The sequence below is a fragment of the Inconstantimicrobium porci genome (assembly GCF_009696465.1).
In the GTDB taxonomy this organism is placed as follows: Bacteria; Bacillota; Clostridia; order Clostridiales; family Clostridiaceae; genus Inconstantimicrobium; species Inconstantimicrobium porci.
Genome location: NZ_VULX01000023.1, coordinates 1 through 41723, shown reverse-complemented (window position 1 = coordinate 41723; position 41723 = coordinate 1). Strand labels below are relative to the sequence as shown.

General features: G+C 32.3%; 35 protein-coding genes and 2 riboswitches. Of the genes, 23 read left to right on the top strand and 12 right to left on the bottom strand.

The window, feature by feature from the left end; all coding sequences use genetic code 11:
• Positions 1 to 408: 408 nt before the first annotated feature.
• On the bottom strand, positions 409 to 1893 hold the full coding sequence (locus FYJ33_RS12480; protein WP_154532054.1) for a nucleotide sugar dehydrogenase: 1485 nt from the start codon (positions 1891 to 1893) through the stop codon (positions 409 to 411).
• A gap of 350 nt (positions 1894 to 2243) precedes the next feature.
• Between FYJ33_RS12480 and FYJ33_RS12475 the strand changes: the two genes are divergently transcribed.
• The 13 genes from FYJ33_RS12475 (at position 2244) to FYJ33_RS12415 (ending at position 16877) form a co-directional block, all read left to right on the top strand.
• Positions 2244 to 3158, top strand: coding sequence for an NTP transferase domain-containing protein (locus tag FYJ33_RS12475; RefSeq protein WP_154532053.1), 915 nt, complete (start codon positions 2244 to 2246; stop codon positions 3156 to 3158).
• A 17-nt stretch (positions 3159 to 3175) separates the two neighbouring features.
• Entirely contained in the window at positions 3176 to 4933 is a 1758-nt protein-coding gene (locus FYJ33_RS12470; protein WP_154532052.1) for an NTP transferase domain-containing protein, read from the top strand.
• Between the two features lie 43 nt (positions 4934 to 4976).
• Positions 4977 to 6455 (top strand): APC family permease, encoded by a 1479-nt coding sequence (locus FYJ33_RS12465; protein ID WP_154532051.1) that lies wholly within the window; start codon positions 4977 to 4979, stop codon positions 6453 to 6455.
• A gap of 416 nt (positions 6456 to 6871) precedes the next feature.
• On the top strand, positions 6872 to 8098 hold the full coding sequence (locus tag FYJ33_RS12460) for a S8 family serine peptidase (RefSeq protein WP_154532050.1): 1227 nt from the start codon (positions 6872 to 6874) through the stop codon (positions 8096 to 8098).
• A gap of 5 nt (positions 8099 to 8103) precedes the next feature.
• Positions 8104 to 8568 (top strand): hypothetical protein, encoded by a 465-nt coding sequence (locus FYJ33_RS12455; protein WP_154532049.1) that lies wholly within the window; start codon positions 8104 to 8106, stop codon positions 8566 to 8568.
• Positions 8569 to 8797: 229 nt separating this feature from the next.
• Positions 8798 to 9943, top strand: coding sequence for an ABC transporter substrate-binding protein (locus FYJ33_RS12450; protein WP_154532048.1), 1146 nt, complete (start codon positions 8798 to 8800; stop codon positions 9941 to 9943).
• A gap of 63 nt (positions 9944 to 10006) precedes the next feature.
• Entirely contained in the window at positions 10007 to 10882 is an 876-nt protein-coding gene (locus FYJ33_RS12445) for a branched-chain amino acid ABC transporter permease (RefSeq protein WP_328598698.1), read from the top strand.
• 2 nt (positions 10883 to 10884) lie between these two features.
• Positions 10885 to 11835, top strand: coding sequence for a branched-chain amino acid ABC transporter permease (locus FYJ33_RS12440; protein ID WP_154532046.1), 951 nt, complete (start codon positions 10885 to 10887; stop codon positions 11833 to 11835).
• A 289-nt stretch (positions 11836 to 12124) separates the two neighbouring features.
• Entirely contained in the window at positions 12125 to 12907 is a 783-nt protein-coding gene (locus tag FYJ33_RS12435; RefSeq protein WP_154532045.1) for an ABC transporter ATP-binding protein, read from the top strand.
• A complete protein-coding gene (locus FYJ33_RS12430) occupies positions 12900 to 13598 on the top strand; it encodes an ABC transporter ATP-binding protein (protein ID WP_154532044.1) in 699 nt (232 codons plus the stop codon). Before FYJ33_RS12435 ends, FYJ33_RS12430 begins: the two co-directional genes overlap by 8 nt.
• Before the next feature lie 321 nt (positions 13599 to 13919).
• Positions 13920 to 14122: riboswitch (Lysine riboswitch) on the top strand.
• 346 nt (positions 14123 to 14468) lie between these two features.
• Complete coding sequence (locus FYJ33_RS12425; protein ID WP_154532043.1) at positions 14469 to 15668, top strand: aspartate kinase; 1200 nt, start codon at positions 14469 to 14471, stop codon at positions 15666 to 15668.
• Complete coding sequence (locus FYJ33_RS12420) at positions 15665 to 16168, top strand: GNAT family N-acetyltransferase (RefSeq protein ID WP_328598699.1); 504 nt, start codon at positions 15665 to 15667, stop codon at positions 16166 to 16168. The genes FYJ33_RS12425 and FYJ33_RS12420 overlap by 4 nt, the downstream gene beginning before the upstream one ends.
• Positions 16169 to 16307: 139 nt before the next feature.
• Complete coding sequence (locus tag FYJ33_RS12415; RefSeq protein WP_154532042.1) at positions 16308 to 16877, top strand: DUF3867 family protein; 570 nt, start codon at positions 16308 to 16310, stop codon at positions 16875 to 16877.
• A 260-nt stretch (positions 16878 to 17137) separates the two neighbouring features.
• On the opposite strand, the gene FYJ33_RS12410 is transcribed toward FYJ33_RS12415, so the two are convergent.
• The 3 genes from FYJ33_RS12410 to FYJ33_RS12400 form a co-directional block, all read right to left on the bottom strand.
• Positions 17138 to 17494 (bottom strand): four helix bundle protein, encoded by a 357-nt coding sequence (locus FYJ33_RS12410; RefSeq protein ID WP_154532041.1) that lies wholly within the window; start codon positions 17492 to 17494, stop codon positions 17138 to 17140.
• Positions 17495 to 17644: 150 nt separating this feature from the next.
• Positions 17645 to 18607 carry a diaminopimelate epimerase gene (dapF, locus tag FYJ33_RS12405; protein ID WP_154532040.1) on the bottom strand — a complete coding sequence of 321 codons (963 nt, stop codon included), beginning with the start codon at positions 18605 to 18607 and terminating at the stop codon, positions 17645 to 17647.
• A 296-nt stretch (positions 18608 to 18903) separates the two neighbouring features.
• Positions 18904 to 20247, bottom strand: a complete 1344-nt coding sequence (locus FYJ33_RS12400; protein ID WP_154532039.1) for an MATE family efflux transporter — start codon at positions 20245 to 20247, stop codon at positions 18904 to 18906.
• 268 nt (positions 20248 to 20515) lie between these two features.
• Positions 20516 to 20616, top strand: a riboswitch (glycine riboswitch).
• 323 nt (positions 20617 to 20939) lie between these two features.
• Here FYJ33_RS12400 and FYJ33_RS12395 point away from each other — a divergent pair.
• Entirely contained in the window at positions 20940 to 22322 is a 1383-nt protein-coding gene (locus tag FYJ33_RS12395) for an alanine/glycine:cation symporter family protein (protein ID WP_154532038.1), read from the top strand.
• 222 nt (positions 22323 to 22544) lie between these two features.
• Complete coding sequence (gene ndk / locus FYJ33_RS12390; protein ID WP_154532037.1) at positions 22545 to 22961, top strand: nucleoside-diphosphate kinase; 417 nt, start codon at positions 22545 to 22547, stop codon at positions 22959 to 22961.
• A 324-nt stretch (positions 22962 to 23285) separates the two neighbouring features.
• Here ndk and FYJ33_RS12385 read toward each other — a convergent pair whose 3' ends face one another.
• The 7 genes from FYJ33_RS12385 to FYJ33_RS12355 form a co-directional block, all read right to left on the bottom strand.
• Positions 23286 to 24338: an ABC transporter substrate-binding protein gene (locus FYJ33_RS12385; RefSeq protein WP_235900844.1), complete on the bottom strand. Its 1053-nt coding sequence runs from the start codon at positions 24336 to 24338 to the stop codon at positions 23286 to 23288.
• Entirely contained in the window at positions 24325 to 25116 is a 792-nt protein-coding gene (locus tag FYJ33_RS12380) for an ABC transporter permease (protein ID WP_154532035.1), read from the bottom strand. The genes FYJ33_RS12385 and FYJ33_RS12380 overlap by 14 nt, the downstream gene beginning before the upstream one ends.
• Positions 25116 to 25943, bottom strand: a complete 828-nt coding sequence (locus FYJ33_RS12375; RefSeq protein ID WP_154532034.1) for an ABC transporter permease — start codon at positions 25941 to 25943, stop codon at positions 25116 to 25118. Before FYJ33_RS12375 ends, FYJ33_RS12380 begins: the two co-directional genes overlap by 1 nt.
• Before the next feature lie 4 nt (positions 25944 to 25947).
• Entirely contained in the window at positions 25948 to 26997 is a 1050-nt protein-coding gene (potA, locus tag FYJ33_RS12370) for a spermidine/putrescine ABC transporter ATP-binding protein (RefSeq protein WP_154532033.1), read from the bottom strand.
• Between the two features lie 21 nt (positions 26998 to 27018).
• Positions 27019 to 27558, bottom strand: coding sequence for a helix-turn-helix domain-containing protein (locus FYJ33_RS12365; RefSeq protein WP_277643459.1), 540 nt, complete (start codon positions 27556 to 27558; stop codon positions 27019 to 27021).
• A gap of 446 nt (positions 27559 to 28004) precedes the next feature.
• A complete protein-coding gene (locus FYJ33_RS12360; RefSeq protein WP_154532032.1) occupies positions 28005 to 29405 on the bottom strand; it encodes an alanine/glycine:cation symporter family protein in 1401 nt (466 codons plus the stop codon).
• A gap of 179 nt (positions 29406 to 29584) precedes the next feature.
• A complete protein-coding gene (locus tag FYJ33_RS12355; protein ID WP_154532031.1) occupies positions 29585 to 32128 on the bottom strand; it encodes a transglycosylase domain-containing protein in 2544 nt (847 codons plus the stop codon).
• A 96-nt stretch (positions 32129 to 32224) separates the two neighbouring features.
• Here FYJ33_RS12355 and yunB point away from each other — a divergent pair, with 96 nt between their 5' ends.
• Both yunB and FYJ33_RS12345 read left to right on the top strand, forming a co-directional pair.
• The gene (gene yunB, locus FYJ33_RS12350; RefSeq protein WP_154532030.1) at positions 32225 to 32857 is read left to right on the top strand and encodes a sporulation protein YunB; all 633 of its coding nucleotides are present in this window, start codon (positions 32225 to 32227) and stop codon (positions 32855 to 32857) included.
• 337 nt (positions 32858 to 33194) lie between these two features.
• Positions 33195 to 33386, top strand: coding sequence for a hypothetical protein (locus tag FYJ33_RS12345; RefSeq protein ID WP_154532029.1), 192 nt, complete (start codon positions 33195 to 33197; stop codon positions 33384 to 33386).
• Positions 33387 to 33486: 100 nt separating this feature from the next.
• Here FYJ33_RS12345 and hpt read toward each other — a convergent pair whose 3' ends face one another.
• Positions 33487 to 34011, bottom strand: a complete 525-nt coding sequence (gene hpt / locus FYJ33_RS12340; RefSeq protein WP_154532028.1) for a hypoxanthine phosphoribosyltransferase — start codon at positions 34009 to 34011, stop codon at positions 33487 to 33489.
• Between the two features lie 216 nt (positions 34012 to 34227).
• On the opposite strand from hpt, the gene hflX reads away from it, so the two are divergent.
• From hflX to FYJ33_RS12310, 6 genes are all read left to right on the top strand, one after another.
• Complete coding sequence (hflX, locus tag FYJ33_RS12335; RefSeq protein ID WP_154532027.1) at positions 34228 to 36021, top strand: GTPase HflX; 1794 nt, start codon at positions 34228 to 34230, stop codon at positions 36019 to 36021.
• A gap of 106 nt (positions 36022 to 36127) precedes the next feature.
• Positions 36128 to 37018, top strand: coding sequence for a nucleotidyltransferase domain-containing protein (locus FYJ33_RS12330; RefSeq protein ID WP_154532026.1), 891 nt, complete (start codon positions 36128 to 36130; stop codon positions 37016 to 37018).
• A 20-nt stretch (positions 37019 to 37038) separates the two neighbouring features.
• Positions 37039 to 38436: a MocR-like pyridoxine biosynthesis transcription factor PdxR gene (gene pdxR, locus FYJ33_RS12325; protein ID WP_154532025.1), complete on the top strand. Its 1398-nt coding sequence runs from the start codon at positions 37039 to 37041 to the stop codon at positions 38434 to 38436.
• Between the two features lie 8 nt (positions 38437 to 38444).
• Positions 38445 to 39098: a YigZ family protein gene (locus FYJ33_RS12320; protein WP_154532024.1), complete on the top strand. Its 654-nt coding sequence runs from the start codon at positions 38445 to 38447 to the stop codon at positions 39096 to 39098.
• A 213-nt stretch (positions 39099 to 39311) separates the two neighbouring features.
• Positions 39312 to 40052, top strand: a complete 741-nt coding sequence (locus FYJ33_RS12315) for a YebC/PmpR family DNA-binding transcriptional regulator (protein WP_154532023.1) — start codon at positions 39312 to 39314, stop codon at positions 40050 to 40052.
• Positions 40053 to 40172: 120 nt separating this feature from the next.
• Positions 40173 to 41081, top strand: a complete 909-nt coding sequence (locus tag FYJ33_RS12310) for a tyrosine-type recombinase/integrase (RefSeq protein WP_235900843.1) — start codon at positions 40173 to 40175, stop codon at positions 41079 to 41081.
• The last annotated feature ends 642 nt before the right edge of the window (positions 41082 to 41723 follow it).

Genomic DNA, 41723 nt, shown 5'->3' with positions numbered 1-41723 from the left:
AGCAACCGTCTGCAAGGCGTATTTCTATAGTCATGCGCTCTTTGAAATTCAAGTGTTTATTTTTACGTGATTCTGTGTTATGATTTGGGTAATTCATAGTGATTATCCTCCTTGTTATTTTGGTTTCACAACTTAATTATAACACGGGTAATCACTATGGATTTTTTATTGGTTCAATTTCATTATACAATTAGTCTTCAGAAAAACTTCTTGATAATAAGGAAATTGAATTTACAGGAAGAAAGATAGAAAAAAAGAAAAAGGGACTATTCAGTTTCCTTAAGAGATAGTATAACTTAATTATTATAAATGATTTAAATAAATAATGGTTCTACATGATAATGTGGGACCATTTATTATAAACAAAAAAGAAGCAGGCTGCCATAATATTGACAAGCCTGCATAAAATTAATCTCTTCTAAATAAATCTCTTGTATAGACTTTTTCTTCTACATCATCTAAACAGCTATTGTATCTATTAGCAATAATAGCTTGAGATTTTTTCTTAAATTCATCTAAGTTATTTACAACTTTGCTACCAAAGAAAGTAGTTCCATTTTCTAATGCTGGTTCATAGATGATAACTTTAGCTCCTTTAGCCTTTATACGCTTCATAACTCCTTGAATACTACTATGACGGAAGTTATCTGAGTGGCTCTTCATGGTTAAACGATAAACTCCAATTATACATTCTCTTTCTTGTTCTGGATTATAATTTCCGTGATCATTATAATCGTAGTAACCTGCTAGATTTAATACTCTATCTGCTATGAAATCTTTTCTAGTACGATTACTTTCTACTATTGCACTCATCATATTCTGAGGTACATCATTGTAGTTGGCTAGTAGCTGTTTTGTATCTTTTGGCAGGCAGTATCCACCATAGCCAAAGCTTGGATTATTGTAATGAGTTCCAATTCTTGGATCAAGACATACTCCATTTATTATTGCGCTAGTATCTAATCCTTTCATTTCAGAATATGTATCTAATTCATTAAAATAAGATACACGTAATGCAAGATAAGTATTTGCGAAAAGTTTTACTGCTTCAGCTTCTGTAAATCCCATAAATAAAGTATCTATGTTTTCTTTAATTGCACCTTGCTGAAGAAGAGTTGCAAATGTTTGAGAAGCTTTAACAAGTCTCTCGTCATTTTCATCAGTAGATACAATGATACGACTTGGATATAAGTTATCATATAGTGCTTTTGATTCTCTTAAGAATTCTGGACTGAATATAATATTTTTTGTATTATATTTTTTACGTACGTTTTCTGTGTATCCAACTGGAATAGTTGATTTGATAACCATGATAGCATCTGGATTTACTTTCATAACTAATTCTATAACTGCTTCTACGGCAGAAGTATCAAAATAGTTTTTCTGGCTGTCATAGTTTGTTGGTGCAGCAATAACTACAAAATCAGCATCCCTATATGCAGCTTCACCATCTAAAGTTGCAGTAAGATCTAAATCTTTCTCAGCCAAGTATTTTTCTATGTAATCATCTTGAATAGGAGATTTTCTATCATTAATCATTTGAACTTTTTCTGGAATGATGTCTACGGCAGTAACATGATTATGTTGAGACAATAAAGTTGCTATTGATAAGCCAACATATCCTGTACCAGCAACTGCTATATTATAATGTAAGTATTCGTTGTTTGTGTTGTTTTTGATTTCGTTTATGAATAAATCTGAAGGTTCAAAATTAAGTACTTCACCTAACTTTTCTAACTGTGGGATAGATGGTATATAATCAAGAGATTCAATACGGCTGATCATGGCTCGATTAATCCCAGTAAGGTTAGCTAAGTCTTGTTGGGTAATGTTCTTTTCTTTTCTTGTATCTATAATTTTGTTTGCAAGTAAAGATAGAGACAGTTTTTTCATAAGTATTATCAACCCTTTCTAATAAAAACAATAATAAATGTTATTTTAAATAATAGCATATGTTATTATTATACAGCCTAATTGATACAAATGCAATATTTCTAACTGTGTACCGATGTTTTTGTTATTCTTAGTAACATTATTGGCTTGGAAAGCATTTGCTTTTTTCTGAAATAAGCTATGGTGTATAAAATAATAATTGCCATTATGAATATTAGTCTATTTGAAATTTATTTGACAATATATCACACTAATCTTATAGTATATTTAGGAAATAGTATGCATTTTATGAAATTAAGTTTAGAATGGAATATATCATGTTATATACATAGATAGAAGGAGATTAAAAGATGAATATTACTCGTTATCAATTTGAATTACTTGCTTTTATAGAAAAGAATAAATTACAGGAATATACACATAGAATGCTTTCTGATACTTTGAATATATCAGGAACAGAAATAAGCAACTCTCTTGATTATTTAATACAGAATGAAATGATTGAAAAGGAAGGAAATAAATTAGAAATCACTAAAAGAGGCCTTGAAGCATTAGAACCATATCGTGTAAAGAGAGCAGTTATTCTTGCTGCTGGTTTTGGTTCTAGAATGGTGCCAGTTACTCTTGATACACCAAAGCCTCTTGTTAAGGTGAATGGTAGAAGAATTGTAGATACTGTTATAGATGCACTTGTAGCTTGTGATATTAAAGATATTACTTTAGTACGTGGATATAAGAAAGAAAAGATGGATGAGCTGCTTGAAAAGTATCCATTTATTAAGCTTGTAGATAATGATGTTTATGACAAGACAAATAACATTTCTTCAACTATGGCAGTACTTGATAAGATTGATGAATGTTATATCTGTGAAGCAGATTTAATGGTTTCTAATCCAGAGATTATCTGTAAGTATCAGTATACTAGCAATTATCTTGGTTCATATTCACTTGAAACAGATGACTGGTGCTTTGAATTACAAGATGGCCATGCTGTTAATTATAAAAAAGGTGGTAAGTACTGCTTCAATGCTTACGGAATTTCATACTGGAATAAAGAAGATAGTGCAAAGCTTAGAAGAGACCTTGCAGAATGTTATGCAGCTGAAGATGGTAAGGATATTTTCTGGGAGTTCATTCCGCTTAATTTACGTAAAGAGAAGTACAATGTTGAAATCAGACAGTGCAAAAAATCTGATATTATAGAAATTGATAATTTTTATGAGCTTGTTCTTCTAGACCCTGCTTATAAAAATTATCCTAACTAAATGAGAGGAAAAGAATTATGAATAAAAAAGAATTTTATATTCTTAATAATATTTATAACATCGAAAAAGGCAGACAGAAGGTTTCAATAGATACTTTTTTAAATCAGTCATTAAAGTCAGTTAAAGACTTTGAAAATCTTGTGGCTAACGGATATATTGATGAAAAGTCTAGAAAGCTTACAGATAAGGGACTTAAGGCACTTGAACCTTATAGAGTGCAGAATGCCGTAATCCTTGCAGCTGGACCTTCAACTAGATTTATTCCATTGTCTTTAGAGCAGCCTAAAGGACTTTATGAGGTAAAAGGTGAAAAGCTTATTGAGAGACAGATAAATCAACTAATAGAAGCTGGTATAACAGATATAACTGTTGTTCTTGGTTACAAGCAGGAGATGTTTTTCTTCTTAAAGGAAAAATATCATGTTAAGTTTATATTTAATTCATCTTACAATATTAAGAATAATATTGAAAGTGTATATCTTGCTAGAAATGAACTTCACAATACATATTTATGTTCATGTGATAACTACTTTGTGGAGAATCCATTCAACCAGTTTGAGTATCAGACATTCTATGCAGGATATAATGTTTATAAGAAAACAAATGAAATGTATGTTGAGTCTGATGAAGAAAACAGAATTGTTAATATGAAAAAGGGCTGTGACCAGGGGCAGATAGTTATGGGCCATTCATTCTGGCAGAAAGATTTTTCAGATCATTTTATAGAACTTGCTGAAGCAGATAGAGAAGTTGGTATTTATAATGAAGCATTCTGGGAGATGTTGGTTGCGGATAATTTATCAAAGCTACCTGCAATGTACTTAAAGGAGTATACTGAGGATTCAATATTTGAATTTGATTATTTTGAGCAGCTTAGAGAATTCGATAGTCAGTATGTAGGTCACACTCATAGTGAAATTATCAGAAATATTAAACTTGTTTTCCGCTGTGATGAGGAGGATATTGTTGATTTCAGAAATGTAAGTGAAGGTATGACTAATACTTCATTTATATTTAAAATAAAGGATGTTGATTATATTTACAGACATCCAGGTGATGGAACTGAAAGCATTATTAACAGAAGACATGAAAAAAGATCATTAGAATTAGCAAAAGAAGTTGGCATAGATCCGACTTATATCTATATGGATGTTAATGAAGGATGGAAGATTTCAAAGTTTATTCATAGCTTCCGTGAACCTGATTATGCTGATTTCGAGGATTCAAAAAAAATTCTAAATGTTTTAAGACAATTGCATAAAGCACCTGTTAGTGTTGATTATGGTATGAAGCCATGGGAAGATGCACTTGATATGGAGAACCTGCTACTTAAGAAGGATCCAACATGTTTTAAGAATTTTGAGAGTCTAAAAGAAAAGATCGGTAATCTTTATAAGAAAACTCTAGGTGACGGTGTAGAAAAATGTTTCTGCCATGGTGATACTTATAAGCCTAATTGGATGATAAAAGATGACGGTGAAGTAATACTTATTGACTGGGAATATTCAGGATATTCTGATCCAGGAATTGATGTGGGCTACTACATTGTTGATGCAATGTATGATTTTGATGATGCATGTAAATTCATTAAGGAATATCTAGGAGATACGTATAGCAAGGAACGTGAGTTCCACTTTATGGCCTATACAGCCATTATTGCTTATTACTGGTTCGTATGGGCACTTTACCGTGAATCATGTGGTGCGATTATGGGGGAAGCACTATTCAATTGGTATGAAATGGCGAAGAAGTATGTAGATTATTTGACAGATTGATTTTTATACAAGAATATCTAATATTATAAAGGGTGGAAAAATTATGGAGAATACAGAAAACAATCAGCTTGTCAGAGTGCTTGGATTAAAAGAAGCAATTAGTATGACAATCGGAACAGTTGTTGGAGTTGGTCTCTTTACATGTGGGTCAGCTCAAATTGGGCTTGTAGGGTCTTGGATTATTGGTTTGACATTTTTAGCTTTATTAATATCGGTATGGCCTTGCCTTATTTATGGGGAGATGTCTGCTGCACTTCCATGTGCAGGTGGAACTTATAACTATGCAAAAAGAGGACTTAACCGTGTATGGGCTAATCTTGCTGGCTGGCATTATATAATTTCTGTAGTAGCAATTGGTGCTGGTGAAACTTTAGCTTTTGCAAATTACTTCAAGATTCTGCTTCAACAGTGTGGTCTTGATATTACATGGTTAGATTCAAGAGTTATTGCAATTGTTCTTGTAGTGATTTTCTTATTATTAAACTTTAAAGGAATAGAACAGTCTGGAAAAGCACAGACAGCATTTATATTCTTCTTCTGGGCTTGTGCAATAAGCTGGTTCTTATATATGATTCCCAAGGTACATATGGAGTACTTTGGAGGTATTGCAATGAACTCATTACCACCATTTAATGAAATGATGTATATATTCGGTCTTGTATGGTGGTGCTATACAGGTTTTGAAACTTGCGTATCTATGGGAGCAGAAACAAAATATCCTCAGTACACTCTTCCAAGAGCACTGAAGATATCTGTATTCCTTGTATTTGCTTTAAATGCATTATTTCAATGGTTCTTAGTTGGCTTAGTACCTCATAAGTTCTATGGTATTTTAGCAGTTGCAGATGCGCCATATGCTGAAGGTTTAAAAGCTGCAGGACTTATAGGATTCCCTATAATTCTGCTTTGTATAGGAATTGCTTTTGGTGGGGATTTATCTACAATTAATCCAGGTATTGCAGCACCAGCACGTTATATTTATACAATGGCAGAAGATGGAGCATTACCATCATTCTTAGGTAGAGTTCATCCTAAATATAAAACTCCTCATATTGCAGTAATATTAGTCGGTATAATTAATATTATATTGATTGCAACGGGATCAATAAATTATATTGCATCAGTATCTTTGATTTCTCTTGCAGTATGTTATATGATTGGATGCTTGTCTTATCTTGGACTTCAAAAGAAGCTGCCAGATATGATAAGACCATATAAAGCTCCATTAGGTAAGCTTGGTTGCTTTGTTACAATAGTTCTTTATGCATTTATGCTGATTTTTGCTGATAAGACAGCATTAATCACAGCTGCTGTAATATGCGTGCTATGTGTTATGTACTGGTTTGTCTTTACAAGAAACGATGATTACGAACTTATAAGTATTGAAGAAGAGATAGGAGTCATTGAAGAACCTAGTAAACAGGAAAAAGAAAAAATGGACAAAGAGTATAGAGTGTGGAAGATAGGAACAATCATAGTTTCCTTGATAGCGCTTTTAATATATCTTGTGCCACTAATATAAATTTATATATAAAATAATAAATAAGCATGATTAATTATTTGGGACAATCAATGGAACTGGAATAAAATTTAATATGTGTATTAAGAAAGTCTAAAAACGTTACATAATGCGTTTTTAGGCTTTTTTTGTAAATATAAAATTAAAGAAGAAGATATAATTTATGTAATAATATATTTACTTTTTAGTGCAAAAGCTGTAGTATATAGAAAAACATGCATAAATATAACAAAATATAACTAAATAACGGATAAATATTCGTAGTCTCAGCATGTTTTTTGCACAATATACTAATATATTTTTTATGCAGTAAGTATTAAAAAGAAAAGGGGGATTATTTATAGTGAAAAAAATGAAAAGAAGCTTGGCAGTGTTACTTTCATTTTTTTACTGCAACTGACTTATTAGGTGGTCTTAATGTGAAATCTGTACATGCATATACTATTGGGGATGCAAAGATGCAGAATGCAGAAAAAATGAAGATAACCGATGTCACAAAGAATTTTTCAAAAGAGATCCTTGAGGAAAAGACTAAGGGTGATCTTAAAGAAAGCTACAACACTAAGGGGAAAGCCATGGATCCTGAAAGGGAGGTATGGGTTGTTGTACAGATGAAGAGTGATTCTCCAACTTATTTTACTAATAGTACAGAAAAAAATAATGAAAATACAGTTTTAACAAAAGCAGTAGAGGAAAATTCAAAAACTACTGCAGATTCTAAAAAGGACAACAATAAATCTGATTTTAAAGGTTCGGGTATGAAAGTAGCTGTAATCGATACAGGTCTTGATTATAAACATTCTGCCTTTAAGAAATCTCCAGCTTACTATTCTATGACAAAAGAAACAATATCAAATGTATTTAGCGACACTATTGCATATCAGGAAACTTCATGTGATGTTGATACAGTCTTTAAAAGTGCAAAAGTTCCCTATACATTCGATTATGCTGATGTTGATGAGGAGGTAATGCCTACTGAAGCTTCAGTAACGAAATATGGTAATGATCATGGTACACATGTTGCTGGCATAATTGCTGGTAACGATGACAAGCTTACTGGTGTAGCACCAGATGCCCAGCTTATGATAATGAAGGTGTTTTCAGATAAATCTGGTGGTGCTCAGACTGTAGATATACTTGCAGCACTTAATGATTCAGTAATACTTGGAGCAGATGTTATTAATATGAGTCTTGGTTCAAGTGGAGGATTTGAAAGTGAAGAGAGTGATAGCTTAATAAGTAGGATTTATAATTCAGTATCAAATAATGGTATAAATCTTGTTGTTTCAGCAGGTAATGCTTTTAGTTCTTCATACAGTTCAACTGCAGGAGATATGCCTCTGTCAACTAATCCTGATACAGGTATTATAGGTTCGCCTTCAAGTTATGACAGTTCTCTTTCAGTTGCAAGCATAAATTCTTATGCACCAAAGAATATAATTGCTGGCGGGAAATCTATAGCTTATACAGATATTTCAGGTCACAGCATTATAAAAGAACTTAAGGCAGATAGTTTTGGAATTTCAGTTTTTGATAACTGCAAAAAGTTATCAAAATTCACAGTGGAAGTGTCTGTGGTCCATCTTCAACATCTTCAGTTTATATTAGTCCATCAAGTGATGCTGAAAGTACTGCACTTGCAGTAATAAAGATGATTGATAATCTTCCAGAACCATCAGCAGTCTCATTAGATGATAAGGATAAAATTAATGCTGCACTTGATGCATATGGTGCGCTTACTGATTCAGAGAAATCACTTGTATATAATTATGATAAACTTGCTTCTGATGAACAGGTTCTTAATGACCTTGTGAAGAAGGATAATGATAAAAAGGCTGCTAAAGCAGTAACAGATATGATATCATCACTTCCAGATCCAATAACTTTGAAGGATGAAGAAGCTGTAAATAAAGCAAGAGCAGCATATGATAAACTTACAGACGATCAGAAAGCACTTGTTGAAAATTATGATGTTCTTGTTAAAGCTATGAAGACTATTGATGATTTAAAGAAACAGGCAAAAGATGATCCTAATGGACCAACTAATCCAGGACAACCCAATAATCCAGGACAGTCATCATCACAGGGTAATGGTTCAACTAGAAGCAGCAGCTAAAGAAAGATAGATAGAAGCTATCGCATAGATTTGTGGTTTGTAAATCTGTAATATGCGATAGCTTCTTTTTTGTAGCACATTATCAAAATATGAATATATTAATAAACAAAAAGCAAAAAGTTAATTTTATTAACAAAATAATTAATAAACTATTGAATTAATCATAAAATAGTGTTATTATACAATAAATTATTAATTGCTATAAAATAGAAATTAAGGGGGAATATTCATGAAAAAAAGACTTATTTGTGGGGTATTAGGTCTCGTTTTAGCATCAAGTATGTTTATGGCTTGTAATAAGACAGGCAATTCAGGGAGTGAAATAAAAATAGGAATGATTACTCCTGTAACTGGCGCAGTATCAACTTATGGTGTTTCTGCTAAGGAGGGAGCTGAACTTGCAGTAAAAGAAATTAATGATAAAGGTGGTATTAATGGTAAGAAGGTAAAGCTTGTTGTTGAAGATGATGAGGCTGATCAGACAAAATCAGTTAATGCATTTAATACATTATATGATAATGAAAAAGTAACAGCAGTTTTAGGACCAATTACTTCTGGTGCAACTTTAGCAGTTGTTCCAAATGCTACTCAGAACAAGATTCCATTACTTACACCAACAGCTACAGCACCAAATGTTACATCAGTTGGAGGAGAATATACATTCAGAGTATGTTTCCTTGATTCTTATCAGGGAGTTACTATGGCAGATTTTGCAGTAGATGATTTAAAGAAGAAGAAAGCAGCTGTGCTTTATAACGTGGGTTCAGATTATTCAAAAGGCGTAGCAGATGCTTTTAAAGCTGAGTATGAGAAAAAAGGAGGAAAAGTAGCTCAATTTTTAACTTACAACGATAATGACAAAGACTTCAATGCACAGCTTACAAAAATAAAGGGAGATAAGCCAGATGTTATACTTCTTCCAGATTACTACAATGTAACAGGCCTTATAGCAAAGCAGGCAAGAGATCTTGGTATAGATTCAACATTCTTAGGAGTTGACGGTTGGGAATCAACAGAGCTTACAAAGATAGGTGGAGACGCTGTCAATGGCTCTTATTATGTAAATCACTATTTCGCAGGAGATAAAGATTCAGCAGTTAAAACTTTTGTTGATGATTACAAGAAGACATATAGCAAAGATCCAGATGCGTTTGCAGCACTTGGCTATGATGGACTTAACATGCTAGCAAATGCTATAAAGAAAGCAGACAGCGATGATGGTGAAAAAATTAAAGATGCATTAAAAACTATTAAGTTAGATGGCGTTACTGGTGAGATAAGCTTTAATAATGAAAGAAATGCAGTTAAAGGTTCATCAATCATCAAAGTTGAAAACGGCAAAACAGTATTAGCTAAAAAGGTTGAAGCAAAATAATTCATTTGATATAAAATTGAGAATTGAACATTGCTAATTGATAATTATAAGGGGGTTTTTTCGGTGGAGTTTTTACAACAAATTATTAATGGTCTTTCTCTAGGTAGTATTTATGCACTTATAGCTCTTGGCTACACCATGGTTTATGGAATTATAAAGCTGATTAATTTTGCACATGGAGATATTTATATGCTAGGAGCATTTATTGGTTTTTATGTAGCAATAAGATTGAATCTTTCATTCTTTCCAACACTTATTATTGCAATGCTAGGTTCTATGGTTATTGGAATTCTTGTAGAAAAAATAGCCTATAAGCCGCTGAGAAAGTCACCAAAGATAGCTCTTCTTATTACTGCAATTGGTGTATCACTTTTCCTTGAAAATGGTACAAGGTTTATTGTAGGAGCGTCACCAAAGACTTTCCCTCAGCTTATTAATAACAAAAAGATATTTATAGGACCTTTACAAATATCTACAATACAGCTTCTTACATTTGCTGTTTCAGTTGTTCTAGTTATACTTTTAACTTTTATAGTAAACAAAACAAAAAGTGGCAAGGCCATGAGAGCAGCATCATTTGATATGGAAGCAGCATCACTTATGGGTATCAATGTAGATAATACAATTTCACTTACCTTTGCTTTAGGCTCAGCTCTTGCAGGAGCAGCAGGTGTACTTGTAGCTTTATCATGGATAACAATTGAACCATATATGGGCATGATGCCAGGAATAAAAGCATTTGTTGCAGCAGTTCTTGGAGGTATAGGAAGTATTCCAGGTGCTCTTTTTGGTGGTTTGTTTATGGGAATAGCTGAAACACTTACTAAAGCATACATCTCAACAAGATTATCAGATGCCATAGCATTTGGAATTCTAATAATTATTCTGATCATTAAACCATCAGGATTACTTGGCAGAAAAACAGTAGAGAAGGTGTGATTATGAAAAAGTATTATAAATCTATCATATGTATTGCAGTAGTTATTGCTGTTTATTTTGTACTGGATATTCTTATGAAAGAAAGAGTTATAAGCAATTATTATAAGAGAATAATAATTCTTTCATGCATTAATGTAATTCTTGCAGTTTCATTAAATCTTATTACTGGATTTACTGGGCAGCTTTGTCTTGGACATTCAGGATTTATGGCAATAGGTGCTTACACAGCAGCATTACTTGCTACAAAATTTCAAATGCCTTTTGTAGTTAACTTATTAGCTGCAGGGCTTCTGGCAGGTGCAGCAGCTTTGCTTATAGGAATTCCAACACTTAAGCTTACTGGCGACTATTTTGCCATAACCACACTTGGTTTTTGCGAAATTATAAGAATTATCATTACAAACATTGATTATCTTGGTGGACCAAGAGGAATGACAGGCATACCAGTTAAAACTAATTTTGCTATAGCCTTTTTCATGATGGTCTTAGTAATTATAGTGATACGAAATATTGTCCATTCAGCACAGGGCAGGGCAATGATTTCAATTAAGGAAAACGAAATAGCATCAGAGGCTATGGGTATTGATACAAGAAAATATAAAATTTTAGCCTTTGTTATTGCTGGAGTAATAGCAGGTATTGCAGGAGGACTTTACTCACAGTATGTAAACTTTATAGATCCAAAGAGCTTCAATTTCATGAAGTCGATAGATATAGTAATATTTGTAGTAGTCGGAGGTATGGGATCTATATCAGGATCAGTAATTTCAGCATCAATCCTTACATTCCTGCCAGAGTCGTTAAGAGCATTGCAGGATTTCAGACTTATAGTATACCCACTTATACTTATTGTTTTAATGATTTTCAGACCAGCAGGACTGCTTGGAACAAAAGAAATTTCATTAAAACCAATAATAAATTTATTTAAGAAGAAAAAGCAGATACAAAACTAAGAAAGCAGAATGAAGAACGATGAATTAAGGATGAAACTCCTTGAGGGAGTTTCGATATAAGAGGACGAATTCCTCTTAATAACTCTTTAATTGATTATTATGAGTCTATATATGGAATTGCGTTCAGCAATTTCATAAGTAGTTTGGAGGGTGACCCTCCATTATAATTTGGAAATTTATAAGCGTAGCGAATAAATTTCATCTTTCACTCATCATTCTGCTTTCATATTTCTTAATTTATAAGAGTGTTTATGCTGAATTAATATATTATTGTATGGAGGAGATTTGTATGTTAGATATTAAGGATTTAACTATTGAGTTTGGTGGACTTAGGGCTGTTGATAAATTTAATCTTAGTATAAATGATAATGAAATCATCGGTCTTATAGGACCTAATGGTGCTGGCAAGACTACTGTTTTTAATGCTATTACAGGTTTGCATCATCCTACATCTGGTGTAATAGAATTTAATAAAAAAGATATTTCGATGATGAAGCCATATTTGGTAACTAAGAATAAGATAGCAAGGACATTTCAGAATATAAGGCTTTTTGGAAGTCTTACTGTTCTTGATAATATAAAAATTTCATATAGTTACAGCATAGGATATAATCTTTTTGATGCTGTAATAAAAAGTCATAGATACAGAAGAGCAGAAAAAGAGATTGAAGAAACGTCTCTGGAAATTTTAAAAGCATTTAATCTTTACGATGATGCGTACGAATATGCTGAGAATCTTCCATATGGTAAACAGAGAATGGTTGAGATAGCAAGGGCACTTGCGGCAGAGCCAAAACTCCTGCTTCTTGATGAACCTGCTGCTGGGATGAATCCGCAGGAAACCAAAAATCTGTCAGAGCTTATCTGTTGGATTCGAGATAAGTTTGATGTTTCAATTCTGCTTATTGAACATGATATGAAGCTTGTTATGAATGTATGCGATAGGATAGCAGTACTTGATTATGGAAAGAAAATAGCTGAAGGTACACCAGATGAAGTGAAGAATAACTCTAAGGTTATAGAAGCTTACCTTGGAGATTGTGGCGAAGAGGAGGCTGCTATCTATGCTTAAAATAAAAAATCTTAATGTGTATTATGGTGCAATTCATGCGCTTAAAAGTATAAATATTGAAATAAGAGAGGGGGAGATAGTGACCCTTATAGGGTCTAATGGTGCTGGAAAGACAAGCACTCTTAAAGCTATATCAGGTATTATTCCATGCAAAAGTGGTACTATAGAATTTGAGGGAAAGGATATTACTAATGCTCAGCCACATAAACTTGTATACGCAGGCATTGGACATGTTCCAGAAGGAAGGAGAATTTTTTCGGAATTAACTGTTATGGAAAACCTTGAGCTTGGAGCATATACAAGAAAAGACAAAGATGTTAAAAGTGATTTTGAAAAAGTATTTGAGAAATTTCCAAGACTAAAAGAAAGAAGAAAACAGGATGCAGGCACACTTTCAGGAGGAGAGCAGCAGATGCTTGCAATAGGTAGGGCACTGATGAGCAGACCTAAGCTGCTTCTGCTTGATGAACCATCAATGGGACTTGCTCCAATCGTAGTAAGACAAATTTTCTCAACAATCAAAGAAATCAATAAAAGCGGCACAACAATACTATTGGTAGAGCAAAACGCAAATATGGCACTATCAATAGCAGACAGGGCATACGTTATAGAAACAGGACAGATTGTAAATTCAGGAGCAGCAGAAGATATAAAACAAAACGAAGACGTCAAAAAAGCATATTTAGGATAAGCACAATGTCAAAGGTCAAGAGCACAGATATAAAAGAATTATGTCTTAATAAGTTAAGAAAGCAGAATGAAGAATGATGAATTAATGAGAAAGCATAAGACTTAGTTTTAAGTATGTTTTCTGACATATTACACCTCCATATATTTATTTGAATTATTGCCGCAACAATAATAAAGTAAACATGTTATTAACTATAATTTCTCTGAGCGTAGTCGAAGAGAAATTTCCTTGATTCATCATTCTGCTTTCTGAAATCAAAATTATTTTTGTGCTGGTTGAAATTTAAGGAAAAATGTGTTATTATATACAAAAATAAATATTTCCTAGGGTAGAGGTGCCGTGGACTAATAGTATTTATACAAAGCTTGCAGGCGTTTGATGTATAAAGAAAGGAGTCGTGGCCGAAGAAAAAATTCAGGCGTGAGTTTTTTTCTGGCTTTGCGTATAAGATATGTAAGGCTGTCACTAATAGTTGTTATGTATTGCTTAAGTAATCATAATTAAAGTGGAGAGCTACAAGGACACGGATTTTGCAATTTAAGCAGCTGAGTGTACCTTGGCTGCTATTTTTATATCTAGATAAGAGATAAGAACGAAGAGAGTAGAGAAAAGGATGAAACTCCTTTCTGGAGTTTCGAAAAAGAGGAATTTAAGTATTAAAAAAGTGGAATTGCGTTAGCAATCCCACAGGAGGTTTGGAGGTGAAACCTCCAATATAGTTAAGAAATTTATGAGCTAGCGAATAAATTTCATCTAATTCTCTAATCTCTTCTCTCATATCTCTAATCTTATATAAATACCAGTTTATCCAGGATATTAAAGAAAAAATAAGCAATAAAAAATAAATAAATTGTGGGGGTTGATATAAAAATGGATGTAATTGTACAAAAATATGGGGGGAGCTCTGTCGCTACACCTGAAAAGATTTTAAAGGTGGCTGACACACTTATTAAGAAGAAAAATGAGGGAAAGGATGTTGTAGTTGTAGTATCTGCTATGGGTGATACAACTGATGATCTTATTAAATTATCTTCAGCAGTAAGCAGCAATCCTAATAAGAGAGAAATGGACGTGCTTCTCTCTACAGGTGAAATGGTATCGGCATCTCTTCTTAGCATGGCACTTATTAATAAGGGTTATGATGCAGTAAGCTATACAGCTTATCAGATTCAGATTAAAACAAGTGGTGGTCATGGAAAATCATTAATTGAAGATATTGATGTAACAAGAGTCAAGGAAAGTCTTGAAGAAGGAAAAATTGTTGTAGTTGCAGGATTCCAGGGCATTAATGAGGAATGCGATATTACGACACTAGGAAGAGGCGGCTCTGATACTTCAGCAGTAGCTCTTGCTGTAAAGCTTAACGGAAAATGTGAGATTTATACTGATGTTGATGGTATTTACAGCTGCGATCCAAGAAAGTATAAGGATGCAAAGAAGCTTGATGTTATTGACTATGAAGAAATGCTTGAACTTGCAAGTCTTGGAGCACAGGTAATGAATTCAAGAAGTGTGGAACTTGCTGAAAAATATGGCATAGAGGTATATGTAGGATTAAGTTGTAGTGATATTAAGGGTACAGTAATTAGGGGGATTAAAAATATGAATTTAGAAAGTAAACCAGTAACAGGAATAGCAACAAGTGATGATGACGTAGCAATAACAATAAAGAATCTTAATTCTGATATAAATATACTATGTGAGTTGTTCGAAAAAATAGGTGAGAAGAAAATCAACATTGATATGATTTCACAGACTACTCCAATAAACGGAATGGTGAACGTTTCATTTACAGTTCCAAAGGGTGAATTTAAGGATGCGATGTTAATAGTAAAGGATTATGTCAGCGAAAAGAGTATAACTATTGATGAGAATATAACTAAGTTCTCTCTTGTGGGTATAGGAATGAAATCTACATCAGGAGTTGCAGCTAAATTATTTAGGATATTTAACGATGCTGAAATCGATGTGAAGATGATAACTACGTCAGAAATCAGAATCACATGTGCGATTAAACAGGAAGACAAGGTTAAAGCACTTCATATGGCAGCAAAGGAGTTTAATTTATAATCAGGAGAAAATTTGATATAGAATTTAAAAGAATTGAAGAAGAACATATAGATAAGCTTCATGAAATTTATAATTATTATGTAGAAAATACTACTGTAACGTACCATATTGGAGCAGTATCAAGATCTAATTTTAAAAAAATTGTAAACATAGATGCACCTTACGAAAGTTATGCTATAATTGTTGATAAAGAAGTATGTGGATATGTGCTTTTTAATAAATGGAAGAGCAGACAGGCATTTGATAGGTCTGCGGAAGTCACAGTGTATTTATCAGAAGGATATGATGGAAGAGGAATTGGAAGCAGAGCTGTTAGATTTATTGAAGAGCGAGCAAAAAAAGCTGGCATATGTACACTTGTTTCTCTTATATGTGGTGAAAATATGGCAAGTATCAAGTTGTTTGAAAAAAATGATTACATAAAGTGTGCTCATTTTAAAAATGTAGGTGAGAAATTTGGGAGACTGCTTGATTTAGTATGTTATGAGAAGGAAATATAATATATGTTATAATAATAGAAAATAAACATATAATCTTATTATGAAACCACATGGATATTTAGTTGAACTTTAGATCATATCTACTAAGGATAAGAAATGAAACTTTTTATTTTATAAAAGGATTAAGGAGGTTTTTCATATGAGTGATGGAGTTATAAATTTTAATGAAGTAAAAAACAAGGTTAGAGATAAAGATATAGATAAATTTGAAAGTTATATTTTTAGTCTTTATGATTCTCTTTCAAGAGGAGAAATCTCAATGGGAGAGCTTTCTAAAAGTATTACAGAGTATATGGAAAAAAATAATATTTCACAAGAAAAATTCCTAAACATTCAGAAAGAGATGCTTAAGAGATATGGGTTTGACACACAGTACATGGAAGACCAGCTTAAATCAATGGGTATAAATCCTTCACAAATCGACCAAAGTATAAACATGTCATATGAAGAAACAAGAAAAACAATGAGCTTTAAAGAAAAGTACAATAATAAAATTGAAGATAAGATGTATTCTTCATATGTAATAAAGAATGACAAAAATAATTTGATAGTAGAAATGCAATCAGAAAACGTAAGACTTATCAGTGAAGGGAAGATAGATTTAAATGATATGGAACTAAACGAGTTTCTTTGTTCATATAAGAAAGTCGTTCAAGACAAGACACTAAATGTAAGCATCTACGAAAACGCAACACACTATAATTATTAATTTATCATTTAATTATGAATTTAAAATTACAATAAGTGAATAACGAACAGAGAACAGGAATAAAGCTTAGTGTATAGTGCAAAACGTGGTTTGATTTAAAATTTAAGATTTAGAATTTAAAATTGAAGGAAGAAATTCTAGATGAATTTCTTTGATTTATAAGGGTACTCATTGGAAGACTAGTTCCAGTGAGTGCTTTTTTTAAAGTAAAGGAAATTGCATTCAAAAACATCATTTTTTAATATGTCTTTCACCCTTTTTTATTTAGTAGAATTGTTGCATGTGTGAATTATGCTTGAGAGAATTCTACATAACTCAGTACAGCTTGCTAAAAGTTTGTATGATTCCTGGTTTGTTATATAATTAGTATCTTTAAGAAGATTAATCCAGTATTCAGTTTCTTTTGCCTCTTTTAAGGAAATATTAAGCTTAAAGATAAATTCGGCTCTGCTGGCACTATTAACAGCTTCAGTTATATTTGCACATATGCTTGTTCCTGAGCGTACAAGCTGTTTTGATAGAACAAATTCCTTATCAATAGTAGTCATCTTTTTATAAAGGTTGACTATTTCAGTTGAAAATGTATATGATTTTTTATAAACTAAGTTATCTTTCATAATTATCCTCCGTATTTTATAAGTATTAACATTTCAGAAGATAATAAACAAAAAAGTTCCATGTAAATGGAACTTTTTAATAAAAATAAGTTGCTTCCCTGAGAGAAACGAAGAGAAGATTCCTTAATTCTAAATTTTAAAATTTAAATTCTAAATTGCCTCTCTACTTGCTTGGAAGAATTTATCGTATGCTTCTATTTCATCTGTGAACTCTTTTCTGTTGTCGATATTAACAAGTTTGTAGTTTTCATCAAGTGTGAGATCTGCATCAAATACGTATGAAGCGTTGCCTGTAAATTTGTTTTCGTACTTATCATTATTTCTTGATACGTTGATTTTGATCATTCCGCCATCATTGTAGATATTTATATCTTTTCCATAATGGTCTGGGTGTTTTAAGCAGAAAGCAACTGATGATGCTGTCATGCCTGTTCCACATGATTTTGTAATAGCACATCCTCTTTCATATGTTCTTACATAGATGCTGTCTTCATTGATTTCTTTTACAAAGTTAAAGTTTACACCTTCAGGAAAGACTGATTTAAGGTTGTTTACTTTTTCGCCAAGCCTTGTTATTTCTGTATTATCAAGCTTATCAATGAAAGTAACTATATGTGGGTTAGTCATGCTTACAGCTGTAATCTTAAGATTTTCATCAACTGCAGGTACTGTTTCAAAGAAGCAGTGTTCTTTGTCATAAACCATTGGCAGTGATTTAGTATTAAGGTTAACTGAGTTAAGCCATATCTGAATAGTTGGTACATTTTCATATAGTTCAGGTGCTTTTACGGTTTGATATTCAGCCTTCATAGTCTGAAGAGTAATTTTATCCTTTCCTAGAAGCTCCATAGCATATCTACCTATACATCTAAGTCCATTGCCACACATTTCAGCTTCTGATCCATCAGTGTTGAACATTCTCATTCTTGCATCGCATTTATCACTGTTTTGAAGAAATAATACTCCATCAGATCCAATACCAGTTTCTCTGTTGCTAAGACTGGCAGAAATCTTAGCTCTTTCTTCTTCTGAGAAAGTATATTTATTAGTGATTTCATCTATTAATACAAAGTCATTGCCACTTCCGTGACATTTTCTGATTTTTATTCTCATATGTATACCCCCAATATAATTTCTATTTCGTATACAGTTATTATACTATACTATGAATAAATTTAAAATGTATAAAGTATAATGTATAATTTAGGATTGAAATCCCATTAAAGGAATTCCAGCCAAGGCATAAGCGAACATACCAAAATAAAGATTTGGAATGCCTGCTTATAAGAGGTCAAGTTCCTTTTTTAAACTCTTTGGATTAGTAATTCAGAGGTTTGGAGGTGTCCTCCATTAAAGATAAAAATTCATGAGCGCTGGTCTCATGAATTTTGTCCTGAATTATACATTAACTAAATAACTTCTTTGATCCATCTATTAGATTTAAACCTTGGTATTTCAAAGAATAGTTTCACTATTTCCTCGAAGCATACAAGCATGTAAACCCAGATTATATTCAGGTGTAGTATTGTAGCACCTATGAATGATAATGGCACAGCTATTCCCCATACACAGATCAGTTCAGTAAATATAGCATAGTTTACATCTCCACCGCCTCTGAATGCACCAATTATCATTGTTATATTAAAGAATCTAAGTGGTGTTATGATAGCCATAATTTTAAGTACTGTGAGAGTAATTGCTTTAGTTTCGCAAGTTATGTTAAATAATTTTACTATTAGTGGTGAAGTTAAAATAAGAGTTAATCCTATTATGATACCAAGAGCAACAGATATCTTTGAAATCTTATGTGTGTATTCTATAGCAAGATCTTTTTTTGATTCACCAATTTTATTGCCGATTATGATTGCAGTGGCTGCAGCTAATCCTGTACCGAATATGTTAAACAAGTTGTTGATAGTTATAGCAATCTGCATTGATGCCAGAGCATTTGTTCCAACTTTTGCATAAGCAATTGAGTAAGCGCTTATTCCAAGAGACCACATTATATCGTTGAATATAACTGGAGTTGCTGTTTTCATAAAATTTTTAAATTGATGCTTTGTGAATAGGAGCTCATTAAGTTTACACTTAACTGAATAATTCTTAGCGTATATAATTGTTACTACAAACAGCATTTCAAGAAGCCTTGAAAAAGTTGTTCCAAGTGCAGCACCTCTTACACCCATTGCTGGTAAGCCAAGTTTACCAAAGATGAATATGTAGTTAAAACCTGCGTTTGATAAAATACCAATAATGCTGCCTGCCATAGGCAATGAAGCCTGTCCAGTACTTCTAAGTGCTGTTGAAAAAGTAAGGGTTACAATTGTAAATATGTAGCTTAGTGAAACAATTCTCAGGTATGATACACCAAGATTAATTACTGTAGTATCCTTTGTGAATATTTTCATTACAAAGACAGGTGTAAAGAATGCTAAAATGGCAAAAGCAGAAGCTACAATTGTACCGATAACAAAAGTTATACCCATGAAATTTTTTATACTTTTAGTATCTTTTTTACCATAGTACTGGGAAAGAAAAATGCTTGTTCCGCCAGTTATACCAGTCATGCTCATCATAAATATAAAAAAGTATTGATTTGCAAGACCAACAGCAGCTATTTCATTTTCTCCTAAAGTTCCTATCATTACATTATCAACAAGGTTAAGTGACGATGTAATAAGATTTTGAATAATAATAGGTACAGCAAGTGTAAGTATTATTTTATAGAAGTTTTTATTTTTATTTGAAGTCATATATTCCTCCTTAGTTGTAAAATACAAAAAGAAAAAGCAGATGGGTTGTTAGCCGCCCATCTGCTTTATGCTGATATATATTATAGCATAAAGATTAATAGAATATCAAATTTAATCTTAAAATCATTGAAATGCATAATATGAAGGAGTATAATAATTTTTAACAAGTTAATAAGGTTATCGGTTGAAGGTAACGGGAGAGTGGCTGTGTTAGGCCCGCCGAAGAGGTTAATCTTTCAGGTGTCGTATTTTGATGAAGACCGTTATTGGACGAGCCCTTGGAGAGACTCATATAATTGTGAGCACCGAAGGAGCAAGATGTGAAAATTCATGTTGAAACTCTCAGGTAAAGAGGACAGGGGATTAAGTACAACTACAACTTTGGATAGAAGCACTAGAGATAGGGTTTAATGTATGATGTATAATGTATAATTATGGATTGAACTCCTTAGGGAGTTCCAAAAAGAGGACAAGTTCCTCTTTAAATCTCTTTGAATTAGTAATTCAGAGGTTTGGAGGTGTCCTCCATTAAGAATAAGAAATTAGCCGGCGCAGTGAAGCTAATTTCATCCTGAATTATACATTATACAATATAAATTATACATTCTAATATCTTTATCTGGTTTTATCAGAAAATGTATATCGTACTGATCCCTCCTTAAAAGTTATTTTTAAAGGAGGATTTTTTATTTATGGAACAAATCACAAACTTATTAAATTCAATTGATTCATTTCTATGGGGACCACCACTTTTGATTTTATTGGTAGGAACAGGTGCATATCTCACATTCAGATTAAAGTTTTTACAGATAAGGAAGTTGCCACTTGCATTAAAGCTTGTATTTAGCGGTAATAAAGAAAATGAAAAAGATGACTGTGAAGGAGATGTAACTCCTTTTGCTGCATTATGTACAGCACTTTCAGCTACAATTGGAACTGGTAATATCGTTGGTGTTGCTACTGCCTTGAAGGCAGGGGGACCTGGTGCTCTGTTCTGGATGTGGCTAGCTGCATTTTTTGGCATGGCTACGAAATATGCTGAGGGATTGTTAGCAGTAAAATACAGAGTTACAGATGAAAATGGTCAGATGTCTGGAGGACCTATGTATTATTTAAGCAGGGGATTAAATAATAAATTTTTAGCAAATATGTTTGCAGTATGTGGAGTGGGTGTTGCATTCTTTGGAATAGGTACATTTACGCAGGTAAATTCAATATCTGCAGGTGCTAAAGCTGCTTTTAATGTACCTATATATGTAACTGCTGCAGTAGTTACAATACTTGTTGCACTTATAACACTTGGAGGAGTAAAAAGGATATCGAAGGTTGCTGAAAAAGTAGTACCATTTATGACTGTTGGATATGTGTTAGCTGTTATCACAATAATAGTACTTAATATTAATCAGCTTTTTCCAGCTATAAAGCTTATAGTTTATAGTGCATTTAATCCAAAGGCTGCTCTTGGTGGATCGCTAGGTATAACTGTAATGCTATCTATACAGAGAGGAGTAGGAAGAGGTGTTTTCTCAAACGAAGCTGGACTTGGAAGTGCACCTATAGCAGCTGCAGCTGCAAAGACAAATAGTCCTGCAAGGCAAGGGCTTATTGCAATGACTGGAACATTCCTAGATACAATGGTTGTATGTACAATGACAGGGTTAGTACTTGTTATTACAAACACATGGCATGCAGCTTATGAGGGTCCAGCACTTACAACTGTTGCCTTTAATCAAGGACTACCATTTAATAATATTGGAGGAATAATAGTAAATGTCGGTTTGATGTTCTTTGCTTTTACGACTATATTAGGATGGAACTATTATGGCGAGAGATGTACTGAATATCTTGGTGGAGTAAAATATATTAAGCCTTATAAAATAGTATATATTATGCTTGTTGCTGTTGGGGCATTTCTACCTCTTGAAACAGTATTTATTATTGCAGATATAGTGAATGGTTTAATGGCTATACCAAATCTTATAGGTATAATCGGTCTTAGGAAAGTGATAGCATATGAGACGAATCTTTACTTAAATGATATGGAAGAGGAATATAATATTGCACAAATGCAATAATAAGTAATATATATTGACTTATACCTAACCATAATATAAAATTGATGAAAAACAGGCATACTATTTATTATGTATAAAATTTGATTTTATATTAATAATAGATAGTATGCAGTATAAAATAGAAATAATTATTTTTTGAATATTCAGAAAATTGTAAATATTTACAAAAGTCGGAATATATTTATAAAGAATAAGTAATTATTTATTATGGAGGTAAGTCTTATGGCTGATAAACAAAGAAGTTTGGTATTAATAAAACCTGATGCAGTTAGGAGAGAGATTGCAGGTACAATTATTTCTGTATATGAAGATAACGGATTAAAGATTGTTGCTATGAAAATGATGAAATTAGACAGAGAATTTGCAGAAGAACATTATGCAGAACATAAAGGAAAGAGTTTCTTTGAAAATCTGATTAGGACTATAACAAGTTCAGAGCTTATTGCGATGGTGCTTGAAGGAGAAGATGCGATAGAAAGGATAAGAGCATTAAATGGTAAATCTGATCCTGCAAAAGCAGCCGAAGGAACAATCAGAAATAGATTTGCACTTAATGGAACTGAAAATTCAGTGCATGCATCAGACTGCCCAGTAAGTGCTGAAAGAGAAATTGCACATTGGTTTCCAGAGCTAAAATAAGCTTTTAGGAATATATTTAAATATAAGATAGTGTAGTCGTCTTAAAGAAGAGATGGGTATAACATAGAAGAGCCTATAAAGAAGAGGGCTCTTTTATTTTTTGAGAAGAAATATCGAAACTCCCTTAGGGGAGTTTTATCCAAAATTCTGCATTCTGAATCAAAAAAGTTCCCGACAGCATTCAAGCTATCGGGAACTTTTTAATGTATAGGAAATTGCATTGAAAAAGATAAATTTTAAATGCTGTAAAGCGTTGAAAACAAAAGATATACAGGCTAATTTAAAAAATGGTACAATGCAAATTCGTCCTTTAGTCATCCTTTTTTACTTAGACTTTACTTGGAACCATACATCATCGTATTTCTTTATGTCTTCTCCAAGGTCTTTGAATACTTCGCATTTATCAAGAATTGATTTATCTGGATAAGCTAATTTATTATTCTTTATATTATCTTCAAGAAGATTCATTGCTTCTTTGTTAGGAGTAGCATAAGTTACTGCATCTGCATTTTGCTTTGCATTTTCTGGATCTAGCATGAAGTTTATGAACTTTTCAGCAGCTTCTTTGTTTTTTGCAGATTTCGGTATAACCATAGCGTCAAACCATTTGTTAGTTCCTTCTTCAGGAATACAGTATTCAAGATTTTCGTTTTCGCCTTTTACAGTAAGGTAGTCTCCTGAATACATAAGTGCAAGAGCAGCTTCTTCTCTTACCATAAGTTCCTTAACCTCATCGCCTACGTAAGCTTTAACAAGAGGTCTTTGTTTGATAAGAAGATCTTTTGCCTTGTTAAGTTCGTCTGTGTTAGTTGTATTTATTGAATATCCAAGATCAGCTAAAGCTACAGCCATTGAATCACGTACAGAGTCTAACATTAAGATTTTTCCCTTATATTTTTCATCCCATAGTATATTCCAGCTTGTTACTGGCTCTTTTACAAGATTTTTATTATACATTATACCTAATGTTCCCCAGAAATATGGTACTGAATACTCATTTTTAGGATCATAAGATAAGTTTTTGTATTTATCATCTATGTTCTTGTAATTTGGAACTTTACTGAAGTCTATCTTTTGAAGTAGACCTTCTTTTGTCATTTTTTCAATCATGTAATCAGATGGTATGATTAAATCATAACCAGCATCTCCGCTTTTAACTTTTTGATACATCATTTCATTTGTTTCAAAGATATCCATTGAAACTTCTATGCCAGTTTCTTTTTTAAATTTAGTTAAAAGCTCTTCATCAATATAGTCGCCGGCATTGAATAAATGCAGTACAGTTTTTTCTGAATTTGATTTTGAACAGCCTGTTAACATTGATATCAATATAATTGGAACAAGTAAAAGTAAAGTGATTTTTTTAGTAAATTTCAAGTTGATTTCCTCCTTCATTTGAACCCTTTTTATTTATTATTAATAGTAATATAAGTACTACTAAAAACATTAATGTAGATAATGCATTTATCTCTGGTTTTATTCCCCTTTTTGCCATAGAGTAGACTTCTATTGATAGATTGGTTACTCCTGGACCTGCAGTAAAGAAGCTGATTACGAAGTCATCAATAGACATTGTAAAGGCCATTAGAAAACCAGAAGCAATGCCTGGCTTTATAAGTGGAAATATAATTTTTCTAAGTGCATAACTTGGTGTAGCACCTAAGTCTAATGCCGCTTCTTCTAGATTATTTGGCAGCTGTCTAAGCTTTGGAAGTACTGAAAGTATAACATACGGAACTCCAAATGTTATATGTGCTAATAGTAGTGAAGTAAGACCAAGCTTTAAATTTATAAATCCAAAAAGACTCATAAGTGCAATTCCTGTAACTATATCAGGATTAAGCACTGGTATATTCGTAATGTTAAGTGTAATGTTTCTTAAGTTCTTTTTCATTTTGAAAATACCAATTGAGCTTATTGTACCTATTACTGTTGATATAACTGCAGATGATAGAGCTATAAAAACTGTATAGTAAAGTGCAGTAAGAATTCTTTTATTGTTAAATAAACTTATATACCATTTTAAAGTGAACCCTTTCCATACACCCATTGATTTTGAATCATTAAAGGAAAATAAAATCAATGCAAATATTGGTGCGTATAAGAATAAAAATATTAAAAGTGTATATAGTTTTATTCCAGCTTTTTTAAACATTAATTTTTACCTCCTTCTTCATTATTATTATCTAATTTCGACATTATAGCCATTGATATTAAAATTAATATCATCATAAAAATTGAAATTGCAGAGCCGAAGTTCCAATTTCCTGCTGTTGTGAACTGTTGTTCAATCAGGTTTCCAAGCAGCATGTATTGTCCGCCACCAAGAAGACGAGAAATAACGAAAGTTGATACTGCAGGCATAAATACCATAGTTATTCCTGACATTACACCAGGAAGACTAAGTGGAAAAACTACTTTGCAGAAAACCTGCATCTTGTTTGCTCCTAAATCATAAGCAGCATTAACTAGGTCGTTATCTGTATTTATTAAACTTGTGTATATTGGAAGTACCATAAATGGAAGGAAGTTATAAATCATACCAAGCATTACGGCGAAATCAGTATATAAAAGATTCACGCCAGTTATTCCTATTAGATTAAGGAATCTTTGTACAAATCCGTTCTTTCCAAGGATAGCCATCCAAGAATATGTTCTTAAAAGGAAATTCATCCACATTGGAAGTATAAATAAAAGTATATAAATATTTCTCTTTTTTGTTTTCATCTTTGAGATTATATATGCGATAGGGTATCCTAAAAGCAAACATAAAATAGTAGATAAAAAAGCAAGTTTTAGTGAACGATAAAATACCTTTATATAGTCAACGCTGAATAAAGTCTTATAATTTTCTAATGAAAAAACAGTGACTCCGTTAACTTTACTTGTAAAACTGTAATATAGAACTATGAACAAAGGAAAAACAATAAATATTATGCTCCATATCAAATAAGGATAAGCGATTGAAGGTCTTTTTTTCATATCTTTACTCACTCACTTTTCTCATTATATGAATATCATCAGGATATATATCCATACCTATTGTTGAGCCTACTTCTGCTGATTTTGTATTATGAAGCAGCCATTTCTTATTATTTTCAGTTTCCTCAAGTTCTATTTCATAATGTACACCTTTGAATACTACAGATTTTACAATTCCTTTAAGCATTCCTTTTTCAGGATCAACTATTTTTATATCCTCAGGTCTTATAACAACCTGTATTTCCTCATCTTTATTGAACCCTTTATCAACACATTCAAATTTGTGGTTGCAGAATTCAACTTTAAAATCATCATGCATTATTCCGTCAATGATGTTACTTTCACCTATGAAGTTTGCAACAAAGGCATTTGCTGGTTCATTATATATATCTTCAGGAGTACCCATCTGTTGGATTTTACCGTTATTCATAACAACAATGGTATCAGACATTGTAAGTGCTTCCTCTTGATCATGAGTAACAAATACAAATGTAATTTTAAGCTGCTGCTGGATTTTCTTAAGTTCAAGTTGCATGTCTTTTCTAAGTTTTGAATCTAGTGCACCAAGTGGCTCATCAAGAAGTAGTACCTTTGGTTCATTAACTATAGCTCTTGCTATAGCAACTCTCTGCTGTTGACCTCCACTTAAAGAATCTATATATCTTTTTTCAAAACCTTCTAGAGATATAAGCTTTAATGCATCTTTAACCTTTTTGTCTATTTCTGATTTAGAAAGCTTTTTTATTTTTAAACCAAAAGCTATATTATCATAAACATTCATATGAGGGAAAAGAGCATATTTTTGGAATACGGTATTAATCTGGCGCATGTATGGAGGAAGTTGTGATATATTACTGTCATCAAATAAAACTTCTCCATTATCTGCAGTCTCAAATCCACCTATTATTTTTAGTGTTGTTGTTTTACCACAACCACTAGGTCCAAGAAGAGTTAAAAACTCATTCCTTTTAATGCATAGCGTAAGATCGTCTAAAACTACATTAGAGCCATAAGACTTGCTTACATTTTTTAGTTCAATAATATTTTCGTTCAATTTAAACACCTCGCTTAAGTATTAAAATGAAGGGGGAGTTGAGATCCAGATTACTTTAGCATCTTTTTTTCCTTCATTAGATATATAATGATTTGATTTGGGCTTGAAATAAAAGCTTTCACCATTTTTAACTTTAAATTTTTTGTCTCCCAGATGTAGGTATATTGTCCCGGACAATACATAACCAAATTCTTCTCCTGAATGAGGTTCTTCTTCTATATACTGTCCACCTGGTTGAATCTTAATTATAATTGGCTCCATTTCATTCTTCTGAGAAGTAGGAACAAGCCATTTTAATTTATACTTTAGTTCATCATTTTCGGTTTCAAACATATCATCTTTAGAAAAAATAATTTTTTCATTCTCATCTTTTGCAAAGAAATTAGTAAGGTCTGTTCCTAAAACCTCAAGAATATCCATAAGTGTTGCAATTGATGGAGAAGTTAAATCATTTTCAACCTGAGATATGAATCCCTTAGATAGTTCACATCTATTTGCAAGTTCTTCCTGCGTAAGTTGTTTTTCAATTCTAAGTTCTTTGATTTTTGTTCCTATCTGCACGATTTCACCTACTATTTTATATAATTACATCTTAAAAGTGCTGAACGTAAAACATACACATCATTGTTATAAACAATAACGTGTCCAATATTTCAGCTATTTATTTATATTTTGCACTAAAAGTCATACATAATACCACTTTATTAGATTTGAAAGCAGAAAGCAGAATGATGAATTTTTAATCTTAATTCTGCAATAATCTACAAAATCTTACTTAACTAGTGGTTATACAAATCAGTTATAATTCATTAATATGTATATAATTTTTTGCAGATTACTATTACTAAACTTTAAGTTTAAATTTACTAAACATATTATAAATGCTAACTAAGTAAATTGCAATAATAATTTTATATTCGTTATTCGTTGTTAACTTAAATTTATATATTTTAAGAATAAAAAACAGCCTCAGTATAGAGACTGTCTTGATTATCTATTTATTTAAACTAGTTCCAACCTTCAAGATCTTCTTTGAATGATATAGCATCTTTGTGGAATACTGGTTCTTTTATTCCCTTAGCTTTCTGGTTCTTGTAGTCTTTTAATGCTTCGAAAGCATATTTGCCAAGGAGTGTAATTGCAGCAAGATTAATTAAAGCCATTATTGACATGAATAAATCAGCCATGTCCCAGACAAGATTTAAGCTTGCAACGGCTCCGATAAAGACCATTACTATAACAAGAACTCTGTATATTGTTAAGAAAATCTTCTTTTCTGTTATAAATTCGATATTTGATTCACCATAGTAGTAGTTTCCAACAATTGAGCTGAATCCAAATAATAATACGCATATAGCAACGAAGTATGTACCTAATATTCCAATCTGTGAATTTATTGCGTTTTGAGTAAGCTGTATGCCTGTAAGACTTTTATCAGTATGTACTCCTGAAAGTAGGATTATAAATGCTGTACAGCTGCAGATGATTAATGTGTCTATAAAAACCCCAAGAGTCTGAATTAACCCCTGTTTAGCAGGATGTGTTACATCAGCTGTTGCAGCAGCATTTGGTGCACTACCCATTCCGGCTTCATTTGAAAATAATCCTCTTTTTATACCTATCATTATGACACCACCAAGAGTACCGCCTATAGCAGGTTTTAGGTTAAAAGCTTCAGTAAATATTAGATTAAACATATGTGGAATCATTGAATAATTCTTTCCTATAATAAATAATGCAATAAGTATGTATGATACAGCAAGTATAGGAACAAGAATTTCTGAAACCTTTGCAATTCTTTTAACTCCACCGAAGATGACTGCTAATGTAAGAAGAGTAATTAATACTGCAATAACATATTTGTTAACGTTAAATGCTTCTGAGAAAGCTATTGAGATTGTATTTGACTGAACAGAATTAAATACAAGTCCATATGTAATAGTGATAATTATTGAAAATATTATACCAAGATTTCTTGATTTTAAAGCTTTCTGCATATAGTAAGCAGGACCGCCTCTAAATGAATCTGCATCTTTCACTTTAAATATCTGAGCAAGTGTGCATTCTACAAAGCTTGATGCTGCTCCAATAAGTGCTATAAGCCACATCCAGAAAACTGCACCAGGTCCTCCTACAGAAACTGCAATAGCGACACCAGCAAGATTTCCTGTGCCAACTCTTGAAGCAGTACTTATACAGAATGCTTGAAAAGATGAAACCTTATGCTTTACTTTTTCATCAGAGGATGAAAATCCATCACCTAGAAGTCTGAACATTTCCTTGATTTGACTTATCTGAACGAATTTTGTGCGAAATGTAAAATAAAGCCCGGCTACAATAAGAACAGATATTAATATATAACCAATGATATTATTGAAGCTGGAAATCAAATTTGACAAAAAAATCATAAGTATACCTCCTATATTTTATAGTTTATATAATTTTATTATAAAATTGGTAAGAACGCAATGAAAGAAAAGAACTACATTGTAATAAAATGTAACAACAATAATGTTAGAAATTAAAAAGAAGACATGACGTTTGTATCATGTCTTCTTTGTTATTATAATGGTATTCAATTTGACTATTAATGCTTACCAGGATTAGGTGGCTGTGGAGTAGTTGGTTTATTGTTGCCAGTTCCATTATTTCCAGTATTACCGTTTGGATTATTTTCTGGCTTATTATTATTGTTGTTGTTATTTTGTGTATTATTGTTATCCTCATTTTCAGCAGGTTTTGTTTCTGCTGGAGGAGTTGATGGCTGCTCAGCGGCCTTATAATCATCCTGCTCAGTAGGTAATTTGTATTTATAATCAGGAGAATCCTTAGATATATCTTTGTTTAAAAATACACGTTCGACAAGTAAAGCTGCAGGTGTGTTTGCATTTGCAAGTTTATTGTTTGATGAATTAACCTTTGCAAGCACATGTACATCACAGTAGCTGCTTACGTCACTGCCACCTATTGATAAATCTTCTTTTACTCTATTTCCTCTAGGATCCTTTCTACAAAGATCAGTAGCAAGTTTGCCCGAATCTATACAGATTGCACCTTTTATTACTCCAGAGGGCATTTTAATGTCTTTGCTCTTATCCTTTATATTCTCATGAGCTTTTGCCATGATTTTCCCAAATATTGAACCGACTGTAACACCACTGCTTTGTGAATAAACTTCAGATGGTTTATCATAGCCAATCCATACTGCTGCAGAAAGATAAGGCGTAAATCCAGCAAACCACATATCATGATTACCGTCTGCTGTACCAGTTTTACCAGCAGTAACAACGTTTGGTACTTGAGCGGGTTTGGCACTTCCTGATGTGACAGGAGATTTTAATAAATCATACATAATGTATGCAGCTTCTGGAGAAATAACACTTCTTGTTTCAGGTTTTTTCTCAAGTATAATGCTTCCACTGGCATCAACAACTTTAGTATAAAGTATTGGCTCAGTATAAGTACCGTTATTACCAAATGTGCCATAAGCAGCTGCCATAGTAGTAGAGTTAGCACCATCTCTATCACCAGGATCATTACTAAACTGACCAAGGGCAACAGCAGCTATACCTTGTGAATTATTATTGAATTTTAATCCGAATTTCTTTCCATAGGCAATACCATTTTTTACGCCCACCATATCTTCAACTTTACATGCAACAACGTTGTAAGACTGAGTAAGAGCATCCCTTATTGTAACAGTTCCATGAAATCTTCTATCCTGGTTTCTTAACTGCGTTGCAGGATTAATGCCATACTTCTTTGCAAATGCATCAGAGTACGGTGTATCTTCGGCTGTAGTGCTTGGAGTTATAAGCTTCATTTCAACTGCTGGAGAATAAACAGTAAGCGGTTTGATTGCAGACCCTGTTGGTCTTAAATCAAAGTATGCTCTGTTATTAGATCTTCCAGGCGGCTGAGTTCCACGTCCACCAACCATAGCTTTAACTTCGCCTGTATGGTAATCCATAATAGTAGCAGAAGCTTGTAAAGCAGGGTAAGTATAGTGGCCATCTGCAGTAGAAATATTCTTACTTAAATCATTTCCAACCTGATAAGTTTTGTTATCGTTAAGTATTTCCTGAGTAGCATTCTGAAGGTTTCTATCCATAGTAGAATAAATACGAAGGCCTCCATTAACTATCATCTTTGAAACTTCATCGTCTGTATATTTATATTTTGTCTTCAAATCTTTTTTGACCTGATCGATTACTGGTCTTGTAAACCACTCAAAATTCATTCTGTTCGATGAAACAGTTGGGTTGAATTTTAATTTTCCGTCATTAATGTCTTTAATTGCCTGATCATATTCAGCCTTACTGATTTTCTGGTTTTCAAGCATTTTTGATAGAACGGTCTTTGTTCTCTTTAGGTAACGTGAAGGATCTTTTTTTGATGCTTCTGTAAGTGCATTATAATATGTTGGTGACTGAGTAGTACCGGCAATATAAGCACATTGTATTAAGTTTAACTGTGAAGCCCTTATTCCAAAATACTTATTAGCAGCTGCTTCAACACCATATACAGTTCCGCCAAGTGGAATTGTATTTAAATAAGCTTCGAGAATCTCATCTTTGCTTAAGTATTTTTCAAGCTGCAGAGCATAATATATTTCAGTAACTTTTCTGTTAATTGTAACTTCATTTTTTAATATGGTATTTTTTAATAATTGCTGAGTTAAAGTTGATGCACCATGTAGACCTGGCTTTCTTGTAATTATTCTCTGGACATCGATATATGCAGCACCGGCTATTCTTTTTAAATCTATACCATTGTGGCTGTAGAATCTTTCATCTTCTATGGAAACGAAAGCATTCTGAAGATTTTTTGGCATTTCAGATAATTTGATAACATATCTTTGTTCTTTATCTACAACGTCATCCATAAATTTGCCCTCAGAATCATAGATTATTGATGGCTGATTTAATCTTAGAACCATATTAACATCAAGTGGTTTTGCACTTTTGACAATTGCGAGTATATATCCGCCAGCAACAATTATGCCTACAAGAATAAGTACAAGTAACGTTAAGAAAAAATGCTTAAAGAATTTTTTGATTTTGCTTTGTTTCTTTTTCTTCTTTTTCTTTATATTCTTTTTAGGCGTTTGTTTCTTCTTTACCTCTGACATAGTTTCCTCCTATAAATAATTTAAGAAAGTAAAATATTACACTTTATTATATCATATTATAATAATAAAGCACTAATTAAAAGCGATGTGATTTCATTGAAAGAGAAGAAATTTAAAAAATCTAAGTACTTTTATATAATTATATCCTTTATTATAATTTATATAATGATATGCTTGTTTTATTATACAAGTAGTGTACTTACACCAGGTCTTTTGGGCATTGCAGAGGCTAAATATAAGTCAGATGCAGTAGAAATAATTGAACAGACATCATGCGATATTTACTCTAAAAATTACAATTATGAAGATTTTATAACAATTGAAAAAGACAGTGCAGGAAACATAACAATGCTTAGAGCAAATACAGTAAAGATGAGTGCAGTTGCTCAGAAGGTAGCACTTGATTGTACTAACAAACTTAAAAAGCAAGGAATAGAAGGAATTAAAGTCCCATTAGGATATGCATCAAGAAATAACATCTTTGGCGATGCAGGTCCTAATATAACAGTGAAGATGAAACCAATCGACAGGGTTGAAATAAAATACGAATCAGAATTTGAGTCAGCAGGAATAAATCAGACAAGACATAAAATTAAAGTAAAGCTGACAGCAAAGATAAAGATTATTGTTCCAACAACAAGTAAGGAAGTAGAAGTGTGTGACGAAATACCAATCTCAGAAACAATAATAGTAGGAAAGGTTCCAAATACTAATCTTCAGCTTAATTAAGATGTAGAAAATATATGTAGGTCAAAGGTAATAGGTCACAAGTCACAGGATAGGAGGAAACTGTCCCTTGCTACGCGGGACGTTTCGTTAATTGTAATGGAGGATGCTTCTTCATAGAATTCTTAGACCAAAGTGGAAGATAATCAAGTTAAGCTTCTTAACCATTTATAAATTATAAAATTATAATCACTCACAGTTACGAAAATTAATTTATTAATTAATTGTTCTTTGTTAATATTATAAGTTTTGAATCAATATTTATATAAACCATTAATGATTTAAGTTATACTAAATTAATAAAAATTATTAAGAATTAAGGCTTTAAGGGGTGGTTTATATGAAAAAGATAGCAGTGATGATTTATCCTTATTTCTGTATGCAGGAAATTTCCTGTCTAACAGATGGATTAAAAGTATTTTTTGATATTGATGTAGAAGTATTTGCTTCAACTAAGGAAGTTATTAAAAGCGAAGAAAATTTTAAAGAATTCATTGATGAGTATACAAAATACGAATCAAAAAATTATTAAATTAGAGGTTTGCAGGAATAATATTACATAAAAAATAAAGGAATTCATGAGCATCTGTTTCATGAATTCCTTATTGAATTGATCAACGATCATTGCAATTTTACGCTTCCCAGTTGAAAACGTAAGGAACGTTTCTATAATAATCTCCGTAATTTAATCCATATCCTACTACGAATACATCTTCAATAGTGAAGCAGCAGTAGTCTGGTTTAATATCAACTGTTCTTCTTGATGGTTTATCAAGTAGAACACAAGTTTTAACAGATTTAGCTCCAAGACTTTCTACATGTCTCTTTACAAAATCCATTGTTATACCTGAATCAACTATATCATCAACAATAAGTACATCGTATCCTGTTATGTCATCTGGAACATCGTTAACAATCTTAACTGTACCTGAACTTGTTTCTGAGTGACCATAGCTAGATGTTGTCATAAATCCGATTTTAGCTGGAACTTCAACTGCTCTAACTAAATCTGCAGCAAATATAAAGCTTCCTCTCAATAATGATAATACATAAAGCTTCTTGTCAGCATAATCTTCAGTTATAGTTTTTCCGACTCTTTGAATTTCTGTTTTAATCTGATCTTCAGATAATAGTATATTACGCTTCTTTTCTTCCATAGTTCTCCTCCGATAATTTATTAATCTATGAGTAAAGTGTACATCATAATTCTTTTTAAAATATGTAAGACTAAAATGGTATACGACACTTTAATCATTATTTACAATAATAAACTAATAGTATAAAATTAAATCAACGTTGTCAAGGTAAGTAGAACAGTTACTGTATTAAATTATAGTTATTAAAATTGAAGCTGAAATTTTGAGGTGATAAAAATGATATATGGAAACATAGATGGGATAAAAAATTCTTATATAGAACAATTAGAAGAATTATATACTTTGAGAGTTCCACAGGATAGTCTTTTATCAGAAGAAGTTTTAAATTATATGATTAAGTTCACAGATTTAACGGAAAAGGAAATTAGTGTCGGCATAGATAGGAAAGGAAAGATTGTCAGTGTTGCTATTGGCGACAGCACATCAGTTCAGATACCGCTTATAGATATAAAGGAGAGAAAACTTTCAGGAGTAAGAATAATTCATACTCATCCAAGTGGTAATCCAAAGCTTTCAGCACTTGATGTTTCAGCACTTCTTAAGTTGAAGCTTGATGCAATTTTAGCTGTTGGCGTTGATTATGGAAACGTAACAGCTATCAACATAGGTTTCTGCAGAGTAGTAGATTCAATGCTTGAACATGATGAAATTAAAAATTTAAGTATCGATGAAGTTCTTAATATGAAGTTTGTTGAAAGAGTTAGAGATATTGAAAACAGCATTAAAGAAAACGATGTTGTAGAAGACAATAGGGAAAGAGCAATTGTTGTTGGAACTGATACTTATGAAAGCCTTGATGAACTTAAGGAATTAGTAAAAGCATGTGATGCGTCTGTTCTTGATTCAGTATTCCAAAAAAAAGTTAAGATTGATCCTGCTTTTTATATAGGTAGAGGAAAGGTTGATGAAATTTCATATCTTATTCAGACTAAGGGAGCAAACCTTGTTGTATTCGATGATGAACTTTCAGGTTCACAGATTAGAAATCTTGAGTCGGTTTTAGGAGTAAAAGTTATCGATAGGACTATACTTATTCTTGAAATATTTGCAACAAGAGCAAGAACAAGAGAAGCAAAGATTCAAGTTGAACTTGCACAGCTTAAATACAGATCTTCAAGACTTACTGGACTTGGTACAGTTCTTTCTAGAACAGGTGGTGGAATAGGTACTAAGGGACCAGGTGAAAAGAAACTTGAAATTGATAGAAGACGTATCAAGGATGATATTTATGACTTGACTCAGGAGCTTAAAAAGATAAAGAAGACAAGAGAAGTAATGAGGGAAAACAGAAGTAAGCAGAGTGTGCCTCAAATAGCTCTTGTAGGATATACAAACGCAGGAAAATCAACACTTAGAAATAAGCTATGTGAAGTTGCACAAATTAAGGAAAACAACGTAAAGGAAAAAGTATTTGAAGCAAACATGCTTTTTGCAACACTTGATACAACAACTAGAGCAATAAGACTTCTAGACAATAGGGTGGCAACATTAACTGATACAGTGGGTTTCGTAAGGAAGCTGCCTCATGAACTTGTTGAAGCATTTAAATCTACACTTGAAGAAGTAATAAGCGCAGATGTTTTATGCCACGTAGTTGACGGGTCATCTGAAACAGCTGATGAACAGATTGATGCAGTTGAAGAAGTACTTGCAGAACTTGGAGTAAGAGAAAAACCAACAGTTCTTGCAATAAACAAGATTGATTTGTGCAGTGAAGAAACTTTAAACAAGTTAAGGGAAGATAATTCAAGATATGACATGATTGAAATTTCAGCTGTTAATGATATAAATCTTGATGAACTTTTAAGAAAAGTTGCAGCACTTCTTCCTAACAAACTTAAGAAAGTAAAGATGATGATTCCATATGCTGATCAGAATCAAGTAGCATATCTTCATAGAAATGCAAACATATTTAATGAACAATATGAAGAAGAAGGTACAATGCTGGAAGTTGAAGTAGATGAAGAAATATATAATAAATTAAATAATTACATAATTGAAGAATTATAAATTTTAATGTCAAATGGAATGTAGGAACTCCCATAGCTTTAAGCAGGGAGTTCATTTCCAGTGGAGGGCAATTAATACATAGATTAGAGATAATGGGGGTGTTTTTTTGGAAAACGTAATTGTTAAGTATCAGAGAGCATTTAATATGATTTTATCCAAGTTGAAGAAAAATAAAAATGTTATTGCTGTTGCTGTTTTTGGTAGTATAGTTACTGGTGACATATGGGATGAATCTGACATTGACCTAATAGTTGTTATGGATAAACAAGACAAGCCTATTGATAATATCTATAGCACAATAGGTGATGTTCCTATTCAGATTAAATTTACAAATAGTGAGTATATAAAAAATGTACAGGACAGTTCATTTATTGAAAAATTAAAGAGTTCTAAGATAATGTTCTGTAATGATAGTGAGCTTTTTAGATTCATGCAAGGGGTTACTTTTAATATGACTGTAAATGATGACAAGGAAATTCAGAATCTAAATTATCTTGGGCTGGTACTTAAGGATATCAATGTAATTAAAAAGTATTTACATAACAATGGTGACTATGTAGCTTATTCGGTAGCTGTAAGATGTGCTGAAAATCTGTGTAGATTATTTCTTAATATGAATGGTTATACAGTGAGCAAAGACAGCATAAAACTAGCAGTAAATATAAATGATAATATTAAGTATTGTATAGATAGATTGTTTTTTGATAAAAGCGTAAACAGGAAAGAAAATATTTATAATTTTATTAATGTTGCCCAGGATTATCTTGAGAAGACATGCAGTAAAAGTACGCTATATCTTATAAAACTATTAAACAAGGAAAACAGAAGCATGAGTTCAGCAGAGATTAATCAGCTGGAGGAGTTTAAGGAAAAGTCTATAAAGATGGAGGAAATCCTTGATTTCATGTGCAGAAATAATATTCTTTATAAAGAATTAAGGGATTATAGGGATAGCGATGGAAGCTGTATATTAAAACAGAATGTTTATCATACTTAAAGCTATAAGGAGTACATTTTATGGATTTTAAGAACTTAATATTTAATGATGATAAACCTAAATATGTAGTATTGGCTGAATATATAAAAGAATTTATAAGAAAAGGCGAAATTGAAGACGGTGAAAAGCTTCCAACAATAAGATCACTGGTTGATGAAATAGATGTCAATAAGGCAACAATAATTTCTGCTTACAAAAAACTTGAAGAGGAAGGCTATGCAGTTTCTAAGATAGGCAGCGGAACATTTGCAAAGCAGAGGGATTTTACAAGGATTATTAAGAGACAGTACAGCAGAACGTTTAAAAAACTTAGCAAAGATAGAATTAAGGATTTTATTGATTTCACAGGGGAAACAACATCAGCAGAACTTTTTCCTATTGATGAATTTAAGTCTGTAATCAATGAAGTATTGGATAGAGATGGAGCTGAGGCTCTTATTTATAGGGATTCTCTTGGATATGAAGAATTAAGAGAAACTATAAGACGTAAGTTTTGGAATAATTCAGTGAGCCTTTCAGATATTCTGATAGTTTCTGGTGCTCAGCAAGGTATTGATATTGTGGCTAAAACAATTGTAAATCCTAATGATAATGTGATTGTCGAAAAGCCTACATATAGCGGTGCACTTTCAGTATTCAAGTCAAGAAGGGCTAATATAATTGAAGTAGGAATTGAAGATGATGGCGTTAATCTTGAAGAACTTGAAAAAATTCTTAAGAGAAATAAGATAAAACTTTTCTATACAATGAGTTATTTTCAGAATCCTTCGGGAGTCACTATTTCCAAGGAAAAGAAGGAAAAGCTGTTGCTTTTGGCAGAGAAATATGATTTTTACATTGTAGAAGACGATTATTTATCAGAACTTATTTATGATGAAAAAATAGAGTATATTCCAATTAAAAAGATGGATATTAGTGAAAAGGTAATTTATATTAAGAGTTTTTCTAAGATATTTTTGCCAGGAATCAGACTTGGATATATGATATCACCTAAAGGTCTTAATGACAGTCTGCAGCTTGCAAAAATAAATACTGATATTTCGACTTCATCGCTTATGCAGAGAGTTCTTCAGAAATATATTGATAATGACTACTGGATAAGTCATACAAGGGAATTAACTGATGTTTACAGAATGAGATATGAGTGTATTACAAAATCAATAGATACTATTTTAAAGGATAAGGTGAGTTATGTTTTGACAGGAGGAGGCCTTCATCTATTTGTTAAAATTAAGACTGGTAGAATGGACAGTGTTTCTCTTTATAATGCACTGAAGAAGGAAAATGTGCTTATTACACCTGGAGTGCTGTTCTTTAATAATGGTAATGATGGTCTTAAGTATTTTAGAATTGGTTTTTCAGAGGTACATTGTGATAAGATAACTTACGGCATTGAGATAATAAACAAGTATATATGAGGTGGACTATGAAGTATTTAACAGTAAAAAAGAGAGCAGAAGACAGATTTGTGGAAAAGAAGTCTGAGTTTATAGGATATGTAAAGAGAGTTACAACAGAAGATGAAGCAAAGGAATTCGTTGCTGAGATAAAGAATATGCATAAAACTGCAACACATAACTGCTATGCATACATTGTAGGTTCAAACATGGGCATCCAGAGATACAGTGATGATGGAGAGCCTCAGGGAACTGCAGGAATTCCCATTCTTGAAGTTATGAAGAAGCAGGAACTTACTGACTGTGCAATAGTAGTTACAAGATACTTTGGAGGAATACTTCTTGGTACGGGCGGACTTAACAGAGCTTATACTAAAGGTGCATCTGTAGCAATAACAGCAGCAGGTATTGTTGAAAAGGTAAGCGGTGTGGAGATTAAGATTACAATTGATTACGATCTTCATGGTAAGCTTCAGTATCTATGTGGACAGAATGACTGGTATATTGAAAACACTGATTATTCAGATGTAGTAGTTTTAACTATTAGATGTGAAGCATCAGAAAAAGATTCTATAGAAGCAAAGATTGTAGAAAACACAAATGGCAAAGCTGAAATAGATGTAAGCGATGAAGCAATATATTTTAAGGAAGGAAATAGATTATTTCTTGAAATTGATGAATAGATTTTATTAGTACACTCTATGAATTATGAATTGTTTGGCAGCACCATTGAAGGTTGATTTTTAGTATGTTATAATTATTGGTAGAGCGTCAAAATGACATAAATGGTTGTATATTTTGATGAACAGCCATAACGATTTGATCAATTAGTAGTTGACCAGATGAATTGATAAATTTAAAGATGAAATTTACATAGAGTGATAGGAGGAATTTTAATGTCAGGACATTCAAAGTGGCATAATATTCAAGCAAAAAAAGGTAAAGCTGATGCTAAAAGAGGAAAGATTTTTACAAAGATAGGTAAGGAAATACAAGTTGTTGTTGCTAGTGGTGGACCAAATCTTGATTCTAATGCAAAACTAAGAGATGTTGTTGCAAAAGCTAAAGCTGCCAACATGCCTAATGATACTATTACAAGAGCTATAAAGAAAGCAGCTGGAGAAGGCGAAAAAACTCATTACGATAAAATAGTATATGAAGGTTATGGCCCAAGTGGTGTTGCTGTTATCGTTGAAACTCTTACAGATAACAAGAATAGATCTGCAGGTAATGTTAGAAGTGCATTTACTAAAGGTGGCGGAAACATGGGTACATCAGGATGTGTATCTTTCATGTTCCAGGAAAAGGGTGAAATAATAATTGAAAAGGGCGATCTTGATGAAGATGAAGTAATGATGATGGCTCTTGATGCTGGTGCAGAAGACTTTAATGCTGATGAAGAAGAAGTATTTGTAGTAACTACTGCTCCAGAAGATTTTGGTGCTGTAAGAGAAGCACTTGAAAACCAGGGATTAGAATTCCTTGAAGCAGCAGTAAAGATGATACCAGATACTTATACTACATTAAATGAAGAAGATTCAAAAAAATTCCAGAAGATGTTAGATCTTCTTGACGATGATGATGATGTTCAGGAAGTTTACCACAATGCTGAGTTCCCTGAAGGATGGGAAGAATAGGGCATTTAGAGGTATTCTGAACTAGAAAAAATCATTTGATAATGGTATACAAATTTATTTGAAGACACTTTCAATATTGATATACATAGTGTATTGATATTGGAGGTGTCTTTTTTGCTTTTGGAAGATTTACTAAAGGAATATAGGTATGATATGAAGGTTAGAAATTACAGTGAAAGAACTATTAAGACTTGCTATAATTCATCTCTTAAATTTTTTACTTACTGTAAAAGGGAGTTTGGCATTGAAGAAATAGAAGACATGATGCCTATATATTTAAAACAGTACATAAGCTATCTGCAATCCATTGGAAGATCAGAAGTATATATAAACTCAATCATAAAGTATTTAAGAGGTTTCTTTAAATACAGTGTTAAAGAAGAGTACATATCAGAAAAGCAGAACATTATGAGTAAGGTTAAGTGGCTCAGACAGAAGAAAGTATTAATTAGAACTTTCAATGATGCAGAGGTTGGGAAGATGATAAAGGTTTGGAACTATAAGAACTTTTATAATGCACGAAATAAAGCAATTATAGCTATGCTTTTTGAAACTGGCATAAGAAATAATGAACTTTGCAATTTGAGACTATTGGACGTAAGGGAAACTCTTATAAAGGTATTAGGCAAGGGCAATAAGGAAAGATATGTTCCTATAAGTCCTGCATTAAAAAAGATATTAGTTAGGTATGAGAGAATAAGGAATGAATACATAAAAGATAAGTTCGTTACAGAAGATTATTATTTCCTTTCATATAGAAGTAGAAAGCTTACTATTGAAGCTGTTGAAAGAGTTGTAAAGGAAACAGGAGCAAGAGCAAAGGTAAGAAAAGAAATAAGATGTAGTCCTCATACTTGTAGACATTATTACTGTCAGTTCTTACTTAGACAGGGAGTTGATTCTTATAGTATTTCAAGGCTTCTTGGTCATTCTAATACTAATATAACTAAGATATATCTACAGAGTTTAGATGATGAGAGGATAGTTGAAATGACTTCACAAGTTTCGCCTCTTATGAAGTTAAAGTAAAAAAATAACTGCCATGAAACAGGCAGATATAAAAACTAAATATTGTTTTATAATTCTTTGCAATTCCAATAAGGAGATTACAAGTAGTTTAGCAACTCTATTGTAATTCAAAAAAATTTAGAATGCAAGGCTTTATTTCCTATACCCTTTTTTAGGGAAAGGTTAGTTGTTATGCACTATGCAACTATAAATAAAATAGTAAGTTAGCTTGGCTGATGCAGAAAACAAGCTGTGTATTAATTCATAAGTAATTCCTAATGTTATAGCTTATGTAAAGGTAATTGATACATGTAAGGCGAGTGGCAGCCAATAACCTAAAACAATAGTCATGGTGGTATCTTAGCTGAATAGATTCAGGGTAAGTGCAGGCAAAGCAAAAACATATTGGATAAGATAGATATGGTAAAGCCTGTAGCGAAAGCATAATAACATTAGTATGATATGAAGATGAGTACAGTATACAAAGTATGATCATAGTTGTTTTACCTATATCTACATAATTAATATTGTGTAGATATAAATGTCAAGTTAATCATGTAAATTTTTGATCATTTAAGAATGTAGTTTTTTTATTCTTCTTCGAAATTCATATGATCCTTTAAACGATATGAATTTCCAGTAATTGAAACTACGTGTGCATGA

Bases quoted from the DNA above. Each gene is read 5' to 3' on its own strand.
- FYJ33_RS12410 (WP_154532041.1), bottom strand. From the start codon at position 17,494: ATGAAAGATAACTTAGTTTATAAAAAATCATATACATTTTCAACTGAA.
- FYJ33_RS12440 (WP_154532046.1), top strand. From the start codon at position 10,885: ATGAAAAAGTATTATAAATCTATCATATGTATTGCAGTAGTTATTGCT.
- dapF (WP_154532040.1), bottom strand. From the start codon at position 18,607: ATGAGAATAAAAATCAGAAAATGTCACGGAAGTGGCAATGACTTTGTA.
- FYJ33_RS12465 (WP_154532051.1), top strand. From the start codon at position 4,977: ATGGAGAATACAGAAAACAATCAGCTTGTCAGAGTGCTTGGATTAAAA.
- FYJ33_RS12395 (WP_154532038.1), top strand. From the start codon at position 20,940: ATGGAACAAATCACAAACTTATTAAATTCAATTGATTCATTTCTATGG.
- FYJ33_RS12430 (WP_154532044.1), top strand. From the start codon at position 12,900: ATGCTTAAAATAAAAAATCTTAATGTGTATTATGGTGCAATTCATGCG.
- FYJ33_RS12470 (WP_154532052.1), top strand. From the start codon at position 3,176: ATGAATAAAAAAGAATTTTATATTCTTAATAATATTTATAACATCGAA.
- ndk (WP_154532037.1), top strand. From the start codon at position 22,545: ATGGCTGATAAACAAAGAAGTTTGGTATTAATAAAACCTGATGCAGTT.
- FYJ33_RS12360 (WP_154532032.1), bottom strand. From the start codon at position 29,405: ATGATTTTTTTGTCAAATTTGATTTCCAGCTTCAATAATATCATTGGT.
- FYJ33_RS12415 (WP_154532042.1), top strand. From the start codon at position 16,308: ATGAGTGATGGAGTTATAAATTTTAATGAAGTAAAAAACAAGGTTAGA.
- FYJ33_RS12320 (WP_154532024.1), top strand. From the start codon at position 38,445: ATGAAGTATTTAACAGTAAAAAAGAGAGCAGAAGACAGATTTGTGGAA.
- FYJ33_RS12380 (WP_154532035.1), bottom strand. From the start codon at position 25,116: ATGTTTAAAAAAGCTGGAATAAAACTATATACACTTTTAATATTTTTA.
- FYJ33_RS12425 (WP_154532043.1), top strand. From the start codon at position 14,469: ATGGATGTAATTGTACAAAAATATGGGGGGAGCTCTGTCGCTACACCT.
- hflX (WP_154532027.1), top strand. From the start codon at position 34,228: ATGATATATGGAAACATAGATGGGATAAAAAATTCTTATATAGAACAA.
- hpt (WP_154532028.1), bottom strand. From the start codon at position 34,011: ATGGAAGAAAAGAAGCGTAATATACTATTATCTGAAGATCAGATTAAA.
- FYJ33_RS12355 (WP_154532031.1), bottom strand. From the start codon at position 32,128: ATGTCAGAGGTAAAGAAGAAACAAACGCCTAAAAAGAATATAAAGAAA.
- FYJ33_RS12400 (WP_154532039.1), bottom strand. From the start codon at position 20,247: ATGACTTCAAATAAAAATAAAAACTTCTATAAAATAATACTTACACTT.
- FYJ33_RS12475 (WP_154532053.1), top strand. From the start codon at position 2,244: ATGAATATTACTCGTTATCAATTTGAATTACTTGCTTTTATAGAAAAG.
- FYJ33_RS12435 (WP_154532045.1), top strand. From the start codon at position 12,125: ATGTTAGATATTAAGGATTTAACTATTGAGTTTGGTGGACTTAGGGCT.
- pdxR (WP_154532025.1), top strand. From the start codon at position 37,039: ATGGATTTTAAGAACTTAATATTTAATGATGATAAACCTAAATATGTA.
- FYJ33_RS12375 (WP_154532034.1), bottom strand. From the start codon at position 25,943: ATGAAAAAAAGACCTTCAATCGCTTATCCTTATTTGATATGGAGCATA.
- FYJ33_RS12315 (WP_154532023.1), top strand. From the start codon at position 39,312: ATGTCAGGACATTCAAAGTGGCATAATATTCAAGCAAAAAAAGGTAAA.
- FYJ33_RS12455 (WP_154532049.1), top strand. From the start codon at position 8,104: ATGATTGATAATCTTCCAGAACCATCAGCAGTCTCATTAGATGATAAG.
- FYJ33_RS12345 (WP_154532029.1), top strand. From the start codon at position 33,195: ATGAAAAAGATAGCAGTGATGATTTATCCTTATTTCTGTATGCAGGAA.
- FYJ33_RS12480 (WP_154532054.1), bottom strand. From the start codon at position 1,893: ATGAAAAAACTGTCTCTATCTTTACTTGCAAACAAAATTATAGATACA.
- FYJ33_RS12450 (WP_154532048.1), top strand. From the start codon at position 8,798: ATGAAAAAAAGACTTATTTGTGGGGTATTAGGTCTCGTTTTAGCATCA.